General features: G+C 71.0%; 52 protein-coding genes, 1 tRNA gene and 1 pseudogene (2 of these 54 running past the window's edge). 22 read left to right on the top strand and 32 right to left on the bottom strand.

All coding sequences use genetic code 11. From position 1 onward, the window contains the following. A protein-coding gene (gene uvrA / locus ACFHW1_RS20345) for an excinuclease ABC subunit UvrA (protein WP_416555472.1) crosses the window boundary here: on the bottom strand, positions 1-1,800 show its 5' portion. 1,188 nt of this gene lie to the left of the window's left edge; the window shows 1,800 of its 2,988 coding nt (coding positions 1-1,800); its start codon is at positions 1,798-1,800; its stop codon lies beyond the left edge, outside the window. A gap of 407 nt (positions 1,801-2,207) precedes the next feature. On the opposite strand from uvrA, the gene ACFHW1_RS20340 reads away from it, so the two are divergent. Then, a complete protein-coding gene (locus ACFHW1_RS20340; protein WP_416555637.1) occupies positions 2,208-3,326 on the top strand; it encodes an LCP family protein in 1,119 nt (372 codons plus the stop codon). On the opposite strand, the pseudogene rsgA reads toward ACFHW1_RS20340, so the two are convergent. Continuing rightward, positions 3,321-4,401: pseudogene (rsgA, locus tag ACFHW1_RS20335) on the bottom strand (ribosome small subunit-dependent GTPase A); the annotation flags it as partial. The gene ACFHW1_RS20340 and the pseudogene rsgA overlap by 6 nt on opposite strands. A gap of 210 nt (positions 4,402-4,611) precedes the next feature. Here rsgA and ACFHW1_RS20330 point away from each other — a divergent pair. Further along, positions 4,612-5,265, top strand: a complete 654-nt coding sequence (locus ACFHW1_RS20330; RefSeq protein ID WP_416555474.1) for an MBL fold metallo-hydrolase — start codon at positions 4,612-4,614, stop codon at positions 5,263-5,265. A 25-nt stretch (positions 5,266-5,290) separates the two neighbouring features. Here the strand turns inward: ACFHW1_RS20330 and ACFHW1_RS20325 are convergent, their stop codons facing one another. The 4 genes from ACFHW1_RS20325 to ACFHW1_RS20310 form a co-directional block, all read right to left on the bottom strand. Next, on the bottom strand, positions 5,291-6,187 hold the full coding sequence (locus ACFHW1_RS20325; RefSeq protein ID WP_416555476.1) for an SDR family oxidoreductase: 897 nt from the start codon (positions 6,185-6,187) through the stop codon (positions 5,291-5,293). Positions 6,188-6,790: 603 nt separating this feature from the next. After that, positions 6,791-7,243, bottom strand: a complete 453-nt coding sequence (locus ACFHW1_RS20320) for a hypothetical protein (protein WP_416555478.1) — start codon at positions 7,241-7,243, stop codon at positions 6,791-6,793. A 42-nt stretch (positions 7,244-7,285) separates the two neighbouring features. Continuing rightward, on the bottom strand, positions 7,286-7,498 hold the full coding sequence (locus ACFHW1_RS20315; RefSeq protein WP_416555480.1) for a hypothetical protein: 213 nt from the start codon (positions 7,496-7,498) through the stop codon (positions 7,286-7,288). 54 nt (positions 7,499-7,552) lie between these two features. After that, the gene (locus tag ACFHW1_RS20310) at positions 7,553-7,774 is read right to left on the bottom strand and encodes a hypothetical protein (protein WP_416555482.1); all 222 of its coding nucleotides are present in this window, start codon (positions 7,772-7,774) and stop codon (positions 7,553-7,555) included. 215 nt (positions 7,775-7,989) lie between these two features. On the opposite strand from ACFHW1_RS20310, the gene ACFHW1_RS20305 reads away from it, so the two are divergent. Genes ACFHW1_RS20305 through ACFHW1_RS20295 form a run of 3 tightly spaced genes read left to right on the top strand, consistent with a single transcriptional unit; the run spans position 7,990 to position 11,211 of the window. Next, positions 7,990-8,901: an SDR family NAD(P)-dependent oxidoreductase gene (locus tag ACFHW1_RS20305; RefSeq protein WP_416555484.1), complete on the top strand. Its 912-nt coding sequence runs from the start codon at positions 7,990-7,992 to the stop codon at positions 8,899-8,901. Continuing rightward, positions 8,898-9,839: an alpha/beta fold hydrolase gene (locus ACFHW1_RS20300; protein WP_416555486.1), complete on the top strand. Its 942-nt coding sequence runs from the start codon at positions 8,898-8,900 to the stop codon at positions 9,837-9,839. Before ACFHW1_RS20305 ends, ACFHW1_RS20300 begins: the two co-directional genes overlap by 4 nt. Next, positions 9,814-11,211, top strand: a complete 1,398-nt coding sequence (locus tag ACFHW1_RS20295) for a hypothetical protein (protein WP_416555488.1) — start codon at positions 9,814-9,816, stop codon at positions 11,209-11,211. Before ACFHW1_RS20300 ends, ACFHW1_RS20295 begins: the two co-directional genes overlap by 26 nt. 23 nt (positions 11,212-11,234) lie before the next feature. Here ACFHW1_RS20295 and ACFHW1_RS20290 read toward each other — a convergent pair whose 3' ends face one another. From ACFHW1_RS20290 to ACFHW1_RS20280, 3 genes are all read right to left on the bottom strand, one after another. After that, the gene (locus ACFHW1_RS20290; protein ID WP_281550432.1) at positions 11,235-12,053 is read right to left on the bottom strand and encodes an N-acetylmuramoyl-L-alanine amidase; all 819 of its coding nucleotides are present in this window, start codon (positions 12,051-12,053) and stop codon (positions 11,235-11,237) included. A gap of 416 nt (positions 12,054-12,469) precedes the next feature. Continuing rightward, the gene (locus ACFHW1_RS20285; protein WP_416555639.1) at positions 12,470-14,086 is read right to left on the bottom strand and encodes a CocE/NonD family hydrolase; all 1,617 of its coding nucleotides are present in this window, start codon (positions 14,084-14,086) and stop codon (positions 12,470-12,472) included. A gap of 70 nt (positions 14,087-14,156) precedes the next feature. Continuing rightward, entirely contained in the window at positions 14,157-14,678 is a 522-nt protein-coding gene (locus ACFHW1_RS20280; RefSeq protein ID WP_416555490.1) for a MarR family winged helix-turn-helix transcriptional regulator, read from the bottom strand. 125 nt (positions 14,679-14,803) lie between these two features. Here ACFHW1_RS20280 and ACFHW1_RS20275 point away from each other — a divergent pair, with 125 nt between their 5' ends. Further along, positions 14,804-16,930: an MMPL family transporter gene (locus ACFHW1_RS20275; protein ID WP_416615929.1), complete on the top strand. Its 2,127-nt coding sequence runs from the start codon at positions 14,804-14,806 to the stop codon at positions 16,928-16,930. A 4-nt stretch (positions 16,931-16,934) separates the two neighbouring features. Continuing rightward, positions 16,935-18,800, top strand: a complete 1,866-nt coding sequence (typA, locus tag ACFHW1_RS20270) for a translational GTPase TypA (protein ID WP_278169979.1) — start codon at positions 16,935-16,937, stop codon at positions 18,798-18,800. Between the two features lie 49 nt (positions 18,801-18,849). Here the strand turns inward: typA and ACFHW1_RS20265 are convergent, their stop codons facing one another. Continuing rightward, positions 18,850-19,848 (bottom strand): TerC family protein, encoded by a 999-nt coding sequence (locus tag ACFHW1_RS20265; protein ID WP_416569277.1) that lies wholly within the window; start codon positions 19,846-19,848, stop codon positions 18,850-18,852. A 407-nt stretch (positions 19,849-20,255) separates the two neighbouring features. Between ACFHW1_RS20265 and ACFHW1_RS20260 the strand changes: the two genes are divergently transcribed. Together ACFHW1_RS20260 and ACFHW1_RS20255 are read left to right on the top strand one after the other, a co-directional pair. Beyond that, positions 20,256-20,549, top strand: coding sequence for an antibiotic biosynthesis monooxygenase family protein (locus ACFHW1_RS20260; RefSeq protein WP_416589517.1), 294 nt, complete (start codon positions 20,256-20,258; stop codon positions 20,547-20,549). Positions 20,550-20,613: 64 nt separating this feature from the next. Then, positions 20,614-21,846 (top strand): glycosyltransferase, encoded by a 1,233-nt coding sequence (locus tag ACFHW1_RS20255; RefSeq protein WP_416569275.1) that lies wholly within the window; start codon positions 20,614-20,616, stop codon positions 21,844-21,846. On the opposite strand, the gene ACFHW1_RS20250 is transcribed toward ACFHW1_RS20255, so the two are convergent. The 5 genes from ACFHW1_RS20250 to ACFHW1_RS20230 are packed head-to-tail and all read right to left on the bottom strand — an operon-like array spanning position 21,833 to position 26,970. Further along, positions 21,833-22,759 carry an STM4011 family radical SAM protein gene (locus ACFHW1_RS20250; protein WP_416555502.1) on the bottom strand — a complete coding sequence of 309 codons (927 nt, stop codon included), beginning with the start codon at positions 22,757-22,759 and terminating at the stop codon, positions 21,833-21,835. The genes ACFHW1_RS20255 and ACFHW1_RS20250 overlap by 14 nt on opposite strands. A 5-nt stretch (positions 22,760-22,764) precedes the next feature. Next, positions 22,765-24,090 (bottom strand): STM4012 family radical SAM protein, encoded by a 1,326-nt coding sequence (locus ACFHW1_RS20245; protein ID WP_416615928.1) that lies wholly within the window; start codon positions 24,088-24,090, stop codon positions 22,765-22,767. Beyond that, a complete protein-coding gene (locus ACFHW1_RS20240; protein ID WP_416555506.1) occupies positions 24,087-24,917 on the bottom strand; it encodes an STM4013/SEN3800 family hydrolase in 831 nt (276 codons plus the stop codon). The genes ACFHW1_RS20245 and ACFHW1_RS20240 overlap by 4 nt, the downstream gene beginning before the upstream one ends. Further along, positions 24,914-26,029 (bottom strand): STM4014 family protein, encoded by a 1,116-nt coding sequence (locus ACFHW1_RS20235; protein ID WP_416555508.1) that lies wholly within the window; start codon positions 26,027-26,029, stop codon positions 24,914-24,916. The genes ACFHW1_RS20240 and ACFHW1_RS20235 overlap by 4 nt, the downstream gene beginning before the upstream one ends. A 20-nt stretch (positions 26,030-26,049) precedes the next feature. After that, on the bottom strand, positions 26,050-26,970 hold the full coding sequence (locus ACFHW1_RS20230) for an STM4015 family protein (RefSeq protein WP_416555510.1): 921 nt from the start codon (positions 26,968-26,970) through the stop codon (positions 26,050-26,052). Positions 26,971-27,150: 180 nt separating this feature from the next. Here ACFHW1_RS20230 and ACFHW1_RS20225 point away from each other — a divergent pair, with 180 nt between their 5' ends. Further along, positions 27,151-27,315: a hypothetical protein gene (locus ACFHW1_RS20225; RefSeq protein ID WP_416555512.1), complete on the top strand. Its 165-nt coding sequence runs from the start codon at positions 27,151-27,153 to the stop codon at positions 27,313-27,315. A gap of 98 nt (positions 27,316-27,413) precedes the next feature. Here ACFHW1_RS20225 and ACFHW1_RS20220 read toward each other — a convergent pair whose 3' ends face one another. The 3 genes from ACFHW1_RS20220 to ACFHW1_RS20210 all read right to left on the bottom strand — a co-directional run bounded on the left by ACFHW1_RS20220 (position 27,414) and on the right by ACFHW1_RS20210 (position 28,793). After that, entirely contained in the window at positions 27,414-27,647 is a 234-nt protein-coding gene (locus tag ACFHW1_RS20220; RefSeq protein WP_416555514.1) for a DUF397 domain-containing protein, read from the bottom strand. A 74-nt stretch (positions 27,648-27,721) separates the two neighbouring features. Continuing rightward, positions 27,722-27,937: a DUF397 domain-containing protein gene (locus ACFHW1_RS20215; RefSeq protein WP_416555516.1), complete on the bottom strand. Its 216-nt coding sequence runs from the start codon at positions 27,935-27,937 to the stop codon at positions 27,722-27,724. Beyond that, positions 27,930-28,793: a helix-turn-helix domain-containing protein gene (locus ACFHW1_RS20210; RefSeq protein ID WP_416615931.1), complete on the bottom strand. Its 864-nt coding sequence runs from the start codon at positions 28,791-28,793 to the stop codon at positions 27,930-27,932. The genes ACFHW1_RS20215 and ACFHW1_RS20210 overlap by 8 nt, the downstream gene beginning before the upstream one ends. 352 nt (positions 28,794-29,145) lie before the next feature. On the opposite strand from ACFHW1_RS20210, the gene ACFHW1_RS20205 reads away from it, so the two are divergent. Then, entirely contained in the window at positions 29,146-29,625 is a 480-nt protein-coding gene (locus ACFHW1_RS20205; protein ID WP_416615926.1) for a hypothetical protein, read from the top strand. Here the strand turns inward: ACFHW1_RS20205 and uvrB are convergent. The 3 genes from uvrB to rpsA all read right to left on the bottom strand — a co-directional run bounded on the left by uvrB (position 29,618) and on the right by rpsA (position 34,927). Continuing rightward, positions 29,618-31,735 (bottom strand): excinuclease ABC subunit UvrB, encoded by a 2,118-nt coding sequence (gene uvrB / locus ACFHW1_RS20200; protein ID WP_416555521.1) that lies wholly within the window; start codon positions 31,733-31,735, stop codon positions 29,618-29,620. The genes ACFHW1_RS20205 and uvrB overlap by 8 nt on opposite strands. Before the next feature lie 279 nt (positions 31,736-32,014). Continuing rightward, positions 32,015-33,208, bottom strand: coding sequence for a dephospho-CoA kinase (gene coaE, locus ACFHW1_RS20195; RefSeq protein ID WP_416555523.1), 1,194 nt, complete (start codon positions 33,206-33,208; stop codon positions 32,015-32,017). 201 nt (positions 33,209-33,409) lie between these two features. After that, on the bottom strand, positions 33,410-34,927 hold the full coding sequence (rpsA, locus tag ACFHW1_RS20190; protein WP_278170007.1) for a 30S ribosomal protein S1: 1,518 nt from the start codon (positions 34,925-34,927) through the stop codon (positions 33,410-33,412). 516 nt (positions 34,928-35,443) lie between these two features. Here rpsA and ACFHW1_RS20185 point away from each other — a divergent pair. The 4 genes from ACFHW1_RS20185 to ACFHW1_RS20170 all read left to right on the top strand — a co-directional run bounded on the left by ACFHW1_RS20185 (position 35,444) and on the right by ACFHW1_RS20170 (position 37,623). Next, positions 35,444-36,238, top strand: a complete 795-nt coding sequence (locus tag ACFHW1_RS20185) for a class I SAM-dependent methyltransferase (protein WP_416555641.1) — start codon at positions 35,444-35,446, stop codon at positions 36,236-36,238. A gap of 72 nt (positions 36,239-36,310) precedes the next feature. Continuing rightward, on the top strand, positions 36,311-36,934 hold the full coding sequence (locus tag ACFHW1_RS20180) for a Uma2 family endonuclease (protein WP_416555525.1): 624 nt from the start codon (positions 36,311-36,313) through the stop codon (positions 36,932-36,934). 49 nt (positions 36,935-36,983) lie between these two features. Then, the gene (locus ACFHW1_RS20175) at positions 36,984-37,253 is read left to right on the top strand and encodes a DUF2945 domain-containing protein (protein ID WP_416555527.1); all 270 of its coding nucleotides are present in this window, start codon (positions 36,984-36,986) and stop codon (positions 37,251-37,253) included. Beyond that, entirely contained in the window at positions 37,243-37,623 is a 381-nt protein-coding gene (locus tag ACFHW1_RS20170; protein ID WP_416555529.1) for a DUF3140 domain-containing protein, read from the top strand. Before ACFHW1_RS20175 ends, ACFHW1_RS20170 begins: the two co-directional genes overlap by 11 nt. Positions 37,624-37,681: 58 nt before the next feature. On the opposite strand, the gene polA is transcribed toward ACFHW1_RS20170, so the two are convergent. From polA to ACFHW1_RS20120, 10 genes are all read right to left on the bottom strand, one after another. Beyond that, positions 37,682-40,369 carry a DNA polymerase I gene (gene polA, locus ACFHW1_RS20165; protein ID WP_416555531.1) on the bottom strand — a complete coding sequence of 896 codons (2,688 nt, stop codon included), beginning with the start codon at positions 40,367-40,369 and terminating at the stop codon, positions 37,682-37,684. A gap of 53 nt (positions 40,370-40,422) precedes the next feature. Beyond that, positions 40,423-41,208, bottom strand: coding sequence for an amino acid ABC transporter ATP-binding protein (locus ACFHW1_RS20160; protein WP_416555533.1), 786 nt, complete (start codon positions 41,206-41,208; stop codon positions 40,423-40,425). Next, entirely contained in the window at positions 41,208-42,077 is an 870-nt protein-coding gene (locus ACFHW1_RS20155; RefSeq protein WP_416555535.1) for an amino acid ABC transporter permease, read from the bottom strand. The genes ACFHW1_RS20160 and ACFHW1_RS20155 overlap by 1 nt, the downstream gene beginning before the upstream one ends. Positions 42,078-42,261: 184 nt before the next feature. After that, positions 42,262-43,161 carry an ABC transporter substrate-binding protein gene (locus ACFHW1_RS20150; protein WP_416555536.1) on the bottom strand — a complete coding sequence of 300 codons (900 nt, stop codon included), beginning with the start codon at positions 43,159-43,161 and terminating at the stop codon, positions 42,262-42,264. 40 nt (positions 43,162-43,201) lie between these two features. Continuing rightward, positions 43,202-43,912: an ABC transporter ATP-binding protein gene (locus ACFHW1_RS20145; RefSeq protein WP_281550460.1), complete on the bottom strand. Its 711-nt coding sequence runs from the start codon at positions 43,910-43,912 to the stop codon at positions 43,202-43,204. After that, complete coding sequence (locus tag ACFHW1_RS20140; RefSeq protein WP_416555539.1) at positions 43,902-44,720, bottom strand: ABC transporter ATP-binding protein; 819 nt, start codon at positions 44,718-44,720, stop codon at positions 43,902-43,904. Before ACFHW1_RS20140 ends, ACFHW1_RS20145 begins: the two co-directional genes overlap by 11 nt. Next, on the bottom strand, positions 44,713-45,822 hold the full coding sequence (locus tag ACFHW1_RS20135; RefSeq protein WP_416555541.1) for a branched-chain amino acid ABC transporter permease: 1,110 nt from the start codon (positions 45,820-45,822) through the stop codon (positions 44,713-44,715). The genes ACFHW1_RS20140 and ACFHW1_RS20135 overlap by 8 nt, the downstream gene beginning before the upstream one ends. Continuing rightward, positions 45,819-46,769 (bottom strand): branched-chain amino acid ABC transporter permease, encoded by a 951-nt coding sequence (locus ACFHW1_RS20130; protein ID WP_416555543.1) that lies wholly within the window; start codon positions 46,767-46,769, stop codon positions 45,819-45,821. The genes ACFHW1_RS20135 and ACFHW1_RS20130 overlap by 4 nt, the downstream gene beginning before the upstream one ends. 99 nt (positions 46,770-46,868) lie before the next feature. Next, entirely contained in the window at positions 46,869-47,993 is a 1,125-nt protein-coding gene (locus ACFHW1_RS20125; protein WP_416555643.1) for a branched-chain amino acid ABC transporter substrate-binding protein, read from the bottom strand. Positions 47,994-48,272: 279 nt separating this feature from the next. Next, positions 48,273-48,893: an ANTAR domain-containing response regulator gene (locus ACFHW1_RS20120; protein WP_416555545.1), complete on the bottom strand. Its 621-nt coding sequence runs from the start codon at positions 48,891-48,893 to the stop codon at positions 48,273-48,275. Positions 48,894-48,999: 106 nt separating this feature from the next. Between ACFHW1_RS20120 and ACFHW1_RS20115 the strand changes: the two genes are divergently transcribed. After that, positions 49,000-49,076: transfer RNA gene (locus tag ACFHW1_RS20115), tRNA-Leu, on the top strand. A 45-nt stretch (positions 49,077-49,121) separates the two neighbouring features. Here ACFHW1_RS20115 and ACFHW1_RS20110 read toward each other — a convergent pair. Further along, a complete protein-coding gene (locus ACFHW1_RS20110; protein ID WP_416555547.1) occupies positions 49,122-49,814 on the bottom strand; it encodes an NUDIX hydrolase in 693 nt (230 codons plus the stop codon). Between the two features lie 200 nt (positions 49,815-50,014). On the opposite strand from ACFHW1_RS20110, the gene ACFHW1_RS20105 reads away from it, so the two are divergent. From ACFHW1_RS20105 to ACFHW1_RS20080, 6 genes are all read left to right on the top strand, one after another. Continuing rightward, positions 50,015-51,673 (top strand): hypothetical protein, encoded by a 1,659-nt coding sequence (locus tag ACFHW1_RS20105; protein ID WP_416555549.1) that lies wholly within the window; start codon positions 50,015-50,017, stop codon positions 51,671-51,673. 7 nt (positions 51,674-51,680) lie between these two features. Then, a complete protein-coding gene (locus ACFHW1_RS20100; protein WP_416555551.1) occupies positions 51,681-52,616 on the top strand; it encodes a hypothetical protein in 936 nt (311 codons plus the stop codon). A gap of 53 nt (positions 52,617-52,669) precedes the next feature. Continuing rightward, positions 52,670-53,479, top strand: coding sequence for a hypothetical protein (locus ACFHW1_RS20095; RefSeq protein ID WP_416555553.1), 810 nt, complete (start codon positions 52,670-52,672; stop codon positions 53,477-53,479). Positions 53,480-53,594: 115 nt separating this feature from the next. Next, positions 53,595-54,194, top strand: a complete 600-nt coding sequence (locus tag ACFHW1_RS20090) for a LemA family protein (RefSeq protein WP_416555555.1) — start codon at positions 53,595-53,597, stop codon at positions 54,192-54,194. Positions 54,195-54,199: 5 nt separating this feature from the next. Continuing rightward, positions 54,200-56,143 (top strand): M48 family metallopeptidase, encoded by a 1,944-nt coding sequence (locus tag ACFHW1_RS20085; RefSeq protein ID WP_416555557.1) that lies wholly within the window; start codon positions 54,200-54,202, stop codon positions 56,141-56,143. Between the two features lie 179 nt (positions 56,144-56,322). Beyond that, on the top strand, positions 56,323-56,565 hold the 5' end (the start) of the coding sequence (locus ACFHW1_RS20080) for a GNAT family N-acetyltransferase (protein ID WP_416615924.1). 339 nt of this gene lie beyond the right edge of the window; 243 of the gene's 582 nt are visible here — the first part of the coding sequence; its start codon is at positions 56,323-56,325; the stop codon falls past the right edge of the window.

The raw sequence follows: 56,565 nt of genomic DNA, 5'->3' as shown, positions 1-56,565 counted from the left end.
ACCGGACAGGTACGCCCCGGTCAGCGACTCCTCGCTGGTCAGCAGCTCGTCAACCGGCCCGCTGTGCACGATCCGGCCGCCGTGCTCACCGGCGCCGGGCCCGATGTCGACGATCCAGTCGGCGGTCCGGATGGTGTCCTCGTCGTGCTCGACGACGATCAGCGTGTTGCCCAGGCCACGCAGCCGCACCAGAGTCTCGATCAGCCGGTGGTTGTCCCGCTGGTGCAGCCCGATCGACGGCTCGTCCAGCACGTACAGCACCCCGACCAGGCCGGAGCCGATCTGGGTGGCGAGCCGGATCCGCTGCGCCTCGCCGCCGGACAGGGTGCCGGCCGGGCGGTCCAGCGACAGGTAGTCCAGGCCGACGTCGACCAGGAACCGTAGCCGGGCGTTGATCTCCTTGAGCACCCGCTCGGCGATCATCTTCTGCCGGTCGGTGAGCACCAGCCCGCCCAGCAGGTCGGCGCACTCGCCGACGGACAGCCCGGTCACCTCGGCGATGTTGCGTCCGGCCACGGTGACCGCGAGCACCTCGGGCTTGAGCCGGGCGCCGCCGCACGACCCGCACGGCACGTCCCGCATGTAGCCTTCGTACTTCTCCCGCGACCACTCCGACTCGGTGTCGGTATGCCGCCGCTCGATCCACTGCACCACGCCCTCGAAGCCGGTGTAGTAGGACCGCTCCCGGCCGTACTTGTTGCGGTAGCGGACGTGCACCTGGTCGTCGGCGCCGTACAGGATGGTCTTCTGTGCCCGGCTGGGCAGCTTGCGCCACGGGGTGTCCAGGTCGAAGTGCTCCGCCTCACCGAGCGCGGCGAGCAGCCGGGCGAAGTACTCCTGGGTCTGCCCGCCGGACCACGGCTGGATGGCGCCGTCGCGCAGGGACCGCTCCACGTCCGGGACGACCAGCTCCGCGTCGACCTCCTTCTTGGTCCCCAGACCGACGCACTCCGGGCAGGCACCGTACGGCGCGTTGAACGAGAAGACCCGCGGCTCCAGGTCCTCGATCGCCAACGGATGGTCGTTCGGGCAGGCCAGGTGCTCCGAGAAGCGCCGCTCGCGGGCCGGGTCGTCCTCGGCGAGGTCGACGAAGTCGAGCAGCACGATGCCGCGGGTGAGGCCGAGCGCCGACTCCACCGAGTCGGTCAGCCGGCGCCGGGCGCTCGCCTTGACGGTCAGCCGGTCGACGACCACCTCGATGGTGTGCTTCTCCTGCTTCTTGAGCTTCGGCGGCTCGGTCAACGGGTGGACCACCCCGTCGACCCGGGCCCGGGCGTACCCCTTGGCCTGCAGGTCGGCGAAGAGGTCGAGGTACTCGCCCTTACGGCCGCGCACCACCGGGGCGAGCACCATGAACCGGGTGCCCTCGGGCATGGCCAGCACCCGGTCGACGATCTGCTGCGGGGTCTGCCGGGAGATCCGTTCGCCGCAGACCGGGCAGTGCGGCTCGCCGACCCGGGCGAAGAGCAGCCGCAGGTAGTCGTAGACCTCGGTGATCGTGCCGACGGTGGACCGCGGGTTGCGCGAGGTGGACTTCTGGTCGATGGAGACCGCCGGGGAGAGCCCTTCGATGAAGTCGACGTCCGGTTTGTCCATCTGGCCGAGGAACTGCCGGGCGTACGACGACAGCGACTCGACGTACCGCCGCTGCCCCTCGGCGAAGATGGTGTCGAACGCGAGGCTCGACTTGCCCGAGCCGGACAGCCCGGTGAACACGATGAGCGCGTCACGCGGCAGGTCGAGGCTGACGTCGCGGAGGTTGTGCTCACGCGCGCCACGGATGATCAATCGGTCGGCCACGGTCCGCCTGCTCCCGTAGAGGCGCACAAAGGTGCGTTTTCTGTCAGGTGTCTGAATCGTCACATTTGACGGCGCCGGGTCAGTAGGTCTGCGCCGACCCGGCCGATGCCTCGGCAACTGTAGCCCCGGGCTCCGACAACTCTGCCCGACCACGTCGTCACCCGATCGGGGTATCCCGGTACCGGTCCCGCCAATACCGCCCGGGCGATCCGGATCTCCCGGCATACTGCACATACTGGTCAAGTCACCCATTGACCTGGCGTGGAGCAGGGGTTCCTCCACGTGTCAGCGGGCCGGCCCGTCCGATCGGGGGGTGGGACGGGTCGGCCCCCGCTGCCGTCCGGCCAGCACTGACCGGCCAAGCCGGCAATGTCGGGCCGGTCGGCGGCACCGTATTCTCTGATCCCATGTCCGACGCGGTCTCCGACGCCACGGTCGACGCGAAAGCTACGCCCGATGCGAGAGTCATGCTCGATGCGAAACCCAAGCCCGACGCGTCCGTATACGGCGACGGGTCGCCGCCCGGCGCGACGGGGCAGCAGTCCTCCCGCCGCCGTGGTGGCCGCTGGCTGCGTCTCGCCCTGCTCGTCGCGGGGCTGTCGCTACTCCTGGTGGCCGGTGGTACCGCCACCGCCGGATGGCTGTACGCCCGATCCGTCGAGTCGCACGTCGACAAGGTGGAGATCTTCACCGCACTGCCCGAGGCGCAACGCCCGGTCAAGGCCGTCGAGCAGGCGAAGAACTTCCTGATCGTCGGCAGCGACTCCCGGGATCCGGACACCTCCGGTTCCCGCACCGACACGATCATCCTGGCGCACCTGCCGGCCGACCGCAGCGGCGTACAGATGATCTCCATCCCCCGGGACACCTGGGTCCAGGTTCCGGACCCGGACGGCGGCGGCCGCCAGGACAAGATCAATTCCGCGTACGCAACCGGCGGGACGCCGCTGCTGGTGCAGACCGTGGAGGCGTTCACCGGAGTCCGGATCGACCACGTGGTGCTCATCGACTTCGCCGGCTTCGCCGAGATCATCGACGCCGTCGGCGGAATCGAACTCGCCGTCGACGAGTCGTTCACCTCGGTCCACCCGCCGTACCGGCAGTTCACCGCCGGGCTGCAGCAGATGGACGGCGACACCGCGCTGGACTACGCCCGGCAGCGCAAGCAGTTCGCCGACGGCGACTTCACCCGGGTACGGCACCAGCAGGAGATCATCGCGGCGGTGCTGGACCAGGCCAGCGGCAGTGGGTTGCTCACCAGCCCGGGCCGGCTCGACGACTTCCTGCGCGCCACCGCCGACGCGGTCACCGTGGACGAGGGCACCTCGGTGTTCGACACGGTGTGGGCGCTGCGGCAGCTGCGCAGCACCGACCTGACCATGCTCACCTCGCCGTCGGCGGGCACCGGTCAGCAGGCCGGGCAGAGTGTCGTGTTCCCCGACGACGCGGCCGCGGCCGACCTGTACGCGGCGGTCCGTGGCGACACCGTCGACGACTGGCTGCGCGAACACCCGACCGGCCGCTGACCCGGCGTCACCGCTGCCGGTTACGTGCCCGGTTCTCCTTCGAGATCCGCTTCCACTTGGCCCGCTCGGCGGCGGCCAGCCGCGCGTCCCGGCGACGCATCTCGTGCGCGACCTCCCGCTGCAGGCGCTGCCAACTCTCCCAGCGGCGCACCGGCAGGTCGCCGGACTCGATCGCGGCACGCACCGCGCAGCCCGGCTCACCGCTGTGGGCGCAGTCGGTGAACCGGCAGGCGGCGGCGAGCTCGGTCACGTCGGAGAACGCCTCGTCCAGGCCGTCGGCGGAGTCCAGCAGACCCACCGCCCGTACGCCCGGGGTGTCCAGCACCGCCCCGCCGCCGGGGATCGGGATCAGCGCCCGGTAGGTGGTGGTGTGCCGGCCCTTGCCGTCGACCCGGCGGATGGCCTGCACCCCCATCACCTCGGTGCCGGCCAGGGCGTTGACCAGCGTCGACTTGCCCGCCCCGGACGGCCCCAACAGTCCCAGAGTGCGACCGGGCGCCACGAGCCGGGACACCTCGTCGATGCCGTCACCGCGTTGCGCGCTGACCGTGATCACCGGTACGCCCGGTGCCACGGCGGACACCTGGTCGCCCACCGCCGCTGGGTCGACCGCAGCATCACACTTGGTCAGCAGGACCACCGGCTCGGCGCCGGACTCCCAGGCCAACGCCAGGAAGCGTTCGATGCGGCCCAGATCGGGTGCCGGGTGCATCGGTTCGACGACGGCGGCCGTGTCGACGTTGGCGGCGAGCACCTGCCCAGTGGAGTCCTTGTCGGCGGTACGGCGCACCAGCGCGGTCCGCCGGGGCAGCACCTGCTCGACGGTGGTCCGCTCGTCCGGCCAGGTCCGCACCAGCACCCAGTCGCCGGCGCAGGGCAGGGCCACCGGGTCGGCTGCGGCGGCGGTGAGGACCGCGCCGGCGACGCTGGCCCGCATCGGGCCGTCGGCCACCAGTACGGTGCACACCCCGCGGTCCACCCGGGCCACCCGGCCGGGCTGGTGGTCGGTGTCGAGAGCCGGCAGGACACGGTCGTGGAAGGCGTCCCAGCCAAGGGACGCGAGATCGAACGTCATGAGAACCCTTGTCAGGTCGTGGGGTGCCCGCCGGCCGGACCGGCCGGACGACCCCGGTGGGAAGGAGAGGCGGACGGACCGCAGGGGACAGTCACGGTCACCACCACCTCCCTCCGGAGAGCTCTGCCTGACGCGTCACGGCAACGGTAGCCTTCTGACGGCAGCCGGGGAAAGCCAATTCCGCCCAGCCACAACCAGCAGGAGGTTCCGGTGCCCTACCAGGGAGACGTCACCGTAGGCGGCGCGCCGGACGTCCGGGAGCTGACCGGGCTCACCATCACCAAGATCGCGGTCGGACCGATGGACAACAACTCCTACCTGCTGCGCTGCACCAGCTCCGACGAGCAGGTGCTGATCGACGCGGCGAACGAGGCACCCCGGCTGCTGGAGCTGATCGGTCCGGCCGGGCTCGCCGCCGTGGTCACCACCCACCAGCACATGGACCATTGGGTGGCACTGGAGGAGGTGGCCGCCGCGACCGGGGCCGCCTCGCTCGCCCACCCGGCCGACGCCGACGGGCTGCCCCTGGTCACCGCCACCATCGCCGACGGCGACCGGGTCGCGGTCGGCGACTGCGAACTGGAGGTCGTCCACCTGGTCGGACATACGCCCGGCTCGGTCGCCCTGCTCTACCGGGATCCGCGCGGGGTGGCGCACCTGTTCACCGGCGACGCGTTGTTCCCCGGCGGGGTCGGCAACACCCGCGGCGACCGGCGCAACTTCTTATCGCTGATCGACGACGTCGAGCGCAAGCTGTTCGACCGGCTGCCCGACGACACCTGGTTCTACCCCGGTCACGGGAAGGACTCCACGCTCGGTGCCGAGCGTCCGGCGCTGCCGCAGTGGCGGGCCCGCGGTTGGTGACCCGTCACCGGCGACGCGGCGACGGTCAGATCGTGCGGCGACCGCCGGTCACGGCGAGCACCTCGCCGGTGGTGTAACTGGACTCCTGCGAGGCGAAGAAGACGAACGACGGGGCCAGCTCCGCAGGCTGCGCCGGCCGACCGATCGGCGACGTGGTGCCGAACTTGCCCACCGCCTCCGGCGGCATGGTCGCCGGGATCAACGGCGTCCAGACCGGCCCGGGCGCCACCGAGTTGACCCGGATCCCCTGGTCGACCAGGTTCGCCGCCAGCCCTTTGGTGAAGTTCACGATGCCCGCCTTGGTGGTCGCGTAGTCCAACAACGACGGCGACGGATCGAACGCCTGGATCGACGACGTGTTGATGATGCTGGACCCCGGCGGCATGTGCGGCACGGCCGCCCTGCAGATCCAGAACAACGCGTACAGGTTGGTCTTCAGCACCCGGTCGAACTGCTCGGTGGAGATCTCCGCGATCCCCTTCTCCTGCGCCATCTGGTACCCGGCGTTGTTGACCAGGATGTCGATGCCGCCGAGCTCCTCGACGGCGCGTCGCACCAGCTCCACGCACTGATGCTCGGTGGTGATGTCGCCCGGTACCGGCACCGCCCGCCGGCCGGCCGACTCGACCAGCCGGACCGTCTCCCGGGCGTCGCGCTCCTCCTGCGGCAGGTACGACAGCACGACGTCGGCACCTTCCCGGGCGAACGCGAGCGCCACCGCGCGGCCGATCCCCGAGTCCCCGCCGGTGATCACCGCCCGCCGGTCGGTCAACCTGCCGGAGCCCCGGTAACTCTCCTCGCCGTGGTCCGGCGGCGGGTCCATCCTGGCCCCGGTGCCCGGCGGTGGCTGCTTCTGCACCGGCTGCCCCCGCCGCTGACCGTACTGCTCCGTCGGATCCTGCCGGATGTGCTGGTCGGCCATGATCGTTCGCTCCTCACGGTACGGGCGCAACGGGTGTGAACACCGCAGCCGTACCCACACCACCCCGGACCGAAACCGTCGGCTGGTCCCCCGGCACCGGCATCCACCCCCGGCAGGTTTGAGCCACCCGCCGGCGGGCAGCCGTCGTTCGGCATCACCAGACCCGGCTCTCCACGGCCGGCCGGGACAGGACGGGCGGCGTGACCGGATGGGCACACGGGACGCAACGGACACCGCCGGCGCGATCCGGGCGGCCCCGACCCTCGGACCGCCCCGGCTCTGGCCGCTGGCCGTGCTGACCGTCGGGGTGACCCTGCTGGCGGCCACCGGCGCGCTGCCCCGCTGGCCCGGCCTCGCGCACCTGGTCGCCCTGCCCCCGGTCGACCTGTACACCGACCTGCGGCTACTGCTGACCAGAGCGCCGTCCCGGCCGTGGTTCGCCGCCGGGCTGATCGGGGCGCTGGCGGTACGGGTGAGCGTGCTGGCGCTGATGCTCGGCGGACTGGACCGGCAACGGTTACGCCTGGCCGCCACCGTCTACCTCACGGCGCTGCCGGTCCTGCTGTTCGCCGCCGAGGCCACCTACATCGCCGCCGCCGTCCTCTACTCCCGGCTGTTCTGGGCCGGCGTCGGGCTGATGGCGCTGGTCGTGGCCGTCGTCATCACGCTGCCCTGGCAGGGCACGACGCGGCTGCGCCGGGCCTGGCGGCGCGCCTGGCGCCACGGGCTGCGGGTCGAGGTGACCGTTCCGTACGCGGCCGCCCTGATCGGCCTCGGCGTGCTCGCCGAACAGGTCCCGGCGCTGCAGCTGGTCGCGGTGCCGGTCTCCGGGGCGTTGACCGCGGTCGCGGTCCGGCTGCTCGCCCGCCCGGCACCGGCGTTCCCCCGGCTGCGACTCGCCGGCGCCACCATGCTGTTCCTGGTCGCGACCGCCGTGTTCATCGCCACCAGGTCGGTGCCGGTCACCGACCCGGCCGCACCACGTGCCGGCTCCATCCTGCTGATGAGCGGAATCAACTCCGCCTCCGGCCGGGGCACCATCTTCGGCACCCGCACCGACGTCCTCGGCTACACCTGCGCGCAGACGTTCTACTTCTCCTACGCCGGCCCCGGCGACGGCCAGCCGCAGGGCCGGGCCCGCTGCCCGATCCGCACCGGCGCCCCGTACGACCGGACGGACACCCAGCGGCCGTTCGCCGAGCAGGTGGCCATCTTCGCCGACCAGGTCCGGGACCTGCCCCGCCCGCTGGTCGTCGCCGCCCACTCGCACGCGGTGTGGGTGGCCTGGGAGGCGGTGACCGGCGCAGTCACCGCGCAGGTCGACGAGCTGATCCTGATCGGGCCGTTCCCGGACAGCCCGGCCGGCTACCTCCCGCCTGGGCGCGACGGACCCGGTCGGGTCGGCAGCGACCTGTTCCGGCTGCTGGTGCCGATCTCCGACTGGGTGGACTTCCACTTCGAGCCGGACGCCCCGGCCGCCCGGGAACTGCTCGCCCCGGCCAACGGCGGGGCCACCGTGCTGACCGAGCCGCTGCCACCGCCGGTGCGGGCGGTGGCGGTCACCTCGGCGACCGACCTGCCACTCATGCCGCACGGCTGGCGGCTGCCGGTCGCCCGCAACGTCTGCCCGGTCCGCGAGGCACACCCCTTCCTGCCGGACACCCCGGCGTTCTACCACGAAGTCAACCGGTTCCTCGACGACGAACCGCCGCTGCCCTGCCCACCGTGGCGGGACTGGGGCCGGCCGATGGCGCTGCCGTTCGGCGTACTGACCCCTGCCCACCGAGACCGGGAGGAAACCCATGGCCAGACATCTCGACGACCGGGCCGTCGTCGTCACCGGAGCGTCCAGTGGAACCGGCCGGGCCTGCGCCCACCGCTTCGCCGCCGCCGGCGCCACCCTGGTGCTGCTGGCCCGCCGCCGGGACGCGCTGGAGACGGTGGCGACCGAATGCCGCGGGCGGGGCGGGCAGGTGCTGGTGGTCCCGCTCGACGTGACCGACGCCGACGCCGTCGCCGACGCCGCCCGGCAGGCCGTCGCCCGGTTCGGCCGGATCGACGTCTGGGTCAACAACGCGGGGGTCAACCTGTACGGCGCGGTCGAGGAAACCCCCGCACACCTGTGGCATCAGGTGGTGCGAACCAACCTGTTCGGCACGTACCACGGCATCCGTGCCGCGCTGCCGTGGTTGCGGGACCAGGGACACGGGACCCTGATCACCGTCTCGTCGGTGCACGGCTGGGCGCCGACGCCGCAGCAGAGCGCCTACGCGGCGAGCGCGCACGCGATCCGGGCGCTGAGCGACTGCACCCGGCAGGAGGTTCGTGACGTGCCCGGGATCGCGGTGTGCACGGTGCTGGCGGGGCCGGTGGACACCCCAATGTCACGCAGCGCCGCGAACTGGACCGGTCGGCGGATGGTGCCGCCGGCCCGCCCCTGCCACCCCGACGAGGTGGCCAGGGCCGTCGTCCAGCTGGTCCGCCGCCCTCGCCGGGAGGTCCGCGTCGGGCCCGGTGCCCGGCGCGGGGTGCTCGCCGCCCGGCTGCTGCCGGCGCTGACCGAGCGGGCCCGCGCCCGGGCCGCCCGGCGGACCCAGGTCGCCGACGTCCCGGTCGGCTACACCGCCGGCAACCTGCTACGACCCATGCCGCTCGGTGCCCGGGTCGACAGCGGCCGGCGTACGGCGTACCCCGCCTCGCGTGGTGCCCGATGAGTCCGCTGCTGACGCCGTCGCCGCCCGGCTCGCCGACACCGCCGCCGGCCACCCGGCAGGTCGAGGTGCCGGCCCCGCCGATCTGGCGGGTCCGGGCCGGCGCGCCCTCGGACACCATGTGGACGATCACCAGCCTGTGCTGGGACCGACCGGCGGCGCCGGCGACGCAGAGCCCGGACCGGCCGCCGGCACCGGCCGACCTGGCTCCGGCCGACCGTCGGCCGCCGATCGTGCTGGTGCACGGGCTCGGAGTCGCCGCCGGACTCGGCGTACCGGTGGCGGGTCGGCTCGCCGCCACCGGCACCGTACTGGCCCCGGACCTGCCCGGCTGCGGCCGCAGCAGCAAGCCGCAGCCGGTGCCCGGCATCGCCGAGCTCGGCACCGCTGTGGCCAGCTGGCTGCCCGCCGTGGTCACCGCCCCGGCCGTACTGGTCGGTGTGTCCCTCGGGTGCCAGGTGGTGCTGGAGGCGGCCGCCCAGGCCCCCGACTGGGTGTCGGCGGTGGTGCTGGCCAGCCCCACGGTGGATCCGGGTCGCCGCACGTGGCGCGGCCAACTGTGGCGCTGGCAGGCCGAGCAGACCACCCAGTCCGTCCGGCTCAAGCGGATCCAGCTGACCGACTACCGCCGGGCGGGCGTGGGGCCGGTGCTGCGAACCTTCTCGGCGGCGCTGGCCGACCGGCCCGAGGACACGATCCGCCGGGTCGGCGCGCCGGTGCTGGTGTGCCGGGGCACCCGCGACCCGCTGGTGTCCGACCAGTGGGTCGCCGAACTGCGCCGGCAGGCCCCCGACGCCCGGCTGCGCCGACTGCCCGGCGTGGTGCACGCGATGAGCCACGACAACCCGGCCGAGTTCGCCCGGGTGGTCCACGGCTTCCTCGACGAGCTCGCGACGACCGGCGGAGGTGTCGACGGTGCCCGCACCCGCGTTCCTGGCTAGCTTCGACTCGGCCTCGGCGATGCTGCTGGCCACCGCCGCGTACCTACGGGGTGAGTCGTTTCCCGCCCTCGGCCAGTCGACGCTGTTGAAGCCGCTGGTGAAGGCGACCGACCTGCTGCCGGGCCGGGCCAGGGAGAAGGCGTTCATCGTCGGCGGGCTGACCGAGGCGGTACGGGCCGCGAAGATGGGCCGCATCGACGTGGCAGACGTTTCCCGGTGGGTGACCCGGGAGTACCCGCGGCGCCGCTACCCGGCGGTGGCGGTCGGCTCGTCCAGCGGCGCGCTGGTGCACCTGTGGGCAGCGCTGGGGGTGCCGTGGCTGCCGCAGACCTTCTTCATCCCGGTCGCCCAGCGGGTGCATCCGGACGATCCGACGACCGCGTTGCGCAAAGGCCTGAAGCCGGGCCGGGCGCTGCTCGACGCCAACCCGGACATCCAGCTGCACCACATGCACGACGCCAACCAGGACCGGTTGATGGTGCGGGCGCTGACCTACTTCCGGTTCAAGCGCCGCACTCTGGGTGCGGAGTACGAGGCGTTCCTCCGGGATCGGCTGGCGCCTGGTGGGACGATCATCCTCGCCGACTGCCGCAAGCAGTGGCGGACCACTGCGGTCGGTGAGCGGCATGTGTTCCAGCACGGTGCGGTCGGCGGTGCCACCCAGAACGAGTTCCACCGGGGTGGCCCCCGGGTGGCCGCGTACCTGCACCGCTACGACTCTCCGGTACGCCGGTGGGTCGGTCCGGAACCGGACAGCGTCAGTCCGGAGGCGGAGTGGGGTTTCGCCCCGGAACTGGCTGAGGACGTCGACCGGTTCGCCGCCGAGAACGGCTACCAGGTCCGACGGATCGGGTTCGAGCGGCCGTCGGCGCCGTCGCCGATGGTCGCCGACCTCTACCAGTGGTGGTACCGGCAGCGGCGCATCCCGGCGCGCCGGCTGCTGATCGAATCGTTCATCGTGCTCGACCCGTGGTGGACGTTGCGGACCGGCTCGGTGCCCTACTGGATGACGTTCACCATGGATCCGAGCCTGCGCGACGTGCAGCGCTACCTGGACGAACGGGAACCGTTCGCCGACATCCATCTGGCGCTGTTCCAGAACGGTGTGCCGGACGCGGTGGGCTGGCCACCGCCCGAGCGGTGGCAGGCGGTGCTCGACCGGGCCACCCGCAGCGGGCGCTACCTCGGCCGGAACCTGGCGGACTTCCCCTGTGAGATGTCGCTGTACGCACGGTACGACGAGGCGCTGCAGGCGATCCCGGCCCGGTATCCGATGCCGGGTCACCTGACCCTCGCCCAGTTCGACGACTTCTGGCGGCGGTCCGGCGGGTACCCGGGCGTCAGCTGGGAGTCCCTGACACCGGCCGGGTGAGGCCCCGGGCCGCACCGGACCGCTCAGTTCTGCAGGAAGCCCTGGGCGACCCGGGCCTCGGCCAGCAACCGCGAGCAGGCGGCCGGATCCGACTCGGTGATGGTGGGCACCTCGTCCTCGCCGCTGAGGCTGCGCAGGAACGCGAGTTCGGCGGGCCCGATGTGCCGGACCTTGCCGCTGTCGTGCACGACGTAGATCGGGTTCGGGGTCTGGATGGTGCACTGCACGAGGTACATGACGGTGTCTCCCGGGTCGTCGAGGTCGTCGATAATCCATCGTGGTCGGGGTGGTACCGGCGGTCGGATCGCGGTGACGATCTGCGCTGCTCGGGCGACGATCGTCGGTTTCTGAGCGACGATCGCCGGACCGGGACACTGGCTGTGTCCCCAGTCGAAGCCGTTCTCGGCACCCATGCTGTGGTGGCCCAGTCCGCGTTCGCGCGGGCTGTTCGCGTTGCGGACCGGCACGCCGTGTTCGAGGTGTGATCGGGCCAGCAGTTGGGCGTTCGCCTCCAGCTGGGGTGCGGTGAGCCGGTCCGGCAGGAACCCCTCGTTCTCGATACTGAGCCAGGTGCGGTTGCCGGCCCGCTGTGTCCACGCCCGGATCTCGGTGTCGACCATCTGCGCGATGCGCCCGTCCTTGGCCACGACGAAGTGCGACGACACCCGCGACGCGGGGTTGCGCTGCCAGGCGATGGTGCCCTCGAAGTATCCGGCGGCGATGTGCACCACGATGCCGTGGTGCGCGTCGAGGCGGTCCTCCGGCTCGTTCAACGCACCGGTGCCGTTGCCGCTGTTCACGGTGGGACCCCGCCAGGTAGCGAGATCGGTCCAGATTCCCATGTGGTGGTGCCTCCTTTCCCAGCCGGCGGATGGGGTGGGTGGATCGATTCCGGTCGGCGTCGGAGGAACGTGGGACCGTGGACCGGCTCGGCCGTCGCCTGCCGGGTGGCCCCGCTCACCGGGGCGGTTCCGCTCGCCGGTGCGGGCGCCGCCGCGACATCAGGTCCACTGTGCGCACCGGCTGGCCAGGCCGGTGACTCACCTCGACTGGCACGTCCGGCGACAACTCGACTCCGGTCCTCCCGGTGTCGTCAGTCTTGGTGACCGACGCCCTCCCGACGGTGCCATGTATCGAGAATAGCGTGACTAACAAGCTCCTGACCAGGGCAAATAACTCTGAGTATTGGCGACGATGCGCAGGGTGTGAGTCGCTGCCGACTCTGACCGGATGACACCGGCCCGCCGCCGGAAGATCCTCAGTCCTGTGTGACCGGCAACCAGACCACCGACGGCCGCTGCGGGTCGTGGAAGATCCACCGTTCGCTGCTCCGCAGCCGGGCGGCGGTACCCAGCGGCTCGCCGGATCCCGGGTTCCTCGCCCACCGCGGATGCGCGCCACCGCTGACCTGTACCCGTAACCGCTCCCCTGCTGCCAGCCGGCAGGCGGTCGGCCAGAGGGTCACCGGCACCCGGACCGCCTCGCCGCCCGCCTCGCCATCCACCCGGGACAGTCCATCACAGATGTTCCAGGATCTACCGCGCCGGTCGACGCGGCACAGCCGGACGAACACGTCGAAGTACGCGACGCTGCAGCGGACGTACACCTCGGCCGTCACCGGGCCGATCAGCTCCACCGGCCGGTCCAGCGGCCCGCTCGTATAGGTCAGCACGTCCGGGCGGGCCTCCAGCTCCCGGTTGTTGCGCACCCCGGCGTGCTGGGCGATCAGCATCGGCCCGCCCACCGCCGGAGTCGGTGCGGCCGGGTCGTAGCGGTGCCGGTCCGGCGCCGACCGGGGCGGCACCGACCGGCCCAGCCGACCGTCCGGCCACAGGTACCACCCGGTGGTCGTCACCGGCGGCGGCCAGTCGGCGAGGTCACGCCACCCGGCCCCGGCGACGTGCACCCGCACCGGCCGGTGCCCGGACGCGGCGGGCCCTTCGCCGAAATGGGTCGCGAAGAACTCCGCCGCCTCCCGGTACGCCGTGACGAACAGCCCGGGACTGCCGTGCGTCCACGGCCCGACGGTGAGACGGGGCCGCCGGCCCGCCGCCCGCAACGCCGCGTAGTCGGCCAGCTGAGCCGGCAGGAAGATGTCGTGCCAACCGGTCACCATCGACACCGGGGCCCGGACCTGGGCGACCTCCCGGTGGAAGGTACGGGGCAGCCAGTACGGTGCCGCCGGACGGTGCTGGGTGAGCCACTCCTGGAAGAACGGCACGGTGGCGCCGGTCGCGACCCGGTCAGCCTCGGCCAGTGGCAGGTGCGCCAGACCTGCGGTCAGCCGGGGCAGGCCACGACGTAGCTCACGCTGGCGGGTCAGCCACGGCACCTGCTGGGCCGACATCAGCTCCGCCCAGGTCAGCACCGTGTCCAGCGAGAACCCCCCGCCGGAGTACGTGGAGTCGCGGGTCTGCGCGGCGGTGACCACCGCGACCATCGCCCGCAGGTCGTCGCCAGCGTGGGCGGCCGTGGCCCACTGCCCGAAGCCCTGGTAGGAGATGCCGAAGGTGCCGAGCCGGCCGTCGTACCAGGGTTGCCGGCGCAGCCACTCCAGGGTGTCCAGCCCGTCGGCCCGCTCGTGCAGCAGCGGCTCGAACAGCCCGTCGGACCCGAACGTGCCCCGGCAGGACTGGACGACGCAGTGCCAGCCACGGCGGGCGAACAGCAGACCGAGCAGCCGGACCGGACCGCCCCGACCGTACGGGGTCCGGATCAGCACGGTCGGCGCGGTGCCCGCACCCACCGGCCGATAGTGGTCGGTCCGCAGCCGCAACCCGTCGCGGGTCCGCACGGCGAGGTCACGCCGGATCCGCACCCGCGACGGACCCCCGGCCCCGAACCGCCGCAGGCCCGCAACCCCGAACCGCCGCAGGCCCGCAACCCCGAACCGCCGCAGGCCGGCGACACCGTGCCGCCGATCGGGCCGGCCGCCGGCTACGCCGTCAGCGCCCACGGCCACCGTCCCGGGCGGCGGCGCGCACCTCGTCTCGGTGCGCCCGGGTTGACTCGCCCATCGCTGCCAGGAACCGGCGGACCGTCTCCAACTCGTCGTCGGTGAAGTCGGCCATCACGGCGTCGGTACGCCGGCCCAGCGGGGCGAAGAACTCGCGGGCCAGGGTGGCGCCCTCGGCCGCGTACCGCAGCCGCACCTTGCGCCGGTCGTCCGGGTCCCGGTCGCGGTACAGGTGTCCGGCCCGCTCCAGCCGGTCCACCAGTGCGGTGACCGAGCCGGAGGTCAGATTGAGGTGTGCGCCCAGGCCGCCCGGGGTGATCGGTTCCCCGCTCTGTTCGGCATCCATCACCGCGATCAGCGCCTGCAGGTCGGTGGCGTGCAGGTCGTGCAGCGCGGCGAAGGCATGACCGACGTGGCCGGCATCGACGGTGTAGCTGCGCAACCGGCGGATGATCTCCGCCACCACCGCTGGCCGACCGCTCGGCCGGGTCCCCCATACACCGGCGCCCACCGTGTGCCCTCCGATCCGTGCCCTGGCCTGACCCTATCCCAGCCTGGATATAATCTTGATGAACGAGATACTGGATAACCGTGGGATTTTGCCCCCGCCCAACCGGCGACGAACGAGGTGCACACATGCCCACACCGCTCGGCACCCGGCTGACCGCGATCATCTGCGGCCGGTGGACCGCCTGGCTGGTTCTGCTCGCCGCCGCGGCCTTCTCCGCCCTGGTGATCGGCTTCGCCGGCGACCCCCGCACCGGTGACGACCCCACCGGGGCGCTGCCCGACTCCGCCGAGTCCGTCCAGGTCGCCGAACTGCGCCGGCAACTACCCGGCGGGCAGCTCAACCCGGCCCTCGTCGTCTACTCCCGCGACGGGCAACCGCTGACCGCCGCCGACGACGCCGCGATCACCGCCGACCGCGCGGCCTTCGCCCGCGACGCCGTCGGCGACGTCGGCCCACCGGTGTACGCCCCCGACCGCACCGCCGCCCTGGTCGCCGTCCCACTACCCGCCGAGATCGACATCGAACGGCTCGGCGACGTCGTCGACCGGCTCCGCGCCGAAGCCCGCGCCGGACTTCCCACCGGCGCCACCGCCGAACTCACCGGCGGCGCCGGCTTCACCGCCGACGTCGCCGCCGCCTTCGACGGCGCCAACGTCACCCTGCTCGCCGCCACCGTCGCCGTCGTCGCCGCACTGCTGCTGATCACCTACCGCAGCCCCTGGCTGTGGCTGGTGCCGCTCGCCGTGGTCGGCACCGCCGATGTGGTCAGCAACGGACTCATCGCCATCGTCAGCCGCGCAGTCGACCTGCGGATCGACCCCTCCACCACCGGCATCGTCGACGTCCTCGTCTTCGGCGCCGGCACCAACTACGCCCTGCTTCTGATCGCCCGCTACCGCGAGGAACTGCGCCGCGAACCCGACCGCCGGCGAGCCCTGCGCCGGGCGCTCGGCTCCGCCGGGCCGGCGATCACCGCCAGCGCCCTGACCGTCGTGCTCAGCCTGCTCACCCTGCTCGCCGCCGTACTCGCCAACGACCGCGCCATCGGCGTCGCCGGCGCCGTCGGCATCACCACCGCCATGCTGTACGGCCTGATCGTGCTGCCCGCCGCGCTGTCCGTCTGCGGACGTGGCCTGTTCTGGCCGTTCGTTCCCCGCCCCGGCCAGCCCGACCCCACCCGCAGCGGCATCTGGGCCCGGGCCGGCGCCCTGGTCAGCCGCCGACCCCGCACCGTGCTCGCCGGATCCCTGCTGCTGCTCGCCGTGCTGGCCACCGGCCTGCTCGACGCCCGGATCGGGCTGAGCAAGACCGAACAGTTCCGGGTCAGCGCCGAATCCATCGACGGACTGGCCACCCTGTCCCGGTCCTTCCCACCCGGCGCCGCCGACCCGGTGATCGTCGTCGCCAACGCCGCCCAGGCACCGGCGGTGCTCGCCGCCGTCGAAACGGTCGACGGAGTCGCCAGCGCCCGACCGGCCGGCGGCACCGACGACCTCGCCGTCGTCGAGGTGGTGCTACGCGCCGAACCGGACAGCGCGGAAAGCTACCGCGTCATCCGGGAGCTGCGTGCCACGCTCGACTCCGTACCGGCCGGCGACGCCCTCGTCGGCGGCTCGGTGGCCGCGAACCTGGACACCCGCGACGCCGCCCTGCGTGACCTGCGGGTCGTCGTCCCACTGGTGCTGGTGGTGGTGCTGGCGGTGCTGATCGTGCTGCTCCGGTCGATCGTCGCACCGCTGATCCTGGTCGGTACGGTCGTCGCCACCTTCTTCGCCGCCGTCGGCGCGGCCACCACCCTGTTCACCCAGGTGCTCGGCTACCCGGCGCTGGACACCAGCGTGCCGCTGCTGGCGTTCCTGTTCCTGGTCGCCCTCGGCGTCGACTACAACATCTTCCTCACCACCCGGGCCCGGGAGGAGGCGGCCGTCGACGGCACCCGGCAGGGCATGCGGACCGCGCTCGCCGTCACCGGCGGGGTGATCACCAGCGCCGGCATCCTGCTCGCCGCGGTCTTCACCGTCCTCGGCGTGCTGCCGCTGGTCACCCTGACCGAGATCGGGGTGATCGTCGGGTTCGGCGTACTGCTCGACACGTTGCTGGTCCGGACGCTGCTGGTGCCGGCGATCACGATGGTGCTCGGCCGGCGGTTCTGGTGGCCGAGCGCGCTCGCCCGCCGCAGCACCCCGCAGCAGGTGCCGGTGCCCGTCGGGGCCGACCCGATGCCGGCCCGGCACGCCGATGCCGGAGGATAGGAGCATGCAGACCCGCTCCGATCTCCGCAACGTGGCCATCATCGCGCATGTCGACCACGGCAAGACCACGCTGGTGGACGCGATGCTGCGCCAAGGCGGCCAGCTGCACGCCCGCGCCGAACTGCCCGACCGGGCGCTGGACTCCATGGACCTGGAGCGCGAAAAGGGCATCACCATCCTGGCCAAGAACACCGCGATCAGCTACGTGCCCGACCAGGGCGACCCGGTCGTCATCAACATCATCGACACCCCGGGGCACGCCGACTTCGGCGGCGAGGTGGAACGCGGCCTCACCATGGTCGACGGCGTGGTGCTGCTGGTCGACGCCAGCGAGGGGCCGCTGCCGCAGACCCGGTTCGTGCTGCGCAAGGCGCTGCAGGCCCGGCTACCGATCATCCTGGTGATCAACAAGGTGGACCGGCCGGACGCGCGGATCAAAGAGGTCGTCGACGACACGTACGAGCTCTTCCTCGACCTCGACGCCGACGAGACCCAGATCGACTTCCCGATCGTGTACGCCTGCGCCCGCGACGGCGTCGCCTCGCTGACCCAGCCGGCCGGCGGCGCGGTGCCGGACGACAGCGACAACCTGGAGCCACTGTTCCGTACCCTGCTGGAGACGATCCCGGCACCGGCCTTCGACCCGGACGCGCCGCTGCAGGCGCACGTGACGAACCTCGACGCCTCGCCGTTCCTGGGCCGGCTGGCGCTGTGCCGGGTCCGGCAGGGCACCATCCGCAAGGGCCAGACCGTCGCCTGGTGCCGCACCGACGGCAGCCTGCAGAAGGTCCGCATCTCCGAACTGCTGATGACCGAGGGACTGGAACGCAAGCCCGCCGAGGCCGCCGGCCCGGGCGACATCATGGCGGTGGCCGGCATCCCGGACATCATGATCGGCGAGACCCTGGCCGACGCGGACGACCCCCGCCCGCTGCCGTTGATCACCGTCGACGAGCCGGCGATCTCGATGACCCTGGGCACCAACACCTCACCGTTGGCCGGCAAGGTCAAGGGGTCGAAGGTGACCGCCCGGCTGGTCAAGGACCGGCTGGACCGGGAACTGATCGGCAACGTGTCGCTGCGGGTGCTGCCCACCGAACGCCCGGACGCCTGGGAGGTGCAGGGTCGTGGTGAGCTGGCGCTCGCCATCCTGGTCGAGCAGATGCGCCGCGAGCAGTACGAGCTGACCGTCGGCAAGCCGCAGGTGGTCACCCGGGAGATCGACGGACGGGTCTGCGAGCCGGTGGAGCGGCTGACCATCGACGCCCCCGACGAGTACCTGGGCGCGATCACCCAGCTGCTGGCCACCCGGAAGGGCCGGATGGAGCAGCTGGTCAACCACGGCACCGGCTGGATCCGGATGGAGTGGCTGGTACCGGCCCGCGCGCTGATCGGGTTCCGGACCGAGTTCCTCACCGAGACCCGCGGCACCGGCATCCTGCACCACGTCTTCGAGTCCTACGAGCCGTGGTTCGGCGAGCTGCGGACCCGGCCCACCGGATCACTGGTCGCCGACCGGACCGGCGTGGCGACCAGCTTCGCCATGTTCAACCTGCAGGAACGCGGCTCGCTCTTCGTCGAACCGGGCACCCCGGTGTACGAGGGCATGCTGGTCGGCGAGAACTCCCGCGCCGACGACATGGATGTCAACATCACCAAAGAGAAGAAGCTGACGAACATGCGCTCGTCGACCGCCGACGAGTTGGAGCGGCTGGTGCCGCCCCGCAAGCTCTCCCTGGAGCAGGCGCTGGAGTTCTGCCGCGAGGACGAGTGCGTCGAGGTCACCCCAGAGGCGGTACGGCTACGCAAGGTGATCCTCGACCAGACCGCACGGGCCCGGGCGGCGGCCCGCCGCAAGCACCAGAGCTGAACCGCACCGGCCGCTGGGGTCGCCGGCTGCCGGCGACCCCAGCGGCCGGTCACTTGACGATCTCAGCGAGCTCCCGCTTACGGTCCCGGGACGACTTGACCAGGCTGGCCACCGTGGTGACCAGCAGGGTCACGAAGATAACGGTCAGCGACAGCCAGATCGGGATGTGCGGTGCCCAGCCGACCGGATCGCCACCGTTGACGAAGAACAGGGTGTTGTCGGCCAACGCCTCCAGCACCAGCTTCACCCCGATGAAGCCCAGCACCACCGCCAGGCCGTAGCTGAGGTAGACCAGCCGGTCCAGCAGGCCGCCGAGCAGGAAGTAGAGCTGCCGCAGCCCCATCAACGCGAAGACGTTGGCGGTGAACACCAGGTACGGCTCCTGGGTGATGCCGAAGATCGCCGGGATCGAGTCGAGCGCGAAGATCAGGTCGGTGACGCCGATCGCGATCATGACGATCAGCATCGGCGTGAACATCCGCCGGCCGGCCTCGGTCACCGTGGTCAGCCGGCCACCGTCGTAGGAGCCGGAGACCGGCAGCACCCGCCGGCTCCACCGGATCAGCGCGTTCTCGGAGAACTCGTCGGTCGTCTCGGGCTGGCGCAGCTGGCCGATCGCGGTGTAGATGAGGAAAGCGCCGAAGATGTAGAACACCCAGGAGAACTGGGAGATCAGCACGGCGCCTGCCGCGATGAACCCGCCGCGCAGCACCAGCGCCAGCACGACGCCGACCAGCAGCACCTTCTGCTGGTACTTCCGGGGCACCACGAACCGGCCCATGATGATCACAAAGACGAAGAGGTTGTCGACGGAGAGGCTCTTCTCCGTGACGTAGCCGGCGAAGAACTCGCCGGCGTACCGCCCGCCGGACGTGGCCCACACCCCGAGGCCGAAGATCACCGCGAGCGCGACGTAGAAGACGGTCCAGCCGGCTGACTCGCGCATGCTCGGTTCGTGCGGCCGCCGGACGATGATCAACAGGTCGGCGATCAGCACCGCGGTCAGTACGACCAGGCTGACCAGCCAAACCCAGGCAGGGATGTTCACTCGGACCTCCGGCAGGCACAGGGCACCGCCGACCGGAACCGGGGCGGGATGCCCCGGTCTTCGTGGAGGTGCGCACAGCAGTGACTGACGGAGGTCTCTTCCGCCGCCGTCCACCGAACTCTGTCTACCTTGGTGACGACGACCGCTGGTGCCGGGTCGGTCCACCATGCGGGCCAACCGTGCTGACGACACCAACGCGGGGGAATACTCCCCTCCTCCTGCGTCATTGTTGCGCAACTACCGGGCAAACGACACACCGGGGCGGCCTACCGGTGATGACAAGCACAACTCCTCTGCCGTCCTAGGAGGCTAGATAGGCATCGGACGACCGTGGGCATGCCCGTCAGAGCCGCCCAGAAACGGCCCCTCGGGCCGGTCCGAACGCAGCCATGTGGCAGGCTGCCGCCATGGTGCTTGAGATCGCGCTGGTTGATGTCCAGGCCGGCCGGGAAGCCGACTTCGTCGCAGCGTACGCCGCCGGCCGCCACCTACTGGCTGCGACTGACGGCTGCCGGTCGGTGCGGATGACCCGGGGGGTGGAAAGCCCCAGCCGGTTCGTGCTGCTGGTCGAGTGGGACTCCGTCGACGCACACGAGCAGAACTTCCGCGCCACCGACCGGTACCTGCGGTGGCGGGAACTGATCGGTCCCTACTTCGCCGCGCCGCCGGTGGTCGAACACTTCGTCGACCTGCCGGCGTGACCCGGACCCTGCCGTCGTCCGGCCGGTCCGGACCAATCCGGAGCCCGCAGTGCGGATAGAGATTGTGACCGCCGGCAGCCGCGGCGACGTCGCACCGTACACCGGGCTGGGACAAGCCCTACGCGCCGCCGGCCACCGGGTCACTGTGGCGACCCACGGCACCTTCCACGGGTTGGTGACCGGCAGCGGTCTCGCCTTCCGTCCGCTACCCGGTGACCCGTACGCCGCCCAACTCACCCCCGGCGGGCGGAGGCTGCACCGGCTCGGCGGCGGGCTGCGCGGCACCGCCGAGTTCGTCCGGCAGGGCCGGCGCTACCTCGACGATCTCGCAACCGGACTGGTCAACGTCGGTGCCGACGCCGACGTGCTGCTGCTGGCCACCACGACCGCGCCGCTGGGCTACTCGGTGGCACAGCGACGCGCGATCCCGAGCCTCGGGGTCTTCCTGCAACCGGTCGCGCCGACCGGCGACTTCCCGCCCGTGCTGCTCGGCGACCGCTCCTTCGGACCGGCCGGCAACCGGGCGCTGGGCGGCGGCGCCGAGGCGGTCAGCGCGCGGGCGTATGACCGCTCCTCCCGGCGGCTGCGCCACCAGCTCGGCCTGCCGCCGGTCCCGCTGGCCAGCCTGCTGAAACAGGCCCGGCGGTCGGGCTGGCCGGTGCTGCACGGGTTCAGTCCGAGCGTGCTGCCCCGACCAGCCGACTGGCGCCCCGGGCTGGAGGTCGTCGGCTACTGGTGGCCGGCCGACGATCCGCACTGGACTCCCCCGCCGGAGCTGACCGGATTCCTGCGCGACGGTCCCCCACCGGTGCTGATCACCTTCGGCAGCATGGCGGTCCTCGACGCCGAACTCCCGGCACTGGTCGGCACCGCGCTGCGCCGGGCCGGCGTACGGGCGATCGTGCAGGCCGGTTGGGGTGGGCTACAGGTCGGCGACGACGGCGTCCTCGCCGTCGGCGACGTACCGCACGACTGGCTGCTGCCCCGGGTGGCGGCGGTGGTCCACCACGCGGGAGCCGGCACCACCGCCGCCGGACTGCGGGCCGGGGTGCCGGCGGTGACCGTGCCGCTCATCGCCGACCAGCCGTTCTGGGCCGCCCGGCTGACGCGTCTCGGAGTCGCCGCCGAGCCGCTGCCGGCCCGACGGCTCACCGCCGACCGGCTGGCCGACGCCATCCGCACGGTGCTCGACCGGCCGACGTACGCGCAACGGGCCCGGCACCTCGCGGGCCGGATCGCCGCCGAGGACGGGCACGCCGCGGTGCTGCGCGCCGTCGACCGGGTCACCCGCCGCTGACCGGATCCGCAGCGGCGGCCGGACCGGCCGCGCCTGCGACCTCCGACACCGTTTCGGGGAAGGCGTGCGGGATGCGTTCCAGGACGCCGCCGGCGAAGACGTCGTACAGCGGCAGCTCCCGCAGATGTACGTAACCGATGTGGCAGTCGCACGAGACCAGTGGGCAGGGGCGCGGGCGCAGTGCGGCCCGGTAGGAGCCGTCGTACAGGTTGCCCAGCGGTTCGGCGACGAAGTGGCACCGGCGTACCGTGCCGGACCCGTCGACCGAGACCACCGACTCCCCGGTGCGGCACGACCGGCCGGCCGACGGGTGCGGGTGCACGCTGTAGCCGAACAGCGGGTCGAGCTCGGTCCACGCCCGCTGCTGGGCGGCGTCGTAGCGGTGCCCGTCGGCGGCGTTGACCCAGAGGTAGACCTCGGCCGGCAGCGCGGCCCGCAGCGACCGGGCGGCCGCCAGGTGCTCGGGCAGGCCGACGACCCCCACCGAGAACCGCACCCCGGCGGTACGCAGCGTGCCGCAGCGGCGCAGGAAGACCTCCCGGTCGACCTGGCCCGGGTGGTACGTGGCCCAGAACGCCAGCCGGCGACGCTGGTCGGTGTCGGCGTCGGCCAGGAAGTCCAGCCGGGCGGCCAGGTTGGTCTGGATCGCCACCCGGCCCACCTGCGGCAGCCCGGCCAGCCGCAGCAGCGCCCGCCGGTACCAGGATCGGGTCAACGCCTCGCCCCACGGGGTGAACAGCACCGAGATCCGGTCGCCGTGCGGATTACGCACGGCCCAGTCGACGAACCGGTCGAGCGCCACCCGGTCGGTGCGCAGCGTTGCCGGGTCGTCGCGGCGCTTGGCGAACGGACAGTACGGGCAGTCGTAGTTGCAGCTGGCCAGCGGACCCCGGTAGAGGATGCTCAGGTCCATCCGGCTCACCGGGCCGGCAGGCCGACCATCGCCGCCCGGACCCCGGTCGAGACCAGCCACGGGCCGATCGCGTCGCTGCGGGCCAGGCCGGACCCGGTCAACGCCAGCCGATCCGGGGTGACCGTCAACCAGCCCCGGTCGACCAGCGTCGCCAGCTGCGGGAAATCGTCGACGGCCCGGGTGGCGAACCGCGCCGCGTACGCCGCCTGGTCGCACCCGTCGGCGCGCAGCAGCGAGGTGATCAACCAGCGGCGGCGCTGCTCGTCGCGGTCCAGCCGGAAACCCACCTCGGCGACGTCGAAGTCGGACTCCGGCCGGCGCAGATAGTCGTCGATGATCGCCCGCACCTGCCCGACGGAGACCGCATAGTCGAACGAGTAGTGCAGGTCGCTGGTGTAGGACCGGGCGCCACAGCCGAGTCCGACCATCCCGTCCTCCTGGCAGGAGTACGCCGGGGCGTCGACGGCCGGCAGCGACGCGCGACGGAAGTGCCGCATCGACAGTTGCCGGTAGCCGGCGGCGCGCAGCCGGTCGACGCCGTGCCGGTACAGCGCCTGCCGTTGCGCGTCCCACTGTGGATCAGGCAGGTCGGCCGGGGCGCGGCGGGCCAGGCCGGTCAGTGGGCGGACGTAGAGCGGGTAAAGGTAGATCTCCTCCGGCTCCCAGCGCAGCGCCGCGTCGAGCGACTGCGCCCAGGTGGCATCGGTCTGGCCGGGGATGCCGTAGATCAGGTCGATGTTCAGCTCCGGGATCGGCTGGTCCCGGATGGCGGCCAGGGCGCGCTCGACCTCGACGCGACGCTGCGGCCGGCCGGCGGCCCGCGCCTCGGCGTCGAGGAAACTCTGCACCCCGATGCTGATCCGGGTGGTGCCGCGGGCGGCGAGCACCGCGAGCCGGTCCGGGGTGGCGGTGGCCGGTGAGGTCTCCACCGCCGTCGGTACGCCCGCCGGCCGGAACCTGTCGACCAGGTCGAACATCGTGGACAGCTCGTCGGCGTCCAGGTAGGTCGGCGTACCGCCGCCGACGGCGACCCGGGCGAACCGGGCGTCGTCGCCGAGCGCGGCGGACACCCGTACCGCCTGGCGGCGCAGCTGGTCGAGGTAGGCGGCCACCTGCCCGGCCGGCGGGTTGGCCCGGGTGAACAGGTTGCAGAAGCCGCAGCGCATCTCGCAGAACGGCAGGTGCAGGTAGCAGAACAGCTTCGTGCGGCGCTGCCCGGACCAGACGTCGGCCAGCGCGGGACGCGGCCGCAGCGGCCGGTACGCCGTCTTGTGCGGATACCCGTACAGGTAGCCCTGGTACGGCGAGGCGTCCAGGTCCGCGACGGTCACGTCGGGTCCGGCGTCGCGGCGTCGGACCAGTCGCCGGGGGCGATCACGAAATCGGCGTACGGCACCGTCCACACCACCTCGTGGCCGACCCGGTGCCCGCTGTGTCCGTCCTCGCCGTACGCGGTGCCGTGGTCGGCGCAGATGATCGTCAGGCAGGGCCGGCCCCGGGAGCTGGCCAGCGCGAACAACCGCCCAATGTGCCGGTCGACGTATTCCAGGGCGGCGGCGTGGCTGTCCCGGTTGTCGCGTTCGGTGCCCGGCAGGTAGTGCCGGTTCGGCTGGTGCATGGCGGCCACGTTGACGAACAGGAACAGCGGCTGGTCGGCGGGGACGGCCGGGACGACCTCGGCGATCCGGTCCAGCTGGGCCTCGAAGCAGCCGGGCGCGGTCACCCCGAACGCCGACTCCCAGTGCGCCTCGGCGAACAGTCCCGGCAGGGTCGCGCCCAGCGGCGAGGACCGGTTGAAGAACCCGACACCGCCCACGCACACCGTGTGGTAGCCCTCCTTGCGCAGCGCGGTGACCAGGTCGGGTGCGTCGAACACCCAGGTGTGCTCGTCGGTGGTGGCGCTGCCGGGGAAGGCCGCGGCGAACATCCGGGGGTGGCTGCCCGGTTCGGCCGGGGTGGGCAGGAAACCGGTGAAGAACGCCTGATGTGCGGCGTAGGTGAAGCTGGCCGGGCTGTGCCGGCGCTGCCACTGCCCGTCGGGCAGCGCGCGGGCCAGCTGCGGTGTCCGACCGGCGGCGAGCAGCTCGACCGCCACGTCGTAGCGCAACGTGTCAAGCGTGACGAACAGCAGGTCGTGGCTGCCGATCAGGTCCTTCATGCCGACCTCCCCATCGCGGCCGTGGTCCGCCAGGCGGCGAATTGGCCGGTACGTATGGCATGCAGTTGGGCAGCGTAGCTGTCCCGCCCGGCGGCGTCGCGCACACCGGGGAGCAGATCCCCGAAGGCGTTCACCTCCGCCACGGCGTGCCGCCGCCAGTCACTGCCGATCATCAGGTCCACTCCGACGTGCAGGCTGCCGGTGAAGCAGCGGGCCGTGCGTACACAGTCGGCCAGCGCCGCCGCCCACCGGCGCGGGCCGAGCGCCGCCCGCACCGCCGCCGGGTCACCGCGCCGGTTGCCCAGGTGCAGGTTGGTCAGCGGGCCGTCGCTGCTGCGTACCACGAGGTGGCCCGGCTCCCCGGCGATCACCAGCACCCGCAGGTCGACGACCCGGCCGTGCAGGCCGGCCTTCGAAAACCAGCGCTGCACCAGCAACCCGTCCGGTGCCAGCTGGTCCACGATAGAGGCGACCTCCCGCTCGGTGCGGTAGGTCCGCACCCGCAGCGAGTTAAACAGCCGCCCGTCGTCAGCCAGCTCGACCGAGGTGACCGCCTGCACCCGCCGGCCGTGCACGTGCAGGGCGAGCACCCCGGACGCCGACGACCCGTGCACCGGTTTGACGAAGACCCGGGCCCAGCCGACGTCGGACAGAGCGGTACGCAGCTGCGCCCAGTCGCTGGGTGCGGTGTCCAGGATGACCGGTTGCGCCACCCCGGCGGCGGCCAGCCGCCGATGCCCGGCCCGTTTGTCGAACAGCACGGCGATGTCGGCCGGGTCGTTGAGCAGGGTCGCGCCGGCCCGCCGGGCGGCGTCGGTGAGCCGGCCCAGGGCGGCGCGCAGCCCGGCGTACCAGGCGGCACCGCCGCTGATCTCGCCGTGGTCGAGCGGCCGGTCGGCGCCGCGCAGCAGCCGGTCCGCCTCGGAGTCCTCGCCGGGCGAGTCGATCCGCACCGTCGCCCCGCCGGGCAGGGCGACCTCGTCCCCGGCTGCGAGCTCCCGCCAGGACAGCACCCGAACCCGCAGGCCAGCGGCGTGCGCGGCGGCACGGAACGCCCCGACCCGCCGGTTGCCCGGGTTGCCGACCACGACCAGCGGCGTGGTGTGGCTCATCGGGTGAGGTTAACAACCGGTCATTCGCCGACCGAGACGTACCGCCCCCGGTGCGCGTCGACCTCCTGCTGGTCGCTCAGGTCGATGTCGACGCCGGGCAGCGCGGCCGGCAGTCGGACCATCATCGCGTCGGACAGGTAGTGCCGGTGCAGGTCGAGTCGGCGCAGGTGGGTCAGCGGCTGCCCGGCGAGCAGGGCGGTGGCACCGTCGTCGCCGAGAGTGCCCAACGACAGGTCGATGGTTTCCAGGCGGGGCACCACCGCCGCCGCGGTCAGCGCGGCGGCGACCGCGTCGGCGATCTCGGCGTTGCGCAACCCGAGGGTACGCAGCACGGGCAGCCGGGTGCCGTCGAGGATCGGCGCCAGGTCGTCCACTGAGGTGTCACCTTCGTAGTCGGGGGTGCCCAGCCACAGTTCCAGGTGGGTGCAGGCCGGCAGGTCGCTGGCGGCGACGGCGCGGGTGAGGGTGGCCGGCAGCCCGCCGGACTCGATGGCGAACTCCCGCAGCCCGGTGTGGCGCACGGGCTGCAACTGCAGGGACATCGCGCCGCGTACCCGCAGCACCTGCAGCGCCGGGTAGGCGGCCAGCAGCGGGGTGACGTCGGGCTGCAGGATCCAGGAGATCTCGCACTCGTCGAAGGTCATCTCGCCGAGGAAGACGGCCCGCAGGTTGGTCAGCCGGGGCGCGGCGTCGACCAGCAGCTCCAGCGGGAACGCGACGTCCCACGGTTCGCCCCAGTCGCCGGTCACCAGCGTCTCGACGCTCGCCGGGTCGACGGTGTCCAGCCAGGTGGCGAAGAGCTGGGCGAATTCGACCTCGTCCTCCTCCGACGTGCTGAGCCGCCAGGCGACCGGGGTGCCGGTGTGCTGCGCCGCCGTCTGCGGGTCGAAGTCGACCACCGGCAGTCCGGCGAAGTGGGTGATGTGCTCGTTGATGGTCATCGACGGTGCTCCGGGGAGGGCGTGGGGCTGCGGACCCGGCACGATAGCAACCCGGTGCGACGCCGCGCTGCCCGTGTCGACGCCTCAACACCGGCCTCCCGTGCAACGCCCGGGCCGAGGTCAAGCTGACCCTGGCCCCGTTGGGGTGTGAGGCTCGCCGGATCTGGGACAATCGACGTCATGAGCCGGGCGGAGTTGTGCAGGCACACCAGGGTTCTGTCCGCGTTGCGGGCGACACAGCTCGACCACTACGCCGAGCACAAGGCTGACGCGGCGGAGATCAAGGCCGGGGTGGCGCAGATCGTGCGGCTGATCGAAGGGGTCGGCGGCGCCCCTGAGTCGTGACCGGGCACTCGACCGTCTACCCGGTCGGCGAGCCAGGCGATCGGTTGGCGGCGCCACGCTGCCGCCCCTTACGGTAGTAGGGCTTCGCCCGCACGACCTCAGCCGCGCAGGCTGTCCACGAAGGAGCGCCAGGCGGTAGCGGGGAAGGCGAGCTGCGGACCGGTCGGATCGGTGGAGTCGCGGACCGCGACGACCCCATCAGCCGGGGCGACCTCGACACAGTCACCGTTGGCGTTGCTGCGGCTGCTCTTGCGCCAGCCCGTCCGCCCAGCTGCGCCGACCTCGACACAGTTTCCATTGGCGTTGCTGCGGCTGCTCTTGTGCCAACGCATCGGCTCATCTGGGGTCGGCCCGGCCGAGGAACCAGACGTAGTTGAGGTGGAAGATGTCAGTGGACACGCCATCGTCACTCCTTCAGGTCGAAGTGGCCCGCATGGGCGCTGGCGAGGAACGCCTTCCAATCGTCGCGGGAGAAGGCCAGCGCTGGGCCGCCCTTCTCCTTGCTGTCACGTACGGCGACAATCCCATCGCAGCTCGGCACGCCGGTCGCAACCTCGACGCAGTTGTTGCTGTTGTTGCTGCGGCTGGACTTGCGCCACACCGCTCCGGTCAGGTCATACATCTCGGGATAGCTCCTTAACTGCCTGGTGAATCATGTCCTTGGAGGCAGGTTGATCCAGGGCGCTGTCGCTGATACTGGTCATCGCACGGTCGAACCGGGTGACCTCGCTCGGCTCCTCGAACCAGAGTCCTCCCAGAAGAACGTCCGAGTACACCACCGGTGGCTCGACGCCGTCGGGGAACCGCAGGATCACGAAGCTGCCGGACACCAACCCGTCGTGGAGTCCAGCCGTGAAGGGTAGCACACGCACCGTGATATTCGGCCGCTCACTCATGGTCGCGAGGTGCCGAAGCTGTTCGGTCATCACCGCAGGGCCTCCGACCACCTGCCGGAGCACCGACTCACCCAGCACGGCGTCCAGCCGAACGGGATTCGGCCGGGTCAGGATCTCCTGCCGGCGCAGCCGCATCTGGACCCGTTGCTCGATCTCGTCACCGTCTCGTTCCCTGTTGTCTGGGACGCTGACCAGCGCGCGAGCGTACCCTTCGGTCTGCAACAGGCCGGGCACAAGCTGCGACTCAAAGGTGTCGATCTCGCTCGCGTCCTGTTCCAGACCGATGTACGAGTCGAAGTTCGTCTGCGCCAAAAGCTCGTGGTAGGGCTGATACCAGCCCTTGACCTTGGTCGTCTCGGCGAGCTGCACGAGCGCCTCGCGGGTGGCGGCGTCGGCCTCGTACAGCTCGCACAGGCCATGGATGTCCTGCTTGATCCGGATGCGGACCCCTGGCTTGCCGGTCTCTATCCGATAGAGGGTGGAGGGCACGCGCTCGATGTACTCGGCCGCCGCGCCCTGCGTGATGGCCTTGGCTTCGCGCAGTTCGGTCAACAGCCGTCCGAGCCTCCTGCGCGCGGCCATCGAGCCCGAGCCGTCGGGCCCAGCGGTGCCCCTCCTTGTGGTCATTCGTCCCTCCCACCCTGCAGCCTAGTCGTTCCGCGTGGATCATCACGGTCCGACCTAGACGGCGTTCGCCACAGTCCGTTGATCACGGTATACGAGCATCAAATCCCTTGTCACGATGACCTGATCCACACACCATGGTCCGCACCCCTTGTTTCGCAGTATTGCGGTTTAGGGTCTGTTGGTGTTGACTGACATACATGAGGCTCGACATCCCGCGACTCGGCGGCGCGGTCAGCCCGGCCCGGCGTAAGGCCGGTAGCCGGCACCGACACCGGCAGGTCAAGCTCCCCCAACCGAGACTCACGGCGTGTCTGCCGAACGCACCGCGACTGTGATTCTCAGCGAAGACAACCTGGAGGAAGTCATGAACGGAACCTCACCGCCCACGCAGTTCCTGCTGATCGAGCCGGTCGACCCGGTGGACGGGGCGCCTGAGTTTCCAGCCGTCGGGTGGGGTCTGGAGTACGCCGACGAGGCACTGGTCTACTTCCGGCACCCGCAGCGGGAGATCCGCGAGGTCGGCATCTTCCGCACGGTCGAGGACGCCTGGACGTTCTACCTGCAATGGGGTGAGCTGGAGCTGATCCGCCCCGGCGAGCCGGGCTGGCCTTCCCCACCTGCCCAGGCGACACCACCGCTCAGGCAGGCAGCTCCCGACAACGATCCCGCCGAGCAGCAGCGCGACGACGAGGCAGGACTCGACGACACCTGGGGGCTGCTCTGGCGGGCCTACCAGCGCCCCGGCGCGGAGCTGGCCCAGCTCATCCCCGGTGATCGGCTCAGCTGACGCCGGCGACGTCCATCGCCCGCAGCTCCTTCTTCAGCTCGGAGATCTCGTCGCGGATCCGGGCGGCCAGCTCGAACTGCAGCTCGCGGGCGGCGTTGAGCATCTGGTCGTTGAGCTCCTGGATCAGCTGGGCCAGGTCGGCGCGGGCCATGCCGGCACTCGACGGGGTGGCGGCGGCCCGGCCCTTGCTGCGGGTCTCCGGCACCGGGCCCTTGCCGCGCGACATCTGCCGTCCGGAGCCGCCGACCGACCGACCGGCGAGCGCGCCGTCGGTGTCGTCGGCCTCCCGGTAGATGTCGTCGAGGATGTCGTGGATCTTCTTGCGCAACGGCTCCGGCGAGATGCCGTTGGCCTCGTTGTACGCCACCTGCTTGGCCCGACGCCGGTTGGTCTCGTCGATCGCGTCGGTCATCGACGGGGTCATCTTGTCGGCGTACATGTGGACCTCGCCGGAAACGTTACGGGCGGCCCGGCCGATGGTCTGGATCAGCGACCGCCCGCTGCGCAGGAAGCCCTCCTTGTCGGCGTCGAGGATCGCGACGAGCGACACCTCGGGCAGGTCCAGGCCTTCGCGGAGCAGGTTGATGCCGACCAGTACGTCGTAGTCGCCCTTGCGCAGCTCGCGCAGCAGCTCGACCCGGCGCAGCGTGTCGACCTCGGAGTGCAGGTAACGCACCCGGATGCCGTGCTCCAGCAGGTAGTCGGTGAGGTCCTCGGCCATCTTCTTGGTGAGCGTGGTGACCAGCACCCGCTCGTCGCGGTCGGTGCGCAGCCGGATCTCGTGCATCAGGTCGTCGATCTGGCCCTTGGTCGGCTTGACCTTGACCTGCGGGTCGACCAGGCCGGTGGGGCGGATCACCTGCTCGACGAACTCGCCGGCCGCCTGCTCCAGCTCCCACGGCCCGGGGGTGGCGGACAGGAACACCATCTGGCCGACCCGTTCCAGGAACTCGTCGAAGCGCAGCGGCCGGTTGTCGGCGGCGCTGGGCAGCCGGAACCCGTGGTCGATCAGCATCCGCTTGCGGGAGGCGTCACCCTCGAACATGCCGCCGATCTGCGGGATCGTCACGTGCGACTCGTCGATGACGGTGACGAAGTCGTCCGGGAAGTAGTCGAGCAGGGTGTGTGGCGGACTGCCGTAGTCGCGCCCGTCGATATGCATCGAGTAGTTCTCGATGCCGGAGCAGAAGCCGACCTGGCGCATCATCTCGATGTCGTACGTGGTGCGCATCCGCAGCCGCTGCGCCTCGAGGAGCTTGCCCTGCCGGTCCAGCTCGGCGAGCCGGTCGGTCAGCTCGGCCTCGATGTCGCGGATCGCCCGCTCCATCCGCGCCGGCCCGGCGGCGTAGTGCGTGGCCGGGAAGATCAGCAGCTGGTCGACCTCGCGCACCACGTCGCCGGTCAACGGGTGCAGGTAGTAGAGCCGCTCGATCTCGTCACCGAAGAACTCGATCCGGACCGCCAGCTCCTCGTACGCAGGAATGATCTCCAGGGTGTCGCCGCGGACCCGGAACGTGCCCCGGCTGAACGACAGGTCGTTGCGGGCGTACTGGATGTCGACCAGGCGGCGCAGCAGCGAGTCGCGGTCCTGCTCGGCGCCGGCGGTGACCTTGACCGCGCGTTCGAGGTACTCCTGCGGGGTGCCGAGGCCGTAGATCGCCGAGACGGTGGCGACCACGATCACGTCGCGGCGGGTCAGCAGGGACATGGTCGCCGAGTGGCGCAGCCGCTCCACCTCCTCGTTGATCGAGGAGTCCTTCTCGATGTAGGTGTCGGTCTGCGGGATGTACGCCTCGGGCTGGTAGTAGTCGTAGTAGGAGACGAAGTACTCCACCGCGTTGTGCGGCATCAACTCGCGGAACTCCTTGGCCAGCTGGGCGCAGAGCGTCTTGTTGGGGGCCATCACCAGGGTCGGCCGCTGCAACCGCTCGACCAGCCAGGCGGTGGTGGCGCTCTTACCGGTGCCGGTCGCGCCGAGCAGCACCGAATGCCGGTCGCCACGACGCACCCGGCGCTCAAGCTCGTCGATGGCTGCCGGCTGGTCGCCGGCCGGCGAGTAGTCGCTGACGACCTGGAAACGGCCGTCCAGTCGCGGGATGTCGAGCGCCATGGCCCCAACCTACGCCGTGGGTCCGACAGAGTGCCGCCGGTCGCCGATCGGCATCGATATTGTCATTGTGTGGGTTGCCTCACCCGCGATACCGTTGCAGGGTAGGCCGCTCGCGGCGGCCGCGCGGACCACCGGCAGCGCCCATCCCGGCGCGCCACGGGTCCGGATGTTCGGGTAGCTGCCCTGGCGCCAGCCGGTGAGCGCACCCGGAGTTGTCACGCCCCGCGTGACCCGGCCGCCGCGAGCGCCCCACCTACTCATCCCCGCCGGTTGGTCCTGTCACGGCTGCCAGCCGGTCTCCTCGATCCACCGCAGCAGGTGCGGCCACGCCTGGTCGAACCACGGCTCCTTGGCTTCGGCGTACTCCCGGCTGGTCGGCCGGTCGGTGGTCAGCCGGCGCTTGGTCGCCAGGTAGTCGGCCCGCTCGCCCGGATCGGCGCGCAGGTGGTCGCGGAACGCCAACGCGTAGCGCCAGCCCGGTGAGTCGGCGACCCGCACGTGCAGGTTGACCGGTCGGCCGGGGTCGGCGTTGCCGTGCAGCCGCTTCGGCCAGCGTTCACCCGGCTGGCCGGTGCCCGGGTCGCGGCGCGGGTTGTCCCACCAGTCGCCGGAAACCCGGGGGAACCCGGCGGCGGCGAGGGCGGTGGCGCAGCCGTCGGCATCGTCCAGCGACTCTACGGTGAGCTGAATGTCGATGACGTCCTTGGCCGGCAGACCGGGCACCGAGGTGGAGCCGATGTGGTCGACCCGTCGGTCGTCGCCGACCGCCCGCCGCACCCGGGCGGCCAGCCGGTCGAACTGCTCCGGCCAGGTCGGGTCGGGCTCAGCGAGGACCGCCCGCGGCGGGCGCGGCGCGGGCCGGCCGGCCCGCAGGTTCGCCTCGTACGGCACCAGCCGGTCGCGCCAGAGCCGGTCGACGGCGGCGGTGAGGTCGTCGCGGCGGCCGTCGTTGGCCAGCAGCACGTCGGCGGCGGCGCGGCGTTGCGCGTCGTCGGCCTGGGCGCGGATCCGGGCCCGCGCGTCGTCGGGTGCCATCCCCCGGTCGCGGGTCAGCCGTTCGACGCGCAGCGTCTCGGCCGCCGACACCACGACCACCAGGTGGTACGTAGCGGCCAGCCCGGTCTCCACCAGCAGCGGCACGTCGTTGACCACGACCGCGTCGGTCGGGGCGGCGGCGGTGAGTTCGGCGGTACGGGCCCGGACCAGCGGGTGCACGATCTCCTCCAGCCGGCGCCGGGCGGCCGGGTCGGCGAAGACCCGGGCGCTTAGGGCGGGCCGGTCCAGGGCACCGTCGTTGGCGACGACGTCCGGCCCGAAGGCCGCGACGACCCGGGCCAGTCCGTCGGTGCCGGGCGCCACCACCTCCCGGGCGAGCCGGTCGGCGTCGACGATCACCGCGCCGTGTGTGGCGAGCCGGTTGGCGACGGCGCTCTTGCCGGCGCCGATGCCGCCGGTGAGACCTACCCTCAGCATGCCGCCCAGTGAACCGGATCGGCTGCCCGGCCGGTCCGCCGGGGGGCTCGTGTCCGCCAGTTCGGGTCAGTGGGTGGTCCCACAGGGTCGGGCCGCACAGTGGGCGCGGCAGACAGTGGTACGCCACGACAGACAGCGGTCCCGCCGGGCATTACGCCCGGCGGGACCGCTGTCTGTGTCAACCGGTGTTGCTATGAGGCCTCAGCTCTTGCCGCCGGCCAGCTTCTCCCGCAGCGCGGCGAGCGCCTCGTCGGTGGCGAGGGTGCCGGCCGGCTCCTCGCTGGCCCGCGACGGGGTCGAGCTGGAGGTGGCCCCACCACCGCCGCCACCGCCACCGCCCGCGGGGGCGGCGACCGGCGGAGCCGGGTTGGCGGCGGCGTCCGCGTCGGCGGCCCGGGCGGTCTGCACCTGCCGGGTGTGCGCTTCCCAGCGGTTGCGGGCCTCGGCGTACTGCTGCTCCCAGGTCTCCCGCTGCTTGTCGAAGCCTTCCAGCCACTCCCCGGTCTCCGGGTCGAAGCCTTCGGGGTAGATGTAGTTGCCCTCGTTGTCGTACGTGGCGGCCATGCCGTAGAGGGTCGGGTCGAAGTGCTCCTCGCCCTCGACGAAGCCCTCGTTGGCCTGCTTGAGCGACAGCGAGATCCGGCGACGCTCCAGGTCGATGTCGATGACCTTGACCATGACGTCGGAGCCGACCTGGACGACCTGCTCGGGGATCTCGACGTGCCGCTCGGCGAGCTCGGAGATGTGCACCAGGCCCTCGATGCCGTCGTCGACGCGGACGAACGCACCGAACGGCACCAGCTTGGTCACCTTGCCGGGCACGATCTGCTGGATCGCGTGGGTCCGGGCGAACTGACGCCACGGGTCTTCCTGGGTGGCCTTGAGCGACAGCGAGACCCGCTCGCGGTCCAGGTCGACGTCGAGCACCTCGACCTCGACCTCCTGGCCGACCTCGACCACCTCGGACGGGTGGTCGATGTGCTTCCAGGACAGCTCGGAGACGTGCACCAGACCGTCCACCCCGCCGAGGTCGACGAAGGCACCGAAGTTGACGATCGAGGAGACGACGCCCTTGCGGACCTGGCCCTTCTGCAGCTTGTTGAGGAACTCGGTGCGCACCTCGGACTGCGTCTGCTCCAGCCAGGCCCGGCGGGACAAAACCACGTTGTTACGGTTCTTGTCCAGCTCGATGATCTTGGCTTCGAGCTCGCGGCCGACGTACGGCTGCAGGTCACGGACCCGGCGCATCTCCACCAGCGATGCGGGCAGGAAGCCACGCAGCCCGATGTCCAGGATCAGACCGCCCTTGACCACCTCGATGACCGAGCCGCGGACGACCCCGTCCTCATCCTTGATCTTCTCGATCGTGCCCCAGGCGCGCTCGTACTGGGCGCGCTTCTTCGACAGGATCAGCCGGCCTTCCTTGTCCTCCTTCTGCAGGACAAGGGCTTCGATGTGGTCGCCCACCGAGACAACGTCGGCTGGGTCCACGTCGTGCTTGATCGACAACTCGCGCGAGGGGATGACACCCTCGGTCTTGTAGCCGATGTCGAGCAGGACCTCGTCCCGGTCGACCTTGACGACGGTACCTTCCACGATGTCGCCGTCGTTGAAGTACTTGATGGTCTCGTCGATCGCCGCGAGGAAGGCTTCCTCGGTGCCGAGGTCGTCGACGGTGACCTTGGGGGCGCTCGAGGTGGCCTCGATGCTGCTCGTCATGTGGGCGGTTGCTCCGGATCGGATGGGTGTCACTGCTGGCTTGTCGTTGCGGTGACCTGGCATGGCTCACGGATCCGCCGGCGGGCACACCGCGACGATGACGTCTTCGTCACCGACCGTGACCGAGGGGATCATCGACCGCCGCTGCCATCATCGGATGTAACCGCCGACCGCGGACCTGCTCCCTGCCGAGGCACACGATCCGCGAGCGCATCGACTAGCCTACCGGTTGCATTACCACAGCGTGCAAGCCCTCCCGGGAGCTATCGGGGCGCGCATGTCGGTGGTTGGGAAAAATCGGACCCACAGGCGGGGATTCCCGCGCTTTCAGAGGCACGCCGTGACGGAGATCACAGCTGTTTCGCGGGCCGCCAAGCCTAGCACGCCGGGCCGGTAACGCTCCCACGCGGCGCTGCCCGTACTGTCTGCGCCGTGACCACCGCGACGCCCACGCCCGGCGGCGGACCCGACGGCGGGCCGGACTCCGACCTCCTCCCGGATTCCGACCAACTCAGAGTGACCAGGAACGAGGTCACCGATCAGCAGGCCCGGCAGGCCAACCGACGCTGGTGGGACTCCGACGCCGACGCCTACCAGGCCGAGCACGGCGGGTTCCTCGGCGACGCCGAGCTGCGCTGGTGCCCGGAAGGGCTGCGGGAGGCCGATGCCGGGCTGCTCGGCGCCGTCGCCGGGCGGCGGGTGCTCGAACTGGGCTGCGGGGCCGCCGCCGGCAGCCGGTGGCTCGCCCGGCAGGGTGCCCGTACCGTCGCCCTGGACCTGTCGGCGGGCATGCTGCGCCAGGCCGTCGCCGGGGCCGACCGCACCGGCGTACGGGTGCCGCTGGTCCAGGCCGACGCACTGACGCTGCCGTTCGTCGACGCCGCGTTCGACACCGTCTGGACCGCGTTCGGCGCGGTGCCGTTCGTCGCCGACTCGGCCGCCGTGATGCGCGAGGTGCACCGGGTGCTGCGCCCCGGCGGGCGCTGGGTCTTCGCCGTCACCCACCCGATGCGCTGGATCTTCCTCGACGACCCGGGCGAGCGCGGCCTGGTCGCGGTGCACTCCTACTTCGACCGGCGACCGTACGTGGAGACCGACGACGACGGCACGCCCAGCTACGTCGAGCAGCACCGTACGCTCGGCGACCGGGTCCGGGAACTCGTCGCCGCCGGGTTCCGGCTGCTGGACGTCGTCGAGCCACCGTGGCCGGACGGGCACGAACAGATCTGGGGGCAGTGGAGTCCGCTGCGCGGCCGGCTCTTCCCCGGCACCGCGATCTTCGTCGCCGACCGGCCGCCCACGGCTGGCTGAGACGGCCGACGCGCGCCGCGCCGCACCGGTCGCCGGCCCTCGCCAACACCCCGACGACCGTACGCTGACCGGGTGAGCGCCGAGCCGATCCATCCTGCCGCAGCGTCCGGCGGGGCGCGGACCGCACCGTGGCAGCCGGACCCGGTCCGGCAGCAGCTGGCTGACTACAGCATCGAAGACGTCCTCGCCCTGCCCGCCGACGCCCCCCGCGTCGAACTCCTCGACGGAGTCCTCACCGTGGTTCCCTCCCCCACTCTCGACCACCAGGACATCTCGTCCCTGCTCTGCGCCTGGCTGCGCCGGCACGCGCCGGACGGCTACCGGGCCACCCAGGCGGTCGGGGTCGCCGTCGGGCCACGCAACACCTACGAGCCCGACGTGCTGCTGCACCGCGCCGAAGGCAGCCGCGACCGGCACTACCTGACCCCCGACGAGGTGCTGCTGGTCGTCGAGGTGGTCTCACCGGCCACCCGCCGCCGGGACCGGTTCCACCGGCCCGCCGGGTACGCCGCCGTCGGCATCGGCCACTACTGGCGGGTCGAGCAGAACCCGGTGCGGATCTACGCCTACCAGCTCGGCGACCGGCCGGGCGCCAGCGGCGAGCGGGAGTACGCCCTCGTCGCCGAGTCCGCCGATCTGCTCGAACTCGACGCCCCGTTCCCGGTGAAGCTGCCGATCTCCGAGATCACCCCGTAGATCCCGGCCCGCCGGGATTGCCGGCCCGGCCAGTGGGTACCCGGCCGCCATGGCGAGGAACAAACGCCCCCGCGAGGGCGACCGGCCCGAGCAGCGGCCCGGCCGACCGGTCGAGCACCCCCGACCCGGTGACCGGGTCAACTGGCGCAGCCACGGGGTGACCGTGCCGGGCACCGTCGAAGAGGAGATCACCACCCGGCGGAAGTCCGCCGGACGTACCGTGGTCGCCGATCCGGAACATCCGCAGTACCGGGTCCGTAGCGACAAGTCCGGCCGCGACGCGGTACACAAGCCGGAGGCGTTGCGCCGTGCCGAGTGACCGCACCCGCACCGCCGGGCACCGGCCGACCCGGACCGACACCTCCGACGGCGCCGCCGCGTACCGGGAGTTCGTCGAAGCGGTCAACATGAGCCCGGGTGAGTTGGAGAAGTGGCTGCGGACCCCGGAGTCGACCGCCGCCGGGCAGCACCACGACGGCGGCGAGTCGGTCGGGCACGCCTCCGGCCGCCGAATCGTCGACCTGCTACGGACCAAGCGGGAGGCGCTGTCCGACGACGACTACGCCCACATGCGCAAGGTGGTCGGGTACGTGCACCGGCACCTGGCCCAGCGCCCGTCCGGCGACGTCAGCGACACCCGGTGGCGGCACTCGCTGATGAACTGGGGCCACGACCCGCTGAAGGCGTGACCGGCGGCTGGCCGCGGTCGGTGCGGGCCGGCCCGTTCGGAGTCGGGTCACCGGGCGGTCAGTGCCCTGCAGTGTGCCAGTCGGTGCCGACCCCGACGGAGACCTCCAGCGGCACCGACAGCGGGTGGGCGCCGCCCATTTCGCGGCGGACCAGGCTCTCCAGCTCGGCCCGCTCCCCCGGCGCCACCTCGAAAACCAGTTCGTCGTGCACCTGCAGCAGCATCCGCGACCGCAACGACGAGGTGCGCAGTGCGGTGTCGACGTGCAGCATCGCCACCTTGATCAGGTCGGCGGCGGAGCCCTGGATCGGGGCGTTGAGCGCCATCCGCTCGGCCATCTCCCGACGCTGCCGGTTGTCGCTGACCAGGTCAGGAAGGTAACGACGGCGGCCGAGGATGGTGGAGGTGTAGCCGTCCTGACGGGCTTGGCCGACCAACGCCTGCAGGTAGTCACGGACCCCACCGAACCGGCGGAAGTACTCCTCCATCAGCGCCTTCGCCTCGTCGGTGGCGATGCCGAGCTGCTGGGACAGGCCGAAGGCGCTCAGCCCGTACGCCAGCCCGTAGTTCATCGCCTTGATCCGCCGACGCTGCTCGGCGTCGACAGACTCCAACGGCGCCTGGAACACCGACGCGGCGGTGACGGCGTGGAAGTCCTCGCCAGAGTTGAATGCGTCGATCAGTGCCTCGTCGCCGGACAGGTGCGCCATGATCCGCATCTCGATCTGGCTGTAGTCGGCGGTCAGCAACGATTCGTAGCCGGCCCCGACCACGAACGCCCGCCGGATCCGGCGGCCCTCCTCGGTGCGGATCGGGATGTTCTGCAGGTTGGGGTCGGTGGAGGAGAGCCGACCGGTGGCGGCCACCGTCTGGTTGAAGGTGGTGTGGATCCGGCCGTCGTCGGAGATCGACTTGAGCAGCCCGTCGACGGTCGACTTGAGCCGGGCCACGTCGCGGTGGCGCAGCAGGTGGGCCAGCAGCGGATGCTCGGTCTGGGCGAACAGCCACTGCAGCGCGTCGGCGTCGGTGGTGTAACCGGTCTTGATCTTCTTCGTCTTGGGCAGCCCCAGGTCGGTGAAGAGGATCTCCTGCAGCTGCTTGGGCGAGCCGAGGTTGAACTCGCGCCCGATCACCCCGTACGCGGCCTGGGCGGCGGCCTTGACCTCGGCGGCGAACTGCGCTTCCAGCTCGGTCAGGTACTCGGTGTCGGCGGCGATGCCGGCCTGCTCCATGCCGGCGAGGACCTCGACCAGCGGCAGCTCGACGTCGGCGAGCAGCCGGGTGGAGGCGTCCCCGTCGCGGGCCAGCTCGGCGTCGATCGCCGCCGCCAGGTCGAGGGTGGCCCGGGCGCGCAGCATCAGGTTCTGCTCGACCTCGCTCTGCGGGCCGAGCCCGTCGAGGGTGAGCTGGCCGTCGTCCGGGGCGTCGACCCGCAGCTCCCGGTGCAGGTAGCGCAGCGCCAGGTCGATTAGGTCGTAGGAGCGCTGGTCCGGCCGGGCCAGGTAGGCGGCAAGCGCGGTGTCCCGGTCGATGCCGTCCAGCGACCAGCCGTGCGCGGCGAACGCCAGCCGGGCCGGTTTGCTGTCGTGCAGCACCTTGCGCCGCCGGTCGTCGGCGAGCCAGCCGGCGACCGCCGCCTCGTCGGCGGCGTCCAACGCGGCCGGGTCGAACCAGGCGGCGGCCCCGACTGCGGTGGCCACCGCGATCGCGGTCAGGGTGCCGGTGCCCCGGCCGAAGCTGCCGGCGACCGCGACGCCGACGCTGGCGCCGGCCGGGGCGTGCTCGGCCAGCCAGGGGGCGACCGCCCCAGCGCCGAGCACCTCGCCGGCCAGGTCGAAGCCGGCTTCGGCCTCCGGCTCGACGGCGTCGAGGTACTGGTAGAGCCGGTCCCGCAGGATCCGGAACTGCAGGCTGTCGAAGACCTGGTGGACGGCTTCCCGGTCCCACCCGGTCCACTTGGCGTCGGCGGTTGCCACCGGTAGCTCCAGGTCGGCGATCAACCGGTTGAGCTCGTAGTTGCGCAGCACGTCGGCAAGGCGCTCACGCAGGCTCTGCCCCGCCTTGCCCTTGATCTTGTCGACCTGGGCGACGACGCCGTCCAACCCACCGTACTGGCTGATCCACTTGGCGGCGGTCTTCGGACCGACCCCGGGCACCCCGGGCAGGTTGTCGCTGGACTCGCCGACCAGGGCGGCCAGGTCGCGGTAGTGCTGCGGGCCGACCCCGTACCGGGCGGTGACCGCCGCCGGATCCATCCGGGCCAGGTCGGAGACGCCCTTACGCGGGTACAGCACGGTGATCCGGTCGTCGATCAGCTGGAAGGCGTCCCGGTCGCCGGTGCAGATCAGCACGTCCATCCCGGCGTCGCGGCCCTCGCAGGCCAGCGTGGCGATGATGTCGTCGGCCTCGTAGTTCTCCTTGCTGACGAACGGGATCCGCAGCGCGTCGAGGACCTCCTGGACCAGGCTGACCTGGCCGGCGAAGTCGGTCGGGCTCTCCGATCGGCCGGCCTTGTACTCGGCGTACCGCTCGGTGCGAAACGACCGGCGGGACACGTCGAAGGCGACCACGATGTGGGTCGGCCGCTCGTCACGCAGCACGTTGATCAGCATCGAGGTGAAGCCGTAGACCGCGTTGGTCGGCTGGCCGGTGCTGGTGGAGAAATTCTCCACGGGCAGCGCGAAGAACGCCCGGTAGGCCAGCGAATGGCCGTCGAGCAGCAGCAGGCGGGGCGCATCGTCGGTCACGTCAAGCGACTCTAGTCGTGGGGTACGACACCGTGCCGGGCGGCTCGGCAGGGTCACAGCACCTTGCTGAGGAAGGCTCGGGTCCGGTCGTGCCGCGGGTCGGCCAGGACCTGCCGGGGTACGCCCGACTCGACCACCACCCCGCCGTCCATGAAGGCCAGCGAGTCACCGACCTCCCGGGCGAAACCGATTTCGTGGGTCACCACGATCATCGTCATCCCGTCCCGGGCCAGGTCCCGCATCACGTCCAGCACCTCGCCGACGAGTTCCGGGTCCAGCGCGCTGGTCGGCTCGTCGAACAGCATCAGCTTGGGCCGCATGGCCAGCGCGCGGGCGATCGCCACCCGCTGCTGCTGCCCGCCGGACAGCTGCCCCGGGTAGGCGTCCGCCCGGTCCGCCAGACCAACCCGGTCCAGCAGCGCCGCCGCCAGCTCACGGACCGCCGGCCGGGGCTGGCGGCGGACCCGCAGCGGCGCCTCCATCACGTTGTCCAGCGCGGTCATGTGCGGAAACAGGTTGAACCGCTGGAACACCATGCCGATTTGCTGGCGCTGCGCGGCCACCTCCCGGGCGGGCAGCTCGTGCAGTCTGCCGCGCCGCTGCCGGTAGCCGACCAGTTCCCCGTCCACCCGGATCCGCCCGGCGTCGATCTTCTCCAGGTGGTTGATGCAGCGTAGGAAGGTCGACTTGCCGGAGCCGGACGGCCCGATCACGCAGCACACCTCACCGGGCCGGACCGCCAGGTCCACCCCGGTGAGCACGTCGACCGAGCCGAACGACTTGTGCACGTTCTCGGCGTGCACCATCAGGGTGTCCGACCCGACGGGCGGCGCGGTCATCAGGTCCCCTTCGCAGCAACGGTGCCGAAGCCGCGGGAGAACCGCCGTTCGACGAAGGACTGGCCGACCATCAGCACGCTGGTCAGCGCCAGATACCACAGGCAGGCGGCGACCAGCATCGGAAAGACCTGGAAGGTCCGCGAGCCGACCGCCGACAGTTGGAAGAACAGCTCGTTGGTGACCGGTACGAAGGCCAGCAGCGAGGTGTCCTTGAGCATCGCGATGGTCTCGTTTCCGGTCGGCGGCACGATCACCCGCATCGCCTGGGGCAGCACCACCCGACGCAGGGTCAGACCCTGGCTCATGCCGAGCGCGGCGCACGCCTCGGCCTGGCCGGGGTCGACCGAGCCAATGCCGGCGCGGACGATCTCCGCCATGTAGGCGGCCTCGGACAGCGCCAGCCCGAGCAGGCCGGCGACGAAACCACTGATCGCGGTCCGGGCGTCGAAGCCCCAGATCCGGGCCTCGAAGTCGGTGACGCCGAACAGCGCGCCGAGTTGCCGGTCGAACGGCAGCCCGAACTCCAGCCGTTCCCAGAGGATGCCGAGGTTGCCGAAGAGCACCAGCAGCACCACCCGGGGTACCGCCCGGAAGAACCAGGTGTAGAGCCAGGCGACGCCGGCCAGGACCGGGTTGCCGGACAGCCGCAGCACCGCGACCAGCACCCCGAGCGCGACGCCGATCACCATCGCGAGCAGGGTCATCGTGATGGTGGTCCGCACGCCTTCGACGATCGGCGGCCGGAACATGTTGTCGACCATGAACGTCCACTGGAACCGGTCGTTGGTGACCAGCAGGTGGACGAACATCGCGGCGAGTACGGCGAGCACGCCGACCGCCAACCAGCGGCCCGGCCGGCGCACCGGCACCGCCCGGATCGGCTCGGGTCGGTCACGGGCCGGCTCCGGCGGCCCGGACCCACGCGGAGGCGGCCCGGACCCACGCGGAGGCGGCCCGGACTCGGGCGAGGGCGGCCCGGGTGGGGGTGCCTCCCCAGACGGCGTCACGCCGTCCGGGGAGGAAGGGTTGGCCGCGGACATCGGCAGCCGGGGCTCAGGGGTTGACGGCCGGGTCGGTGATCCCGCCCGCCTCGACGCCCCAGTTGCTCAGCGCCTGCTCGTAGCCGCCGTCGGCGATGATCGCGTCAAGCGCCTCGGCCAACGCCTCGGCGAACCCGGTCTGGTCCTGGGCCACCACGTAGCCGTACGGCGCCGAGTCGTAGATGTCGCCGGACAGTTCCAGCTCGCCGTTGGTTTGCTGAACCGCGTACGCGCAGACCGGCGAGTCGGCCAGCATGGCGTCGTTCTTTCCGGAGACCACCGAGGTGGTCGCCTGGTCCTGCCCCTGGAACTGTTCGATGACGATCTCCGGGTCACCGGCGTCAACGCACGCCGCCGAGCGGGCCTCGATGTCCTCCACCTGCACGGTGCCGGCCTGGACCGCCACCCGCTTGCCGCAGGCGTCGTCCGGGTCGACCGGTTCCCCGGCCCGCGACGCCCACTGGGTGCCGGCCGAGAAGTACGACACCATGTCGACCTGGGCCTTGCGCTCGTCGTTGATGGTGAACGAGGAGACCCCGATCTCGTACTTGCCGGACATCACCCCGGGGATGATGTCGTCGAACTGACTGGGCACGTACTCAGTGGTCAGGCCGAGCTTGCCCGCGACGGTGTTGAACAGGTCGACGTCGAACCCGATGACGGTGCTTCCGTCGGTGTCGAGGAACTCCGCCGGAGCGTAGGTCGCGTCGACGCCGACCAGGATCTTGCCGTCGGCCTTGATCTCGTCGGGGACGAGCGCGGCCAGTTCGTCGTCGGCCGACGCGCTCGGCGCGTCGCCGCCGGGCTGTTCGACGCTGTCCTGCTCACCGCAGCCGGCGACGGCCAGCAGGAGAGCGAGCGCCCCGGCGAAGCCGGCGGCGGCCCGCCGGATCCGGTGATGTGAGGTGGTCACGTTTCCTCCGAGGGGGTGGTCGGGTCGTACCGGTGCCGGGTCAGGCGACACCGAGGTACGCCTCCTTGACGGCCGGGTCGTGCAGCAGGTCGGCGCCGGTGCCGGACTTGACGATCCGACCGGTCTCCAGCACGTACGCGCGGTGCGCCCGGGACAACGCCTGTTGGGCGTTCTGCTCGACCAGCAGGACCGTGGTGCCCTGCTGGTTGATCTCCACGATGATGTCGAAGATCTGCTGGATCAGCATCGGGGCGAGCCCCATCGACGGCTCGTCGAGCAGCAGCAGCTTCGGGCGGCTCATCAGCGCGCGGCCCACGGCGAGCATCTGCTGCTCGCCGCCGGACAGCGTGCCGCCGTGCTGCCTGCGGCGCTCGGCCAGCCGGGGGAACAGGCCCAGCACCCGGTCCAGATCGGCGGCGATACCGGCGCGGTCGCGCCGGGTGTACGCCCCCATGTCGAGGTTCTCCAGCACCGTCATGCCGGGGAAGATGCCCCGGCCCTCCGGTGCCTGGCACAGTCCGCGCCGGACCCGCAGGTCGGCCCGGAGCTTGGAGATGTCCTCGCCGTCGAAGGTGATCCGCCCGGCGGCGATCGGCCGGATGCCGGAGATCGCCCGCATGGTGGTGGACTTGCCGGCGCCGTTGGCACCGATCAGGGCGACGATCTCGCCCTCGTTCACCGTCAGGCTGATGCCGTGCAGCGCCTGGATCCGCCCGTACAGCAGGCTGACGTCGTCGATCTCAAGCAACATCGTCGGGCACTCCCAGATAGGCGGCGATCACCCGGTGGTCGTCCCGCACCTCGGCGGGCAGGCCTTCGGCGATCTTCTTTCCGAACTCCAGCACCACGATCCGGTCGGTGACCCCCATGACCAGACGCATGTCGTGCTCGATCAGCAGCACGGTGACGCCCCGGTCGCGGATCTGCCGAATCAGCTGGAGCAGCTCCTCCTTCTCCGCCGGGTTGAACCCGGCCGCCGGCTCGTCGAGGCAGAGCAGCGCCGGGCTGGTGGCCAGCGCCCGGGCGATCTCCAGCCGCCGCTGTTCGCCATACGACAGGTTGCGGGCCATCTCGTTGATCCGGTGGCCGATGCCGACGAAGTCCAGCAGCTCGCGGGCCTTCTCCCGGCCGTCACGTTCCTCGCGCCAGTGCCTCGGCAGCCGTAGCATCGCCGAGACGACGCTGGTCTTGTGGTGGGCGTCCGCGCCGACCTGAACGTTCTCCAGGGCGGTCATCTCGGGGAAGAGCCGGATGTTCTGGAACGTCCGGGCCATGCCCATCTTGGTAATCTGGTGGCGCTTCTTGCCGGTGATCCGCTGACCGCGGAACCGGATCTCGCCCTCGGTCGGCCGGTAGATGCCGGTCATCGCGTTGAAGCAGGTCGTCTTGCCGGCCCCGTTCGGTCCGATCAGACCGAGGATCTCGCCCTTGTAGAGGGTGAAGTTCACGTCGTCCAGGGCGACCACGCCGCCGAAGCGCAGCGTGACGTGGTCGACCTCGAGCAGGGGTTCGCGGGTCGCGGCGGTCGGGCCGGTCCCGGTCGCTTCGGTGTCAGCCACCGACGGCCACCTCCTTACGGCGGTCCTTGAACTCGGCGGATCGTCGCCGGTTGGCGATCAGGCCCTGCGGCCGGAAGATCATCATGACCACGAGAGTCAGGCCGAAGACCAGGAACCGGTACTCGTAGAGTTCGATGCCGAACATCTCGATGCCCCGGAAGCGTTCGATCAGGTACGCCACCAGGCCGCCGCCGACGATCGCGCCGACGATGTTGCCGGAGCCACCGAGGATCACCGCCGCCAGGATGATGATCGAGTTGAGCAGCTCGAAGTTCTGCGAGCTGACGAAGTTCTGCTTGCCGGCGAACAACGCGCCGGCCAGGCCACCGATCGCCGCGCCCATGGCGAACGCCCACAGCTTGAACTTGAAGGTGGGCACCCCCATCAGCTGGGCGGCGTCCTCGTCCTCCCGGATCGAGACCCAGGCCCGGCCGACCCGGCTGCGGTTGAGGTTGCTGACCAGGATCACCACCACGATGATCAGGGTGAGCACCAGCCAGTAGTACGGGCGGGCATCGAGTACGCCGAAGACCGGTTTGCCGTCGGCGTACTCGCCGGGCGGGTGCGGGATCTGGTTGAGCCCGCGCTGGCCCTTGAGGAACTCGGAGCTGACCGCGGCGATCCGGATCATCTCGGCGAAGCCGAGGGTGACGATCGCCAGGTAGTCGCCGCGCAGCCGCAGGGTCGGGGTGCCGAGCATCAGACCGGAGATCATCGTGATGCCGATCGCCAGTGGCAGCGCCATCTCCCACTGCCAGAGCGTCTGGAGGTCGCTGCTGGGTGAGGTGAGCACCGCGACCGTGTACGCCCCGACGGCAAAGAAGCCGAAGTACCCGAGGTCGAGCAGGCCGGCGAAACCGATCACGATGTTCAGCCCGACCGCCAGCAGCACGTAGATGGAGACGGTGAACAGCACCTGACCGAAGTTGGACTCGGTGGTCGGGATCGGCCCGAGGTGCTGATAGAAGCCTTCGTTGGGCAGGGCGTAGAAGAACACCACCACGGCGGCGATCAGCACCCAGCGGGTCCACTTGGGCATCTGGTGCCAGCGGTCGGCGAGCTGGCCGCGTGCGTCGTGCAGCTTGGTCCGCAGACTGGTCATACCCGCGCCCTCCCCAGGGATTCGCCGAGCAGGCCGGTCGGCCGGAACATCAGCAGGACGACCAGCACGGCGAAGGCCACGAAGTCCTTCCACTGCGTACCGAACAGGCCGGAGGCGTAGTTCTCGACCACGCCGAGCAGGAAGCCGCCAAGCAGCGCACCGCGCAGGTTGCCGATCCCGCCGAGCACGGCGGCGGTGAACGCCTTGAGCCCGAGCAGGAAACCGACACTGTAGGTGAGCACCCCGATGCGGACGTTGTAGAGCAGGCCGGCGACACCGGCCATCAGGCCGCCCATCACGAAGATGATCATGATGATCCGGTCCTTGTTGACCCCCATCAGCGCGGCTGTGTTCGGGTCCTGGGCGACCGCCCGCACGCCCCGGCCCATTCGGCTGCGGTTGATGAAGAAGTCAAGGCCGATCATCATGCCCAGCGCCGCGACGACGGTCAGCACCTGCACGATGCTGACCGGCACGCCGGCGACGGTGAACCACGTCTCGTTGCTGACGATGGTCGGCAGGCCCTGCGGCAACCGCCGGGTGTAGATCCCGAACGCCTCGGCCATCACGATGGATGCGCCGATCGCGGTGATCAGGAAGGCCAGCGGCGGCGCGTTGCGCTTGCGCAACGGCCGGTACGCGACCCGTTCGACCAGGGTCGCGGTCGCTGCCGACGCCAGCGCCGCGGCGACCATCGCGATCAGGAAGTAGAAGACGATCTGGCCCACTCCGCTGACCACCGAGTCCTGGGTCAGGCCGAGCGCGCCCCAGGTCCACAGCGCGGCGAACGCGCCGGCGATGAAGACCTCGGAGTGGGCGAAGTTGATGAGTCTGAGCACGCCGTAGACCAGCGTGTAGCCCAGCGCGACCAGGGCATAGATGGCGCCCTGTGTCAAGCCGGTCGTGGTGAGCTCTCCGAAGTTCGAGAGCAGTCCGTTGACGTCCAAGGAGGGTGCTCCATCGAGGGCTGGGAAAAGAGTCGGGTGCGGCCGGGAGCGTGCTCCCGGCCGCACCCGCTAGACAGCTGATCTCGCCGATCGGGCGGATCAGGGCTTGGGGATCTCCTGGTCCGCCACGACCTCGCCGTCGACGACCTTGAACGCCCAGACGACAACCTGGTTGACGTCCATCTCGCCCTTCTCGTCGAACTTGTAGCTGGCCGCGACGCCTTCGCCCTCGTAGCCACGCACCCACTCGAGCAGTGCCTCGCGGGTGGTGTTGCCCTCCTTGATGCCCTCGAGCATGATGTTCGCCGCGTCGTAGGCGGTGTCGCTGTAGGTGCCCGGCTGGCTGCCGTGCAGCGCCTCGTAGTCGGCGGCGAAGCTACCCCGCGCCTCGGTTGCCGGCTGGCAGGGGCAGGTGAGAATGGTGCCCTCGGCCGCAGCCGCTCCGGCCGACTCGATGAACGCCGGGTCGTTGACGCCGTCACCGGCAACCATCGTCGCGGTGACGCCCGTGTCGGTGAGCTGCTTACGGATCAGGCCGGCCTCCTGGTAGTAGCCACCGAAGAAGATTGCGTCCGCCTCCGAGGAACGCACCTTGGTGACGGTCGCGGAGAAGTCGACCTGCTTGCCCTCGCCCTGGACCTTGTCGGAGTCGACAACCAGGTCACCGAGGACGTTCTTGACCTCGTCGGCCAGCCCGGCGCCGTACGCCGACTGGTCGTCGATGACGAAGACCTTCTCCGCGTTCAGCACGTCACGGATGTAGACACCGGCGGCCGGACCCTGGCTCAGGTCGTTGCCGACGCCCCGGAAGAAGGTCGGCCAGCCCTGGTCGGCCAGGCTGGGCCGGGTCGCCGACGGGGTGATGGTGACCAGCCCGGCTTCGGCGAACAGCGGACCGGCCGCTTCCGACTCACCGGAGTACGCCGGACCGACGATGCCGAGCATCTTGTCGTCGTCGATGGCCCGCTGGGCCAGGCCCGGCGCCTGGTCCGGGCTGCCCTGCGAGTCCAGCCCAACCAGCTCGACCTTGCAGTCCGGGTTCGCCTCGTTGTACTGCTCGACCGCGAGCGCCGCGCCGTTGTTCTCGTTGATGCCGAGCGCCGCCGAGGGGCCGGTCAGCGCCCCGAAAAAGGCGATCTTGTAACCACACGCATCGCCGCCAGCTTCCGTGGTGTCGCCATCGCCGCTGCCGCAGGCGGCGCCGCCCGCGACGAGCGCCATCATGGCGACGCCGCCGAGCACGCGGACAAGATTACGCTTCAAGGCTCGAAACCCTCCTAGATCCAATTGGCCCGAACCACCCACTGCCGATTGGCTCTTGCGGGAAGCACGCACCCGGCCGCTATCCCGGCCTTGGGGCGGGACGCTATCCCACCTGCCTGGCACGCCGTAAGGTCCAGGAAGGGCCGTTGACAAAAACGTTACGTAGCGTGGCCTGACTGCCCGTATGGCTGTAACACGCGTCGGCTGTCATCCCCCGACGTCGATCCCGGGCTCGTCTCACTACTGCTGCTGCTGGCTGGCGGCCTCACCGGGCGTCTCGGCCAGGATCCGGTCGGCGACGTCCCGCATGGTCATCCGGTGGTCCATCGCCATCCGCTGGATCCACTTGAACGCCTGCGGCTCGGTCATGCCGTAGGAGGTCATCAACATGCCCTTGGCCCGCTCGACGACCTTGCGGGTCTCCAGCCGGTCGGTCAGCCCGGCGACCTCGGACTCCAGCGCGGCCACCTCGGAGTAGCGGGACAGCGCGATCTCGATCGCCGGCACCAGGTCACTCTTCTGGAACGGCTTCACCAGGTACGCCATCGCACCCGCCGCCCGGGCCCGCTCCACCAGGTCCCGCTGGCTGAAGGCGGTGAGGATGACCACCGGGGCGATCCGGCCACCGGCGATCCGCTCGGCCGCCGCCAACCCGTCCATGATCGGCATCTTGATGTCAAGGATGACCAGGTCGGGCTTGAGCTCCTCGGCGAGCCGGACGGCCGTCTCGCCGTCCCCGGCCTCGCCAACCACGTCGTAGCCCTCCTCCAGGAGCATCTCCGCCAGATCGAGGCGGATCAGCGCCTCGTCCTCCGCGATCAGCACCCGCCTGCGCTCGGCACCCGCCTGCGTGTCGGCCACGTACCCCTACCCCCAACGCTTGCCACCCGACACCCACCGGGTTGGGTGTCGCCGCCTTCAGCGTAGTAGGTAGGCTTGGCATAGCCAGGCCCCAGACCCGACAAAGGTCCCCGTACTCCAACCGGTAGAGAGACGGAGCTCAAACCTCCGACAGTGTGGGTTCGAATCCCACCGGGGGCACCACCCAGCAGGACGCGACCCTTCCGGTCCGGCGGGCCGGACTCGATGTCAGCGCTGTCCTGCCGCTGTCTCCCCGCTTCCGCTTCGCAGCATCGGCGGGTAGAGCTCGGTCGCCCCACCGGCACGGTAGAGCGCGGCGGGTCGGCCCACGTCGGTCACCCGGCGGTGGCCGGTAGGGACCAGAAAGTCGTCGGCGTTGACCACCTTCCGGTGGAAGTTGCGGGGATCGATGCCCATCCCCCACACCACCTCGTACACCCGCCGCAGCTCGGTGATGGTGAAGGTTGGCGGGCAGAACGCCGTCGCCAGCGTCGTGTACTCCAGTTTGGCGCGGGCCCGCTCGACTCCGTCGGCCAGGATCGCGGCGTGGTCGAAGGCGAGGTCGTCCGGGCCGAGCTCGTCGACCGGCGTCCACCTGGCGTGTCGCGCGTCGGTGCCGGCCGCCGGCAGCGGCAGGTCCGGAGCGAGCGCGAGGTACGCGATGCTGACCACCCGGCCACGCGGATCACGCCCGGGCTCGGTGTAGCTGTACAGCTGTTCGAGGTGGAGGGCGCGGCCATCGATCCCGGTCTCCTCGGCGAGCTCCCGCAGGGCGGCGGCGCCGGCGTCCTCAGTGGCGCCAACGAACCCTCCAGGTAGGGCGGTCCTGCCCAGGAAGGGTGGCTTGCCTCGTTCGATCAGCAGCACGTGCAACCGCTCGTCTCGCACGGTCAACACGACCAGGTCAACCGTCAGTGACACTAGGGTCACTACTCCTCGACCGTTCACGGCCTGAGTGTATCCAATCGTCACCTTGACGATAACCGATTGCCCACTTACGCTTGGTAACTAATCTCGTCATCTTGACGAGATCTATCGCCTAACCGTGGCGGCCCGAGCACCGCCCGATCGTTCGTCCAACCCGCCAACCGATGTCAGCACCCTCCCTGGAGGTCACCCCCATGACCGATCAGTTCTCCCCCGTGCCACCGCAGCGGCCGCCTACGCCGCAACCGGCAACGCCGCCGCAACCGGCGGTGGCAGTGGCGCCCGCTGCGGCTACCCGACACCTCGTCGTCGGTGCGTACCTTGACGAGCGGTTCTGCCGAGCCGCGCTACGGGAGGTGTACGACCAGCCGACCCGGGCGGTGGCACCGTCCTACGGGTTCGACCTCGGCACCGTGCTCGGGCACTGCCGCCAGGCCGGGCGCATCCTCACGATCCGGGACTCCGTCATCGTCGGAACGCTGTTCCTCAGTTTCTGCATCGGAGGGTTCGGCATCCTAGCGACCGGCATGCTGCTCGGCGCCGTGCAGTCGGTTGTCTCGATAGTCCGGTTGGTCCGCGACTCTCTGCACCGGACAGCCGTCAACGAGTCGCGACGGCTGAGCCGGATCGTTGGCTCCGCCGTCACGAGTCTGGTCAGCATCGGCGCGTTCTGGCTGTTCCTGGCGCTGCTTTTCGGCTCCGCCAGTCTCCTGGTGACCAGTCAGGCGTTCCAAGGCGAAGACCCCGTCACGAGCGTACTGGTAGTCGTCCATATCGGAGCCGTGACGGCTCTGTGCGCCGCGTTCGGGCCCACCGTTGTCGCCAACATCGTCCGGTGGCACGAGGCCGCGCAGCATGGGCCCGCTAGCCGTCCGCCGGCCCCGCCGTCGGACGGCCGGATCCAGGAGATCCTGCGGCAGCAGGGCGGGAACACCATTGTCTACTCCGGCTACTCTCCCTTCGTCGGATCGGGAAAGGTCCTGGGAATCTCGGACCTGGCCGTCCGGATGATCCGCCCGCAACAGGGCTTCGATGACCAGTCCTCCGAGTCGCAGCGGGAAATCGACGAACTTCCTTTCGCTGCGGAGCAGCTCGTCGGATACGTCCGGGACCGGCTCGCGACGCTCAGTCAGACGGACTCGCCGGAGCACCTGTTGCCGGGTCTGACAGTGGTGGACAAAGTCTTTACGGCGGGCACCGAGACCACCGAACTAGCCCAAATGACCTGGGGACCGGCGATGGTGGACATAATCCGGCAGCCGCGCGACGCCCGCCGGCACTACCTTGCCTGCCAGGTCACCTCCTGGCGGGGCGAGCTGGTCACCACCGTGTACGCGCACTTCGCGCTGCAGGGCCGCACGCTCTACCTCGAGATCGCCACCTGCGCGCTGGCCCCGTGCCGCGACGAGTACCGGATCGTCGACGACGTCAGCAGCATCGGACTACTGCCCTACGCCAGGGCCGCCCTGTCCGGTCTGGCCGAATCACCGCAGGTGGTGGCTATGGCTCCGGCCAACCTGGCCCGGACCGTCGTACGGTCGCTGATCCGGCGCGTCGCGACGAGTCGGTCGGCCCTGCCGTACGGCATCGACCGGGGCGCCCGGGTCGGAATTCGCGAGCTGGCCACCTTCGACGAGGTCCGGAACGACTTCCAGAACCAGGACGTCGCGAAGTACCAGGAGATCGTCACCCGCCGCCTGGTCGCCGCCACCCTCGACTTCCTCGTCGATCAGGGGGTGGACGTCACTGAGTTCCGCCAACGCGCGAACGTCCTGATCAACAGCGGCATCTACGCCGGTGGCGACGTGCAGACCGGCGACGTCTCCAGCTCGTTCAACCCGGGCCGGAAGTGAGTGCGCGATGAACCAGCCATCCAGCAGCCACAACAGCGGTATCCACGCCGGCGGGGATGTGCACACCGGCGACATCTCCGACTCGTTCAACCCGGTCTCCGGCACCACAGCGCAGACCAAACCCGTCGCCGCACAACGGTCAACCGAGGCCGACCCCGCGCAGCAGCGGGCCGATCTGGGTGTGCTGACCGTACTGCCACAGGAGACGCGCGCGGTCGTCGATATCTTTCAGCAGGCCTGGGAGTACCGCCGGAGGGTACTCCCCGATGGAACCCGGGTGCATGAGGCCATCTTCGAGACTCCGCACGGGCCGCGCACGGCGGTGCTGATGCAGACCCTGGACCGAGGGCAACTGTCCGCCACCGCCGCCTACACCCGGCTACGGCACTGGTACGCACCGCCGATCATCGCCCTCGTCGGCATCGCCGGTGGCATCGGCGCCCAACTCGACGTCGGCGACGTGGTACTCGCCGACCAGATCATTTTCTACGACAACCATCGGGACACCGCGGACGGTCCCCGCCGGCGGGGCGAGTCGACGGCGCTGACGGCGGCGCTGACCATCGCGGTCAACGACCTGTTCAGCACCGAGGGTGAGCCATTGCGGATTCCCTCACCAGACCACGGCGGCGACTTCCGCGTACGACGCGGGCCGCTGGGTTCCGGCAGCGCGGTGATCACCGACGAAAATTCCCGGATCCGTACGTTCTTGCATGACTTCCAGGAGAAGTGCCTCGCTGTGGAGACCGAATCCGGTGGCCTCGTGCAGGGCTTCCGGGAGGAGTTCGCCGACGGTACCGGGCTCACCGGCTGGCTCGTGCTCCGCGGCATTTCCGACCATGCCGACGCAGCGAAGGGTCACCGCGACCACGACCTGGCGGCCCGAAACGCCGCCCGGGCGTTCCACCGCGTACTGCCCTACCTGTGGGACGCACGCCGCTGACAGGTGCTGTCCGGACCCGGTCCGGACAGCACCAGCCGTACCAGGAGGATGCGATGCCAGGTCCGACGCGCGCCTGGCCACCGCGCAGGCGCGGTCTGTTCAGCCACCGGCTGGACACCGTGATCACCGTCCTGCTCGCCCTGGCGCTCGGTCTGCTCGGCGTCCTTGACGTGGTCGACACCGCCACCGTGGCTGCCGCGACGCTGGGAACACTGGCCCTGCTCACCACGACGGTGGCCGGGGAGCGCCGGCAGCTGGACCAGGTGGTGCGCCGGCTGGACGGCGCGGTACGGCTGATCCGGCACCTGCCGGTCCAGCCCTCCGGCGCGATGTCGCTACGGGCCTCGACCTCTGGTGCAGACGTCGACCTCACCGACGTCGAGGACATCGCCCTCATCGGGGTGACCCTCGGCCGGACCCTGCGTAACCAGGTCGACCAGATCGCCAGCCGGCTTGCCGCAGGTGCCCGGATCAGGGTCGCGCTCATCGACCCGGCGACCTCCGTACCGGCCGAGGCCGCCCGGCGGGCCACCCTGCCGGACGACCGGGACATCTTCGTCAACCGGGCCCGGCCTACTCTCGACCTGCTACGCGAGCTGGCCCGTACCGCCCGTCCCGGCACCGGCTCCCTGGAGGTACGGTTGCTGCCGCTCGTGCCGGCGTCGGGGATGATCCTGCTGGACGCCGACGAGGAGACCGGACGCATCCACGTCGACCTCTACTCACACCGCCCGTCGGCAGCCGAACCGATGATGACGCTGACCACCGCCAGTCTGCAGTGGTACCGACACTTCCGTGACGAGTTCGAACACCTCTGGCGGCACGGACGGCCGGTCGACCTCACCCGCGCTCCGGTGCCCTGACCGGCCGCTCTGGTTCGGCCCGGCTGCGGTGCAGGTGGCGTACGCTCGGGCGAGCTATCAGTGCAGGCCGCCGGGGTCGCTGCGCCACCGCTGGCGAAGCAGGGAGCAGGAGGACATGGAACTGGCCATCGGGCTCTTCTGCCTGATTTGTATAGTTGTGGCAGTCTTCGCCGGGTACGGCGTCGCAGTGTACAACGGACTGGTCACTGCCCGTAACGCGTTCCGGAACGCGTTCGCCCAGATCGACGTCCAGCTGACCCGACGCCACGACCTCATCCCCAACCTCGTCGAGGTTGCCAAGGGGTACATGAGACACGAACGTGAGGCGCTCGAAGCGGTGATCGCCGCCCGCGGCGGCGCGGTCGACGCGCAGGCCGCCGCGACCGGCAAGCCGGGTGACCCGGCGGCGATGCAGCAGCTCGCCGGGGCCGAGAACATGCTGACCCAGACCCTGGGCCGGTTGTTCGCGCTCTCCGAGGCGTACCCGGACCTCAAGGCCAACCAGAACATGATGCAGCTGACCGAGGAGCTGACCTCGACCGAGAACCGGGTCGCGTTCGCCCGGCAGGCCTACAACGACGCGGTGATGGGCTACAACAACAAGCGGGAGCGCTTCCCCGGCAGCATCGTGGCGAACATGTTCTCATTCAGCCCGGCCGCCCTGTTCGAGGTCGACGATCCGCAGCAGCGGCAGGCCCCCCGGGTGACCTTCTGACCGGCATGAACTTCTTCGAACGGCAACGTCAGGTCCGGCGGGTCTCCGCCCGGCTGGTCGCCCTGTTCGTGCTCGCCGTGGTCGGCATCGTGGCCGTGGTCGACCTCGCCGTGTTCGTCGTCTTCGACGGCGCGTCCCGGCAACCGGCCGCGCTCCTCGGCATGCTGGTGGTGACCAGCCTGGCGACCGTCGCGGTGATCGGCCTGGCGGCGCTGGTCCGCACAGTCACGCTGCGCGGTGGCGGCGGACGGGTGGCCCGGGAGCTCGGCGGCGTACCGGTGCCGCCGGACACCACCGACCCGCAGCTGCGCCGGCTGCGCAACGTGGTCGAGGAGATCGCCATCGCCTCCAGCGTGCCGGTTCCGGAGATCTACCTGCTGCCGCGCGAGGAGGGGATCAACGCGTTCGCCGCCGGCTGGTCGACCTCGGACGCGGCGATCGCGGTCACCCGGGGCACGCTGGAGCGGCTCAACCGCGACGAACTGCAGGGCGTCATCGCCCACGAGTTCAGCCACGTGGTCAACGGCGACATGCGACTCAACATCCGGCTGATGGGGCTGCTGTTCGGCATCCTGTTCCTGGCGGTGATCGGCCGTGGCCTACTGCGCACCGGATTCGTCAGCGGTGGCCGCTCCCGCAGCGACAACCGGGGCGGCAACCCGCTACCACTGATCGGGCTGGCGATGGTCGCCGCCGGGTACGTCGGTGTGCTGGTCGGCCGACTGATCAAAGCGTCGGTGTCCCGGCAGCGCGAGTACCTGGCCGATGCCTCGGCCGTGCAGTTCACCCGGCAGACCGCCGGGCTGGCCGGTGCGCTCAAGAAGATCGCCGGGCTGCCCGCCGGGTCACAGCTGAATAGTCCGAAGTCCGAAGAGGTCGGCCACATGCTGTTCGGGCCGGGTGGCAGGCTGACCGCGCTGTTCTCGACGCATCCGCCGATCATCGACCGGATCAAGGCACTCGATTCCAGCTTCGACGCGGACGAGCTGACCACGCTGTCCCGGCGGTGGGCGGCGGCCCCGCCGTCCGGGCTGGCCGAGGACCGCGCGCTCGGGCTGACCGGCGGCACCCCGGGCGGCGCCGCGTTGCCCGCCGACGCCGCGTTGCCCGCCGACGACACCCAGGTGCCGATGGACCCGGCCCAGGTCGTCGACCGGATCGGCGCGCCGCCGGCGAGCGCCTACCAACACGCCGCCGACCTGCTCTCCCGGATCCCGCAGGAGCTGACGGAGCAGGCCCGTCGACCGGACACAGTGGCACCGTTGATCCTCGGCCTGCTGCTGTCGGCCGACCCGCAGGTCCGCGCCGGCCAGCATGCCGCCATCACCCAGCGGTACGGCACCCCGTTAGCTGACGCCGCCTGGCAGGCCGGTGCGCGGACCGCCAGCCTGCACCCGATGCTACGGCTGCCGCTGGCCGAGATCGCCTTCCCCGCGTTGGCGCAGCGGTCACCGGCCGAACGCGACACGCTCGCCGACGCGATGGCCACCCTGGTCCGGGCCGACGGGCGGATCAGCGTCTTCGAATACTGCCTGTCCCGGCTCGTCGGCGATGAGCTGCGCGAATCGCTGCGGCCATCGTCGCAGCCGGGCCACGGCCGCCGTACGCTGCGCGCCAGCCAACCGGCCGTGCAGACACTGCTCAGCGTGCTCGCCCAGGCCGGGCACCCGGATCCGACCGCCGCGCAGCGGGCCTTCGCCGCCGGTGCGGCGCACGCCCTGCCCCAGGCAGCCGCCCGGTTCGCCCCGCCTGCGGGCGGCGTACTGGAGCTGGAATCGGTCTGGCCGCTCCTCGACGAACTGCGCCCGGTGGAGAAGGCCCGGCTGGTGGCGGCGGCGGTCGCGGTGATCGGACACGACGGGGTGATGACCGTGCCGGAGGTCGAGCTGCTGCGGACCATCTGCCTGATCCTGCACAGCCCACTGCCACCACTGCCGGTGCCGGCCTGACCGCCGCCCACCGCTGGCCCTGGGCCGGTCTCGTTGGCGACGTACATGGTTGAACGGATGACCGAGGCAGCGTTCGACCTGCCCGACGTCACCGCGGCCGAGCTGTTCGACCGGTTCCTGGTGTGGACGTGGCGGCCATGCTGACCGTACGGACCGCCACAGCCGCTGATGTTGATCCGTTGGCTGAGTTGCTGGCGCAGGCATGCGTGCTGGACCCGGTGGTGTCCTGGCTGATCAACGACCATGCGCTGCGGTACCTGACGATGCATCAGTTCTTCACCGCCGAGCTGGAGTTCGGCGTACGGCACGGCATCGTCGATGTGGCCGGGCACTGCGACGGGGTGGCAATCTGGTACCCACACCCGTTCGACCGGCTCCTCGGTGCAGAGCACCAGCGGCGGCGGTTGCGGGCCTGCGGCGAC

It is taken from the genome of Micromonospora sp. LOL_014 (genome assembly GCF_048060245.1).
GTDB lineage: Bacteria > Actinomycetota > Actinomycetes > Mycobacteriales > Micromonosporaceae > Micromonospora_E.
Note: the sequence above shows the minus strand (reverse complement) of the source record. Positions and strands in the feature narration are given on the sequence as shown.

Excerpts from the sequence above, each read along its gene's own strand:
- ACFHW1_RS20340 (WP_416555637.1), top strand. The coding sequence starts at position 2,208 with ATGTCCGACGCGGTCTCCGACGCCACGGTCGACGCGAAAGCTACGCCC.
- ACFHW1_RS20325 (WP_416555476.1), bottom strand. The coding sequence starts at position 6,187 with ATGGCCGACCAGCACATCCGGCAGGATCCGACGGAGCAGTACGGTCAG.
- ACFHW1_RS20310 (WP_416555482.1), bottom strand. The coding sequence starts at position 7,774 with ATGAGTGGCAGGTCGGTCGCCGAGGTGACCGCCACCGCCCGCACCGGC.
- ACFHW1_RS20305 (WP_416555484.1), top strand. The coding sequence starts at position 7,990 with ATGGCCAGACATCTCGACGACCGGGCCGTCGTCGTCACCGGAGCGTCC.
- ACFHW1_RS20300 (WP_416555486.1), top strand. The coding sequence starts at position 8,898 with ATGAGTCCGCTGCTGACGCCGTCGCCGCCCGGCTCGCCGACACCGCCG.
- ACFHW1_RS20290 (WP_281550432.1), bottom strand. The coding sequence starts at position 12,053 with ATGGGAATCTGGACCGATCTCGCTACCTGGCGGGGTCCCACCGTGAAC.
- ACFHW1_RS20275 (WP_416615929.1), top strand. The coding sequence starts at position 14,804 with ATGCCCACACCGCTCGGCACCCGGCTGACCGCGATCATCTGCGGCCGG.
- typA (WP_278169979.1), top strand. The coding sequence starts at position 16,935 with ATGCAGACCCGCTCCGATCTCCGCAACGTGGCCATCATCGCGCATGTC.
- ACFHW1_RS20260 (WP_416589517.1), top strand. The coding sequence starts at position 20,256 with ATGGTGCTTGAGATCGCGCTGGTTGATGTCCAGGCCGGCCGGGAAGCC.
- ACFHW1_RS20250 (WP_416555502.1), bottom strand. The coding sequence starts at position 22,759 with ATGGACCTGAGCATCCTCTACCGGGGTCCGCTGGCCAGCTGCAACTAC.
- ACFHW1_RS20240 (WP_416555506.1), bottom strand. The coding sequence starts at position 24,917 with ATGAAGGACCTGATCGGCAGCCACGACCTGCTGTTCGTCACGCTTGAC.
- ACFHW1_RS20235 (WP_416555508.1), bottom strand. The coding sequence starts at position 26,029 with ATGAGCCACACCACGCCGCTGGTCGTGGTCGGCAACCCGGGCAACCGG.
- ACFHW1_RS20230 (WP_416555510.1), bottom strand. The coding sequence starts at position 26,970 with ATGACCATCAACGAGCACATCACCCACTTCGCCGGACTGCCGGTGGTC.
- ACFHW1_RS20225 (WP_416555512.1), top strand. The coding sequence starts at position 27,151 with ATGAGCCGGGCGGAGTTGTGCAGGCACACCAGGGTTCTGTCCGCGTTG.
- ACFHW1_RS20220 (WP_416555514.1), bottom strand. The coding sequence starts at position 27,647 with ATGCGTTGGCACAAGAGCAGCCGCAGCAACGCCAATGGAAACTGTGTC.
- ACFHW1_RS20215 (WP_416555516.1), bottom strand. The coding sequence starts at position 27,937 with ATGTATGACCTGACCGGAGCGGTGTGGCGCAAGTCCAGCCGCAGCAAC.
- ACFHW1_RS20210 (WP_416615931.1), bottom strand. The coding sequence starts at position 28,793 with ATGGCCGCGCGCAGGAGGCTCGGACGGCTGTTGACCGAACTGCGCGAA.
- uvrB (WP_416555521.1), bottom strand. The coding sequence starts at position 31,735 with ATGGCGCTCGACATCCCGCGACTGGACGGCCGTTTCCAGGTCGTCAGC.
- coaE (WP_416555523.1), bottom strand. The coding sequence starts at position 33,208 with ATGCTGAGGGTAGGTCTCACCGGCGGCATCGGCGCCGGCAAGAGCGCC.
- rpsA (WP_278170007.1), bottom strand. The coding sequence starts at position 34,927 with ATGACGAGCAGCATCGAGGCCACCTCGAGCGCCCCCAAGGTCACCGTC.
- ACFHW1_RS20175 (WP_416555527.1), top strand. The coding sequence starts at position 36,984 with ATGGCGAGGAACAAACGCCCCCGCGAGGGCGACCGGCCCGAGCAGCGG.
- ACFHW1_RS20160 (WP_416555533.1), bottom strand. The coding sequence starts at position 41,208 with ATGACCGCGCCGCCCGTCGGGTCGGACACCCTGATGGTGCACGCCGAG.
- ACFHW1_RS20145 (WP_281550460.1), bottom strand. The coding sequence starts at position 43,912 with ATGTTGCTTGAGATCGACGACGTCAGCCTGCTGTACGGGCGGATCCAG.
- ACFHW1_RS20135 (WP_416555541.1), bottom strand. The coding sequence starts at position 45,822 with ATGACCAGTCTGCGGACCAAGCTGCACGACGCACGCGGCCAGCTCGCC.
- ACFHW1_RS20125 (WP_416555643.1), bottom strand. The coding sequence starts at position 47,993 with ATGATGGCGCTCGTCGCGGGCGGCGCCGCCTGCGGCAGCGGCGATGGC.
- ACFHW1_RS20105 (WP_416555549.1), top strand. The coding sequence starts at position 50,015 with ATGACCGATCAGTTCTCCCCCGTGCCACCGCAGCGGCCGCCTACGCCG.
- ACFHW1_RS20100 (WP_416555551.1), top strand. The coding sequence starts at position 51,681 with ATGAACCAGCCATCCAGCAGCCACAACAGCGGTATCCACGCCGGCGGG.
- ACFHW1_RS20095 (WP_416555553.1), top strand. The coding sequence starts at position 52,670 with ATGCCAGGTCCGACGCGCGCCTGGCCACCGCGCAGGCGCGGTCTGTTC.
- ACFHW1_RS20090 (WP_416555555.1), top strand. The coding sequence starts at position 53,595 with ATGGAACTGGCCATCGGGCTCTTCTGCCTGATTTGTATAGTTGTGGCA.
- ACFHW1_RS20085 (WP_416555557.1), top strand. The coding sequence starts at position 54,200 with ATGAACTTCTTCGAACGGCAACGTCAGGTCCGGCGGGTCTCCGCCCGG.